We start from the raw sequence: 57,226 nt of genomic DNA on the forward strand, positions 1-57,226 counted from the left end.
GGCAATCGGCGGCCGCTGAATCCGCGGCGTCTCGATTTTTTTATCGACGCCATGTCGGCATCGGCCCTACTGTTTCGTCCTTTGCTATAGAAAGGACCGTCCATGCTCTACGCCATCCTCTGCTACGCCTCCGAAGATGTCGTCTGTTCCTGGAGCAAGGAACAGGACGACAAGGTCATGGCCGACCTGCTCGGCGTTCAGGAGAAGTATGCCAACGCCGGCCGGCTTGGGCCCGTGGCGCGGCTTTTGCCGACGACGGCGGCAACGACGCTGCGGAAAGTGAAAGGTGAATCGCTGGTCATCGACGGGCCGTTCGCCGAGACCAAGGAACAGTTCCTCGGTTTCTACACGCTCGATTGCGCCGACCTCGACGAGGCCGTCGAATTCGCCCGTGAGCTCTCCGAGGTCAACCCAAGCGGCGGTTCCTACGAAATCCGCCCGGTATCGGTATTCCATCCGACGAGGGTTCCGGCATGACCGAACTCGCCTGGATAAGCTCCGCGATCAGCGCTGCCCGCCCACAGGCGATGGGCGCGCTGCTGCGCTATTTCCGCGACCTCGACACGGCGGAGGAAGCTTTCCAGGACGCCTGCCTCAAGGCGCTGAAGAACTGGCCGCAAAACGGGCCGCCTCGCGATCCGGCGGCCTGGTTGATCTTCGTCGGCCGCAACAGCGGCATCGACGCGGTGCGCAAGCGCGCCAAGCAGGCGCCGATGCCGGAAGAGGACCAGGTTTCCGATCTGGAGGACGCCGAAAGCGATATCGCCGAGCGGCTGGACGGAGCGCATTACCGCGACGACATATTGCGGCTGCTGTTCATCTGCTGTCACCCTGATTTGCCCGCAACGCAGCAGATCGCGGTGGCGCTGCGCGTCGTCTCCGGCCTCACCGTCAAGCAGATCGCGCGCGCCTTCCTGGTCGGCGAGAGCGCGATGGAGCAGCGCATCACCCGCGCCAAGGCGCGCATCGCGGACGCTGGCGTGCCGTTCGAGACGCCGGGCGCGGTCGAGCGCTCCGAGCGGCTCGCGGCGGTCGCGTCCATGGTCTACCTGATCTTCAACGAGGGCTATTCGACCAACAGCGGCGAGGCGCCGGCTCGCGCGCCCTTGTGCGAGGAAGCGATTCGACTTGCCCGGCTGCTGCTGCGGCTGTTCCAGACCGAGCCGGAGATCATGGGGCTGACGGCGCTGCTTCTGCTGCAGCACGCACGCGCACCGGCACGTTTTGACGATGATGGCGAGATCGTGCTGCTCGAGGACCAGGATCGAAGCCTGTGGAGCCGCAAGATGATCGACGAAGGGCTGGCGCTCGTCGACAAGGCGCTGCGCCATCGCAAGCCAGGTCCCTATCAAGTCCAGGCGGCGATCGCAGCGCTCCACGCGCGGGCCGAGAAAGCCGAGGACACCGACTGGGTGGAGATCGACCTGCTCTATGGCCTGCTCGAGCAGATGCAGCCGTCGCCGGTCATCACGCTCAACCGTGCGGTCGCGGTCGCCAAGGTGCGCGGACCGGAAGCGGCGCTGGCGATGATCGAGCCGCTCGAGCCGAGGCTTTCGGGCTATTTCCATTTCTTCGGCCTCAAGGGCGGGCTGTTGATGCAACTCGACCGGGGCGAGGAGGCACGCATTGCCTTCGACCGCGCCATCGCGCTCGCCAACACCGCGGCGGAAGCTGCCCATATCCGCATGCATATCGACCGTCTGATCAAGGACGGCGCCGTACGCATGCCGGCGAAAAAGGCAAACTGACCCCCTACACGGCCCGAGCATTGCCTGGCTCAATCGTGCAGCCCGGGCTTGGACCATGCCGGGGTGGCGATTTTCCCCTGAAACAGGTAATGGCACGCCATGACAGCCCCTTCCAGCCGCGACGGCGCCGGGAAGGCATGGCAAGGCGTTGGCCCGCGCCCTACGAGCGGCGGGATTCTGAAAGGGACAGAAATGACGATAGCGAAGGAAACGGGCGAGCTTCTGGCGAAACTGGGCGTGGCCAAGGAGGCGCTTGACGGCGGCGACCTGATCGTGCGCAGTCCGGTGACGGGTGAGCGGATCGCGGCGCTGAAGACGATCTCGCCGGCCGACGCGGCAAAGACCATCGATGCAGCCCACAAGGCGTTCCAGTCCTGGCGGCTGGTGCCGGGTCCCAAGCGCGGCGAACTGGTGCGGCTGCTGGGCGAGGAACTGCGCACGCACAAGGCCGAGCTTGGCCGGCTGGTGTCGATCGAGGTCGGCAAGATCCCGTCCGAAGGGCTCGGCGAAGTGCAGGAGATGATCGACATCTGCGATTTCGCCGTTGGTCTGTCCCGGCAATTGTACGGCCTGACCATCGCCACCGAGCGTCCGGGCCACCGCATGATGGAAACCTGGCATCCGCTTGGCGTCGTCGGTGTCATCTCCGCATTCAACTTCCCGGTCGCGGTGTGGTCGTGGAATGCCGCACTGGCGCTGGTTTGCGGCGATGCAGTGGTATGGAAGCCGTCGGAGAAGACGCCGCTGACCGCGCTTGCCTGCGAGGCGATCTTCAAGCGTGCGGTCAAGCGCTTCGGCATCGACGCACCGCAAGGACTGGCACCGGTTCTGATCGGCGACCGTGCGGTCGGCGAAATCCTGGTCGACCATCCCAGGGTGCCGCTGGTCTCGGCCACCGGTTCGACTCGCATGGGCCGGGATGTCGGTCCGCGCCTGGCCAAGCGTTTCGCCCGCGCCGTGCTGGAACTGGGCGGCAACAATGCCGGCATCGTCTGCCCGACGGCCGATCTCGACATGGCGCTGCGCGCCATCGCCTTTGGCGCCATGGGCACCGCCGGCCAGCGCTGCACGACGCTGCGCCGCCTGTTCGTCCATGACAGCGTCTACGACGCCTTGGTGCCGCGACTGAAGAAGGCTTATCAGAGCGTCTCGGTCGGCAATCCGCTGGAGACCTCGTCACTGGTCGGTCCGCTGATCGACAAGGCCGCCTTCGATGCCATGCAGAAGGCGCTGACGGAGGCGGCCGCGCATGGCGGCAAGGTGACTGGCGGCAGCCGGGTCGAGAACGGCCATCCCGATGCCTATTATGTGCACCCGGCGCTGGTCGAAATGCCGAAGCAGGTTGCACCGGTGACGGAAGAGACCTTCGCGCCGATCCTCTATGTGATGAAGTATTCCGATTTCGACGCCGTGCTCGACGAGCACAACGCGGTCGGCGCCGGCCTGTCGTCGTCGATCTTCACCCGCGACCTGCAGGAATCCGAGCGCTTCCTCGGTGTCGACGGTTCGGATTGCGGCATCGCTAACGTCAATATCGGTACTTCCGGCGCGGAGATCGGGGGCGCTTTCGGTGGCGAAAAGGAAACCGGCGGCGGCCGCGAGAGCGGTTCAGATGCGTGGAAAGCCTATATGCGGCGCGCCACCAACACCGTGAACTATTCCAAGGCGCTACCGCTCGCCCAGGGCGTCTCGTTCGACATAGATTGAGAACGCCGGCCCGGTTCGGGTGTCGTTGCACACCCGAACCGTTTGCGACCGGAGATTGATTGCTGAGTGCAGTTATGCTACCATCTTCCGCATGGTGCCGACATGCGCCGATGACCCGCCGCAAGGCGGGTTTTTTGTTTCACGGTTCTTGTGTTTGGCTGGTTGTCGCCAACAGGCAGGTGACGCCGGCGACGCGGTTAAACCGCTCTACGGCATGTCGCGGCGAATAGGATTCGCCCGACCTGCTGTAAGCCCCTGATTTATGCAGGTCGTTGGCCCGGAGCCGGGTGCCATCCATTAAGTCCCTGTTTTTACGCGATTCCGGGCGGAAACATACCCTTCCTGGAAGCGCTTTGGAAACGGCCAAAAAGCACGCGCAGGTTGACAACCTTCCGGTTGCTGCAACATCCTGCCGATCTTTGACTCGGAGGTAGTTATGACTGTTTCGATCAACCGCCGCACCTTTTCCATGGGCACAGGAGCTTTGGCTTTGGCCGCCGCCGGCCTTTCGCCGGCGCACGCGCAGCAGGCTTTTTTCCGCATCGGCACGGGTGGAACGTCCGGCACTTACTATCCGGTGGGTGGCCTGATCGCCAACGCCATCTCGGCAACGGGGCCGGCCGGCGTCGAAGGCCTGGTCGCCACCGCCACGTCCTCCAACGGGTCGGTCGCCAACATCAGCGCCATCCAGTCGGGTGCATCCGAATCAGGGTTTACGCAATCCGATGTCGCCTACTGGGCATATTCGGGCACTGGCCTCTATGAGGGCAAGCCCAAGGCCGATGACCTGCGCCTCATCGCGACGCTCTATCCCGAAACGATCCATCTGGTCGCCCGAGCGGATGCTGGCATCAAGACGGTGGCGGACCTGAAGGGCAAGCGCGTTTCCCTCGACGAGCCGGGCTCAGGGACCATTGTCGACGCGCGCCTCGTGCTCGGCGCATACGGGCTGACGGAGAAAGATGTGCAGCCCGAATACCTCAAGCCCGGTCCGGCCGGCGAGCGGCTCCAGGATGGCGCCATGGACGCCTATTTCTTCGTCGGCGGCTATCCGACCGGCGCCATCGTCGAACTTGCCAGCACCAACAACATCACCCTGGTTCCAATCACCGGCCCCGAAGCCGACAAGCTCCTGTCCGAGCAGAAGTTCTTCTCCGCCGACACTGTGCCGGAAGGCACCTACAAGAATGTCGGCGAGACCAAGACCATATCCGTCGCCGCGCAATGGGTGACCAGCGCCAAGCAGACCGACGACCTCGTCTACAAGATCGTCAAATCGCTTTACAGCGACGCGACCCAGAAGGCGCTGCAGGCCGGCCATGCCAAGGGCAAGCTGATCACGCTCCAGAACGCGGTCACCAGCGCAGGCATTCCGTTTCATCCCGGTGCGGAGAAATTCTACAAGGAAGTCGGCGCCCTGAAGTAGGAGCTACCAGCGCGTAGGACCGATGGACGACAGCGAGGCGGGAGGCGTGCTTTCCGCCTCTTTTGCCTGGAAACTCAGGACACGGAACCGGCCATGAGCGACGATGACAAAATCACGCTTTCCGCGATGGAGTTCGATGAGGAGAAAGCTCGCGAACTGGAGGAGAAATTCGACTCCGAAATCCGATTCCGGCCATTGACCCAGGCCGCGGGCTGGCTGGTCGGCTTCCTCCTGGTGGCGCTGTCGCTGTTTCACTACTACACCGCCGGCTTCGGATTGCTGCAGGAGATGCTGCACCGAGGCATCCATCTGTCGATGGTGCTGGCGCTGATCTTCCTCGTCTTCCCGCTGGTGAAGAAGGGTTACGACCAGCCCGCGCAATCCAGCTTCCTGCGGCCGCTTGGCATACCGCTTTTCGACTGGCTGCTGGCGCTCGCCGCCGTGGTGGCCGTGCTGCACGTGCCGATGATCCCGCTCGACGATCTTGCCTTCCGCGTCGGCAACCCCACGACGCTCGATGTGGTGTTGGGCGTTATCCTGATCCTGCTTCTCCTGGAAGCGACGCGCCGCTCCGTCGGCATCCCGCTGCCGATCATCGCGTGCATCTTCATGGCCTACGCACTGTTTGGGCGGTACATGCCGAGCATTCTGGTGCACCCCGGCGCGTCCGTTTCCCAGCTTGTCGATCACCTCTATCTGACGACGCAGGGAATCTACGGCATCGCGCTCGGCGTCGTCGCCACCTACGTCTTCCATTTCGTGCTGTTCGGCGTCTTCGCAACCCGCATAGGCCTCGGCCAGCTCTTCCTCGACTGTGCCGCCTGGGTCGCCGGCCGCTACGCCGGCGGTCCCGCGAAGGTATCGATCTTCGGCTCGGCATTGTTCGGCATGATCTCCGGCTCGTCGGTCGCCAACACCGTCACCGTCGGCTCGCTGACCATCCCGGCGATGATCAAGCTCGGCTACAAGAAACATTTCGCCGCGGCGGTGGAGGCGGCGTCCTCGACCGGCGGTCAGGTCACGCCGCCGATCATGGGCGCGGCCGCCTTCCTGATGATCGAATTCCTCGAACTGCCCTACACGACCATCATTCTGGCCGCCATCGTGCCTGCCTTCATGCATTTCTTCGGCGTGTTCATGCAGGTGCATTTCGAGGCCAAGCGCACCGGCCTCAGGGGGCTCAGGCCGGACGAGATGCCCGACGTCGTCGAGGCGCTGAAGCGGGACTGGCCGACGATCATCCCGCTCGTCGTCCTCATCGGCGTCCTGCTCTCGGGCTACACGCCCTACATGGCCGCCTTCTGGGGCATCACGCTCTGCATCGCCGTCGGCTTGCTCAATCCGCGCCGTCGCATGTCGGTTGCCGACATCGCAGTATGCCTGCGCGACGGCGCCAAATATGCGCTCGCCGTCGGTGCCGCGGCCGCCACCGTCGGCATCGTCGTCGGCGTCGTCACCCTGACCGGCGTCGGCTTCAAGCTATCCTACATCGTCACCTCGACGGCAGGCCAGTTGTCGCTCCTGTTCGGCACCTTCATCCCCGAGTCGATCTTCTCGGCCCAGGGCCTGACGCTGCTGTTCACTCTGCTCATGACCGGCGTGGTCTGCATCCTGATGGGCTGCGGCATCCCGACGACGGCCAACTACATCATCATGGTGACCATCGCGGCACCCGCGCTGGTCATGCTGGGCACCGAACCGATCGTCGCCCACTTCTTCGTCTTCTATTACGGCCTGCTGGCCGACATCACGCCACCGGTGGCGCTGGCCGCCTATGCGGCGGCCGGCATGGCGGGGGCGGACCCGTTCAAGACAGGCAACACCGCCTTCCGGTTAGGGTTGGGCAAGGCGCTGGTTCCTTTCGTGTTCGTCTTCTCGCCGTCCCTGCTGCTGGTGACAAAGGACTTCACCTGGCCGAATTTCTTCCTGGCCTTCGGCGGCTGCGTGCTCGGCATCACCTGCCTGGGGGCCGCCCTGTCGCGCTACCTGCTGGTGCGCACGCGCCCATGGGAGAACGTGCTCCTGGTATTTGCCGCCCTGCTGCTGGTGGCGCCCGAGCTCTATTCCTCGCTGCTCGGCCTGGCGCTTGTCGTTCCCGTCGTGCTGCGCCATTGGAGCGCACGCCATACCGACGAGGCGCAACCAGTCTGACCGGCGCCGCGCCCGCGCGATCGACGCTTTAAATAAGCCTGCATCACCTTCACAAGCTGGGAGGTGACGGGACTCGGCGGTCGGTGGAAAAACACGCTGCGAAGGCGCTGTCGACGACGGCCAGCTTGGCGGCCTGGACGATCATGTATTCCTCGTAGAATCCGTGCGACACCCACATCACCGAATTGCCGCGCTGACCAAGCCAGCCAATGCTGCCGAGTTCCTCCGCCGTGCGCAGTTTACGGCTGAGATGGGTCCGCGACAGCTTGAGCCATTTGGCGAAGTCGCCGATCGAAACCACGCCGGTCGGAATTCGCTCCAGCTCGGCATGGTCGGGGTTGATGCCGGACATCAGCCAGTCCATGACGATGCCGCCATTGTTGAGCCAGATGAACAGGGAAAAGGTCTGGTTGGGTTCGCGCACCGGCTTTGAGGCTAGCAAGCCGTCAGCCACCAGGGGCTGCAGCGTGGCAAGCATGTCTGGCCGCTCCAGGAACCTGGCCAGCCGGTTGCCGCCATCGATATGGTCGAGCGTGCGCAGATGGGCTGTTACCCAGCCGGTGAATCGCTCAATCGTCGCCGCCGTCGGTTGCAGGGGATGCGTGCGGCCGTCCCCACCCGCCACATACTCGGCGATGTTGTAGTGCAGCATCTCCTTGATGAAGGCGTCCGCCGTGTTGCGACTGGCAACCGCGTTCTTGTGCACGACCTCGATGAAGCGCGATACGGTCAGGTCCTTGCGGCGGTCGTTGGGGTCGCGCCTGAAGTGCATGGCAAGGCCGACATGGCCCAATAGCCAGCGCTGCTGCGTGGCAAAGACGGAAGCCAGCCGCGGGCTTTCCTCATAGATGCGGATCAGGGACTGCGACTGTTCCTGAACGTAGCGGTGCAAGGCTGGATGGCCGGCTATGTCTTGCGGATTCAGCGATGATCTCCCGATGCCTTGAATCAACTCGCATGGCGAGATTGCGTTCCCCATTTTCCAGTCTTCGGCATCTGTGTCCAGACGTACCAACTACGAAGAACAGGGCCAGCCGAGACACAGATCCACGGCAACGGTCATGCGTCTCGTTTGCCATGGCTTGAGAACCCCTTCCCGAATCGTTAGCCGAACGGCGAGATCCAGCCGCAGCGTGGCGCAACGGTCGTCAAGGGCGTTTCCAGTTTCTGGTCCATGGCGGCATCTTTCACCTCCATCAACCAAATGAGTCCCAGCCAAGTCGAATTAACCGTTGGACAGGTTGAAGCCCTTGCGGGTTCCGCCGATTTCGCAAGGCCGTGCCACTTTGCCAGGTGGGACGGACGCCTTCACTCGGCCGCCTGAACCCGACGGGCCTGGATGATCGTGCGGATTTCCGACCGGCAGGAACCGCAATTGGTACCTGCCTTCAGCGTGGCGCCGATGGCTTCGACACTGTTGCAGCCGGCCGCCACCGCCGCGGTAATCTGGTTCACCCCGATGTTGAAACAGGAACAGACGGTCGCGCCGGCATCGGGCCGCTCGGCACCGGCACGGCCGGCGACGATCCTGAAGCGCTGACGCTGGCTGGCGTGGACCTCGCCGAGCTGCTCGGCGGCCCAGCCGCGCGACACCGCGACCGGACCGGGTGCGATGAACAAGGCACCCGCCAGATGCTCGCCTTGGAAGGCGGCGATGCGGTGCTGGCCGGCCTCGCGGTCGTGATAGGCGAGCATTTCGGCATCCGCGGCATCGAAGAGCGAGCCGGCGAAGGCCGTCCAGTCGATATCGTCATTGGCAAAGGCCAGCTCGACCCGCCAGCCGCCTCGGCATCTGGCGATCGCCCAGTAGTCGGCGGCCATCGTCACGGGCCTTTTGCGTGTCACGGCAAAGCCAAAGGCCCCAGCGGTGAATTTCTCGATGCGAGCGGCGACATGCTTTAGCGCCGGCTGCCCCGACACGGGATCGGTAAGCGATGCCGTGAGCGTGTCGAGCCGGCCCCTGGCGGCGAACTGGTCGGTCCAGTGCATCGGCGCGAACAGGCTGCCCGGGCGCTGGCGCGTGGTCACCAGCACGCGGACCAGCACATCGCCGCGCGGAGTAGAGACGCGCGCGATGTCGGCGTCGCCAATGCCGTAACGCTGCGCATCCTCGGGATTGATTTCGACGAAGGGCTCGGCGATGTGCTGGGACAGGCGCGGGCTTTTGCCGGTACGCGTCATGGTGTGCCAATGGTCGCGGATCCGGCCGGTGTTGAGGACGAGTGGGAAGGCGGCGGTGATGCGGGTTTCGACGGTCGGGCGCAGAGCGATGAAGCGGGCCTTGCGATCGGGCGTGTAGAAGTTGCCGTCGGCGAAGAAACGGGTTGGTTGGCGTTCAATCGAAGTGGCCCCCTCTGGCCGAGTTCCAGCCTGAGCACCCCCTTCTGATTGAAGCTGAGCTTGAGCACCCCCCTCTGGCCTGCCGGCAGGCCAGAGGGGGGTGCCTGGGCTCGGCGCCGGCCAATGGAACGGAGCCAATCCTTCGTAATCCTCAACATCGATCGCAGCATAAGCGCTGATGTCGAAATCCCGCTCGCCATCATTTTCGAACCCCGACAGCGCGGCATGCTCGGCAAAGATCTCCACTGGGCTCTCATGCGCGAACGCCTCGCCAAAGCCCATCCGCCTTGCCACTTCCGCAATGATCCACCAGTCGGGCCGCGCCTCGCCGGGGGCGGCCAAAAACGGCCGCTGGCGCGAGATGCGGCGCTCGGAATTGGTGACGGTGCCGTCCTTCTCGCCCCAGGCCGTGGCCGGCAATCGGACATGGGCGTGGCGGACCGTGTCGGTCTCGGCCAGCACGTCCGACACCACGACGAACGGGCAGGCCTTGATCGCCGCCTCGACTGCCCCTGCATCCGGCATGGAATCGACCGGGTTGGTGGCCATGATCCACAACGCCTTGATGCGCCCATCGGCCACCGCCTTGAACATCTCGACCGCCTTGAGACCGGGCTCCCCGGCAATCGCCGGCGCCTTCCAGAAGCGCTGCACGCGTTCGCGATGCCCGGGGTTTTCGATATCCATGTGGGCGGCGAGCATGTTGGCCATGCCGCCGACCTCGCGGCCGCCCATGGCGTTGGGCTGGCCGGTGACCGAGAAAGGGCCGGCGCCCGCTTTTCCGATGCGGCCGGTGGCGAGATGGCAGTTGATGATGGCGTTGACCTTGTCGGTGCCCTGGGACGACTGGTTGACGCCCTGGCTGTAGACGGTGACGGTCTTTTCCGTCCTGGCGAACAGGCTGTAGAAACGGCTAAGTTGGTCTTCGCTGAGGCCCGTGGCGGCAGCGACGCCGGCAAGGTCGAGCGTCGAGGCGGCGAACAGGGCTTGTCCGAATCCGGACGTATGCGCCGTGATATAGGCACGGTCGAGCGCATTGTGCTGGCCGAGCCAGGCGAGCAGGCCGGTGAACAGGGCGACGTCGCCATCCGGCGCGATCGCCAGATGCATGTCTGCGATGTCTGATGTCATGGTACGGCGCGGATCGACCAGCACGATCTTCATCTCGGGCCGCTTTTCCCGGGCAGCCGCGATGCGCTGATAGAGCACGGGATGGCACCAGGCGAGATTGGAGCCGACCAGCACGATCAGGTCGGCCAGCTCCAGATCCTCGTAGGTTCCCGGCACAGTGTCCGAACCAAACGCGCGGCGATGGCCGGCAACCGACGAAGCCATGCAGAGCCGCGAATTGGTGTCGATGTTGGCCGAGCCAATGAACCCCTTCATCAGCTTGTTGGCGAGATAATAATCCTCGGTCAGCAACTGGCCGGAGACGTAGAAGGCGACCGCGTCGGGGCCATGTTCGGCGATGGTGTGCTGGAAGGTCGAGGCGACGACGTCGAGCGCCTCGTTCCAGCCGGCGGGGCGGTCGTGGATTTGTGGATGGAGCAGCCGGCCGTCGAGGTCGATCGTCTCGGCCAGTGCGGAGCCCTTGGAACAGAGCCGGCCGAAATTCGCGGGATGATCGGGATCGCCGCGGACAGATACCTGCCCGTCCGCGGTGATCTTCGCCAGCACGCCGCAGCCGACCCCGCAATAGGGGCAGGTGGTCCTCACCTCGCGCGCTGCGTCAATCTCCATGGTTCAGGCCGCGCGGCTGGCCAGCGCTTCCAGCGCGACGAACAGGTGCTCGCCCTCCCGCTTCACGGGAATCGTGCGCACGGCGCCTTCGTCGGCGCCAAGCGCCTTACCCGTCTCCAGCGAGATCACCCAATTGTGCAGAGGGCAGGTCACGGCCGCGCCATGGACAATGCCCTGGCTCAGCGGTCCGCCCCTGTGCGGGCAATGGTCGTCAATAGCGAAAACCTGATCCTCCGCGGTGCGGAAGACGGCGATCTTGCCTTGCGGGGTGGCCACACAGCGCGCGCCGCGGCGCGGGATGTCGGAGATGGTGCCGATGGCGATCCAGGTCATAGGTGTGCCTTTGCTTGATATGAATGTGCCAAGGCACCCCCCTCTGTCCTGCCGGACCCGGCCCTTCGCTGTCGCTCCTGGCGTTCGTCGTTCGAAAAGCCAAGCAATTGGCTTTCCGTCCGCTTCGCGGACCACGCCTCACCCCCCGCAAGGGGGGAGATTGGCAGCTTGAGCGCAGGCGCATTTTCTTCAGCGCTGGAAATTGGCGAAAGCAGATATGACATCCGATTTCCCCCCTTGCGGGGGAGATGGCCGGCAGGCCAGAGGGGGGTGCCTCGCGCTGACATCGCCATCACTCCGCCGCCTGCGCAAACCCGACCGACGCCATCGGCCGGAATTCGTGCTTGTCCTTGCCGGACACGCGCTCGGACCATGGATCGACCTGGGCGAACTTCTGCGAAAAGATGAAGCGGTCGTAATAGGCCTTGCGCTTCTCGTCCATGATCTGGCGCTTGATCTCGGCGATGCCGATGCGCTTGGCCCATTTGTAGATGCGTTCGAGATAGCGGCCCTGCTCGCGATACATCTGTGTCAGCGCCACGATATGCTCCAACGCCTCGTCCTCGGTCCTGACCAGGCCGAGCACTTCCGTGCCCTTGATGTCGAGCCCGGCGGCGCCGGCGAAATGGATCTCGTAACCGCTATCGACGCAGATGACGCCGACGTCCTTGCAGGTCGCCTCGGCGCAATTCCTCGGGCAGCCCGACACCGCCATCTTGACCTTGGCCGGCGTCCACGAGCCCCACATGAACTTCTCGATGCGGATGCCGAGACCTGTCGAATCCTGCGTGCCGAAGCGGCACCAGTCCGAGCCGACGCAGGTCTTCACCGTGCGCAGGCCCTTGGCATAGGCATGGCCCGAAACGAAGCCGGCCTGGCCGAGATCGGCCCACACCGCCGGCAGGTCCTCCTTGCGGATGCCCAGCATGTCGATGCGCTGGCCGCCGGTGACCTTGACCATCGGAATCTCGAATTTGTCGACGACGTCGGCGATGGCGCGCAGTTCGGCTGCATTGGTGACGCCGCCCCACATGCGCGGCACCACCGAATAGGTGCCGTCCTTCTGGATGTTGGCGTGGACGCGCTCGTTGATGAAGCGCGACTGATAGTCGTCGGCATACTCGTCCGGCCAGTCGCAGACGAGGTAGTAGTTAAGGGCCGGCCGGCATTTGGCGCAGCCGCAGGAGGTCTTCCACTCCAGCTCCTGCATGACCGCCGGAATGGTCTTCAGCCCCTTGGCCTTGATCAGCCTGCGCACGTCGTCATGGCCGAAAACGGTGCAGGAGCACATGGGCTGCACCGCGGCCGGGTTGTAGGTGTCGCCGAGGGTCAGCACCATCAGCTTTTCGACCAGCCCGGTGCAGGAGCCGCAAGACGCCGACGCCTTGGTGTGGGCGCGCACGTCGTCGAGCGAAGTCAGGCCCTTGCCCGTGATCGCGCCCGTGATCTTGCCCTTGCAGACGCCGTTGCAGCCGCAGATTTCCGCATCATCCGGCAAGGCTGCAACGGCCGCCATAGGGTCCAGCGGGGCACCCCCCTGGTAGGACTGGCCGAAGATCAACGTATCGCGCATCTGCGATATGTCGGTCTGTTTCTTCTTCAGGTCGTTGAACCAGGCGCCGTCCGATGTCTCGCCATAGAGCACGGTGCCGATGATGCGGTCATCCCTGAGCACCAGCCGCTTGTAGACGCCGGCCGAGGCGTCGCGCAGCACGATTTCCTGGCGGTCGTCGCCATCGGCGAAGTCGCCGAGCGAGAAGAGGTCGATGCCGGTGACTTTCAGCTTGGTCGGCGTGTCCATGTGGACGAAGGCGGCGGTCTCGTCGCCGGCAAGCTGATGAGCGGCGACACGCGCCATCTCATAGAGCGGCGCCACCAGCCCGTAGACCATGCCGCCCACCTCGGCGCATTCGCCGAGTGCGTAGATATCCGGGTCGTTGCTGCGCATCCCGGCATCGACGACGATGCCGCGGTTGACGGCAATGCCTGCATCCTTGGCAAGAGTGGCGTTCGGCCTGATGCCCACCGCCATGACGACCAGCGTCGCCGGGATGATTGTGCCGTCGGCGAGTTCCACCCGCTCGACCTTGCCATTGCCGGTGATTGCCTGCGTGTGGGCCTTGGTGACGACCTTGATGCCGCGCTGCTCCACCGCGCGCTGCAGGAGGTAGCCGGCGGCCGGATCGAGCTGGCGCTCCATCAGCGTCGGCATGACGTGCAGCACGGTGACATCCATGCCTTGCGCGTTGAGGCCGGCCGCCGCCTCCAATCCGAGCAGGCCGCCGCCGATGACGACGGCCTTGGCGCGCGACTGGGCGGCGAGCATCATCGCCTGAACGTCGTCGAGATCGCGATAGGTCAGCACGCCCGGCAGATTGTGGCCGGGCACCGGGATGATGAACGGCACCGAGCCGGTGGCGATGACAAGCTTGTCGTAAGGCTCGGTGACGCCGTGGTCGGAGGTGACGGTCTTCGCTTGCCGGTCGATGGCCATGATCTTGTGGCCCTTGTAGAGGGTGATGTCATTGGCGATGTACCAGCCGTCGCCATGGATGATGATTTCCTCATAGGCCTTCTCGCCGGAGAGCACCGGCGACAGCATGATGCGGTCGTAATTGACCCTAGGCTCGGCGTTGAAGATGGTGACGGCGTAGCGGCCCGGCGCCTGTTCCAGCAGATGCTCCAGCATGCGCCCGGGCGCCATGCCATTGCCGATGATGACGAGTTTTTCGGTCATTGCGTTACTCCGCGGCTTCGACGAAGCGGTGGCGTTCGTAGAGGAACTTCAGCACCGCCTCGCGGCAACGCAGGAAGGTCCGGTCGGAGGCAAGTTCGATGCGTCGGCGCGGCCGCGCCAGCGGCACGGGCAGCACCTCGCCGACGGTCGCCGCCGGGCCGTTGGTCATCATGACGATGCGGTCGGACAGCAGCACCGCCTCGTCGACGTCATGGGTGATCATGATCGTCGTCGAACCCAGCCTGGAATGGATGTCCATCACAGCGTCCTGCAGATGAGCGCGGGTCAAGGCGTCGAGCGCGCCAAACGGCTCGTCGAGCAGCAGGATCTTGGGTTCCATGGCGAGCGCGCGAGCAATGCCGACGCGCTGCTTCATGCCGCCGGAGATTTCGGCCGGCCGCTTGTCGCTCGCATGCGCCATCTGCACGAGGTCGAGATTGCGCATGATCCAGTCATGCCGCTCGGCCTTGCTCTTCGAACGGCCGAAGACTTTCGACACCGCCAGATTGATGTTCTCGTAGACGGTCAGCCACGGCAGCAGCGAGTGGTTCTGGAACACAACGGCGCGCTCGGGGCCGGGGCTGTCGACCTCCTTGTCCTCCAGCAACACCGCGCCGGCGGAAACCTTGGTCAAGCCGGCGATCAGGTTGAGCAAGGTCGACTTGCCGCAACCGGAATGGCCGATGATGGAGACGAATTCGCCCTTGTCGATGGTCAGCCTGATGTCCCTCAGGACTTCGCTGACCTGGCTGCCACGAGCGAAGGATTTGTCGATATGGTCGAGCTTGAGATAGGCGGTCATGGCGCTCTCCTCACTTTGCCGTCGTGCCGCGGGTGACAAAGGCGCCGACCGCCGCGACCAGGCGGTCGAGGCAGAAGCCGGTGACGCCGATATAGGCGAGCGCGACGATGATGTCGGGCAGCCGTGACGAATTCCACGCGTCCCAGATGAAGAAGCCGATGCCGACGCCGCCGGTCAGCATTTCGGCCGCGACGATGGCGAGCCAGGACAGGCCGATGCCGATGCGCAGGCCGGTGAAGATGTAAGGCGCAGCGGCCGGCACCATGATCTTGATGAAGAACTCGAGCTGGTTCAGCCGCAGGATGCGGGCGACATTGCGATAGTCCTGCGGGATGTTGCGCACGCCGACGGCGGTGTTGATGATGACCGGCCAGATCGAAGTGATGAAGATCACGAACAGAGCCGACGGGTTGGAGTCGCGGAAGGCGGCGAGCGACAGCGGCAACCAGGCGAGCGGCGGCACGGTGCGCAGGATCTGGAACACTGGATCGAGGCCGCGCATCGCCCAGATCGACTGGCCGACCAGCGCGCCGAGCGCCACACCGACGACCGCCGCCATGCCGAAGCCGATGGCGACGCGCTGCAGCGAAATCAGCACGCGCCAGGCAAGACCGATATCCTGTGGGCCGTTGTCGAAGAATGGATGCGCGATCAGGTCATAGGCCTCGTTCCACACCTGGCTCGGCGGCGGCAGGCTTGCCGTCGGTGACGAGCAGGCGACCTGCCAGACGACAAGCAGAAGGGCGATGACGATGGCGGGCGGGATGAGAGCGCTGGCCACCTTGGCGGCGACCGCCACCGGATCGATACGGCGCCGCGCCTTGACGGTGAAGGCGACCACCTCGGCTGGCTTGGCCGGGAATGCTTTCACCTTGGTGTCCTCGACGGCTTGGATGGACATGTCCTGGGGATACTCCGTGGCGTGCTGGTGCGGTACTGAGCGCCAAACGGCGCTGGCGCCGTTTGCGTTGGGGCACAAACGGCCTGACTAAGCCGATGCCTTGATGGTCAGGCTGTCGAGATAGGCCGAGGGGTTGGCCGGATCGAAAGTCTTGCCGTCGAAGAAGGTCTCGACGCCGCGCGAGGACGAGGCCGGGATGTCGCTCGCGGCGACACCGAGTTCCTTGGCCGCCTCGCGCCAGATATCCTCGCGGTTGACCTGGTCGACCAGCGCCTTGATGTCGGTGGTCGGCGCGAACTTGCCCCAGCGGATGTTTTCGGCGAGGAACCAGCTGTCGTGGCTCTTGAACGGGTAGGAGACGCCGCCCTTCCAGAATTTCATGTAGAGGTCGGTGGTGCTGGCGACCCGGCCATTGCCGTAGTTGATGTCGCCCTTGAGGCGGCCGATAATGTCGGCGACGGGCACATTCATCCATTGCCGCTTGCCGATGATGGCGGCCATCTCGTCCTTGTTTTCCTTGGCGTCGCACCATTGCTGTGCCGCCATCACCGCCATGACGATCGCCTTGGTGGCGTTGGGATATTTTTCTATGAAGGCGGCGCGCAGGCCGAGCGCCTTTTCCGGATGGCCCTTCCAGAGTTCGCCGGTCGTGGCGGCGGTGAAGCCGACGCCCTGGTGGACAAGCTGTTCGTTCCACGGCTCGCCGACGCAGAACACGTCCATATTGCCGACCTTCATGTTGGCCACCATCTGCGGCGGCGGCACGACGATGGTCGAGACATCCTTGTCCGGGTTGATGCCGCCGGCGGCCAGCCAGTAGCGCAGCCACAGATCATGGGTGCCGCCCGGGAAGGTCATGGCGGCCTTCACCTCCTTGCCTGCGGCCTTCTTGGCGGCGAAGGCGTCCTTCAGCTTGGCGGCATCGAGGCCAACGCCGGTCGCGGCATATTCCTGTGCGACCGAAATGCCCTGGCAGTCGTAGTTGAGGCGAGCGACGATCGCCATCGGCAGCGGCTGGTTGTTCTGCGTCACCTTGCCGGTGTGCATGAGGTAAGGCATCGGCGTCAGGATGTGGGCGCCGTCGATGCCGTTGGCTTCGCCGCCGAGCATCAGATTGTCCCGCGTCGCGCCCCAGGAGGCCTGCTTGAGCACCTCGACATCAGGCATGCCGAATTTCGCGAACAGGCCCTTCTCCTTGGCGATGATCAGGGGCGCGGCATCGGTCAGCGCAATGAAGCCGAGCTTGGCGCCGGTTACTTCGGGACCTTTCCCTTCGGCATGAGCGCCGGCGGGAAACAATGTCTTTGCGGCGAGGAACAGTCCTGCCGTCAGCGCGCTGCTGGCCAGAAAATCGCGGCGGGTGAAATCCTTGAGGGACGTGCCAGTTCCGATCCGTTTCGTCATCGTCGTCTCCGGTTGGGCGCGTTGGAAGCGCCGTCGATTGCGTGTTCGGCCAAAAACAAAAAAGCCGCCGGCCAGGCTCGCGCATCCTGGGGATTGCGCAGTGACCTGAGCGGCAGCTTTGCCTGTGGCGCCCGCCATTGGACGCCTGTTCCATTGCCCGTGAAGGCTCGTTTATTTCAATGCAGGAACCGTGCCAGTTTACCTCTGGCCGAAAAATCCAAATAGAATCAATAGGATGGGAGCTTTATGCGGCGACCCGATCCGTCGCGACTGAGGTCAAACATTGGTCAGCTCACCTTTCGAGCGCATAATTTTTGTGCAATGCACAAGCATGGCGCTAAAATGATCAGGCTTCCCCGATGGCTGATTTTTGCCTCTCGATATACGCGTCGATCTCGTCTGGATCGAAGATCTGGCCATCGAAGAAACCGTCCGGTCCGAGCATGAGGCCGGCTCCCGTCGCGCCTACCGCGGTCGCGGCCTTGAGCGCGCCTTCGACCTTGGCATTGGCGCCGGGCAGCGCCACCCCGAGTGGCTTCAGTGCCGAGCGGTAGAGATCTGGGCGGTAGCAGTCGCGGGCGATGGCGAGATTGTCGGGCGTGTGCGCGACGTGGCCCCAGCGGACCATCTGCGTGTAGAACCACAGCGAATGGCTTTTCCAGGGAAAGTTGGCGGCCTTGTCGAACGGCACGAAGAAGTCGTCGATGTCCAGCTCCGCCCCGCCGCCCAGCCGGAGATGGCCGGTCAGGATCGGCATCTGGACCGCCGGCGGCAGGCCAAGGAAGCCACGCTGCGCCATCACCGCGGCCAATTCGTCACGGTTCGCCGGATCCTGGCACCAGCGCGCCGAGTGATGCAATGCGCGCAAGAGGGCCGCCAACGCCTCTGGGACCTGCTCGGCCCAGGCCTTGCGCACACCAATCACCTTCTCCGGGCTGTTGCGCCATATCCGTGCCTTGACGGTGACGATATGGCCGGTGCCGGCCGCCACCGCGGCGCTGTTCCAGGGCTCGCCGACGCAATAGCCGTCGATGCGGCCGGCGGCCAGCGCGTCGGCCATGAAGGGCGGCGGCACGATGACGATCTCGATCTCGCGCGATGGATCGACGCCGCAGGCGGCAAGCCAGTAACGCAGTTCGTAATTGTGCCCGGAATGCGGATGCACGACGGCGAAACGCAGCGGGTCCCGGCCGGCGTCGGCCCGCTCGCGGATGAAGGCGCCAAGTGCCGCGCCGGCACGGGCCGGATCGAGATCGGGTGCCGCACCGTGCGCCGCCATGCCGGCCCAGACGGCGTTGGAGATGGTGACGCAGTTGCCGCCGAGCCCCAGCGAAAAGGGCACGATGGTCTCGGAGGCGAGCGGAGTGAGGCCCAGATTGCAGGCGAGCGGCATCGGTCCGAGCATGTGCGCGAGGTCGAAATGGCCGATGGCGATGCGGTCGCGGATGTTGGCCCAGGAGGTCTCGCGGTGCAGGGTGAGATCGATGCCTTCGCGCGCGGCAAAGCCCAGTTCGCCGGCCGCGACCAGCACGGCGCTATCGAAAAGCGGCATGAAGCCGGCGGTGATCTGGTGCTCGGCGCCCATGCTCATTCGTCCTCCGCCGGTCCGAGAAGCCCGGCGGCAGTCACCAGGCTTTGGGCGATGTCGCCGATCTTGCGGTTCTGGTTCATCGCGGTCTTGCGCAGCAGCGTGTAGGCGGCCTCTTCGGTCAGGCCGCGCGACTTCATCAAGATGCCCTTGGCGCGGTCGATCACCTTGCGGCTCTCGAGTTCGCTGCGCGCCTCTTCCAGTTCACGTGCCATGCGCGAGAAAGCGTTGAAGCGGCTCACCGCCATGTCGAGGATCGGCTTGACGCGCTCCTGCCTCAACCCGTCGACGACATAGGCCGAAACGCCGGCATCGACCGCGGCCTCGATCGAGGCCTGATCCGAGCGGTCGACGAACATGGCGATCGGGCGCTTTACGGCCCGCGACAGCTGGAACATGTTTTCCAGCATGTCGCGGTTGGGATTTCCAAGGTCGATGACGATGACGTCGGGTTCGATCTCGGCGATACGGCGCGCAATGCCCGAGACGTCGTGGATGACGGTGACCCGCTGATGACCCGCCTCGCGCAATCCGGCTTCGATTATCGAAGCGCGGATGCGGTTTTCGTCGATCACCAGGACGGCGAGGGAAGTTCGGACCATGCCCGCATTATGAGCAAGGCCGCAAATTTGTGCAATGCAGCATAGCCACCGACCTTGGAAGGTCGGTGGCTATGCCCAGAATGCCTGGCGGCGAAAAGTATCGGCTTGGCAGGAGACGTTGATCAGCCGCAGACGCGAACGTCTTCGACCACCCTGTGGTGGTGGCGCCAATGCACGACCGTCTCGATGTGGCAGCGGTGATGGCGGTGGTGACGCCAGCGGTAGCCGTCATTGTCATACTGGACGCTCTGGTCGCCATCATACTCGTTGTCGTAGCGGCGCTCATGATGACGGCGCACGACGATTCCCGAATCTTCGTCCGAGGAATACTGGTTGCCGTCGTCGGACTGGATAGTCACGCTGGCAGCCTGCGTGGGCGCAATCGCCGCAGCTGTCGCGGCAAACGCCAGCACCGAAGCCAAAATCAACTTTTTCATTCCGTCCTCCTGCATGTTCAACACACATAAACTCGCGGAACAACCGGGTGTTCCGCTCAAATCCACACGCTTTGCGACGCTGGCGACACCAAGCCGTTATCGGCCGCATATTACAAGTGGACGAAGGCGGTCAGCGGCAGATGGTCGGAGGCCACGCGCGACAACGGTGTGTCATGCGCTTCGATGGTCCCGATCATGCCGTGCCGGTTGGCCATGATCCGGTCGAGCGCCAGCAGCGGCAGATTGGACGGGAAGGTGGGGACGGCAGGGGGCTGCGGGCCGAAGCTCGCGTGCAGCGTGTTCAGCGCGGAGCGGTTGCCGAGCCGCCATTCGTTCAGGTCGCCGAGCAGGAGCGTTGGCTTCTCGTCGGGACTGTTCATGATATCCAGCACGACCTGGGCCTGCTGCGAGCGGGAGCGGCGCAGCAGGCCCAGATGGGCCGCGATGATGCGCAAGGACTGATTTCCGTCGAGATCGATTTCCGCGACCACCGCGCCGCGCGGTTCGAGACCCGGGAGCCTGATCTGATGCACGTCACGAACGACGCCCCTTTTGAACAGCAGGACATTGCCGTGCCAGCCATGGCCTTTGCCCGTTGCTGAAATGGGCACCGGCACGAGGCCGGTTTCGAGTTCTAGACGGTGCAGGTCGAGAAGCCCGTCACGGTCGCCGAAACGATTGTCGGCCTCCTGCAGGGCGATGACGTCGGGGGCGATCTCCCGGATGACGCGGCTGGTGCGGTCGGGATCGAACTTGCGGTCGACGCCGATGCATTTGTGGACGTTGTAGGAGGCGACCAGCGTCCCGGTGACGCCGTCCTTCTTCGCCGAGAAGGCGTTGGCCTTGCGCATCCGCCGGTCGCGAATGGACAGGAGCATATTGGCCGGCAGGCTGCGCCCGTTCATTCGCATCGCGCGCCGATCGTCCTTGCTGTTCTCACCATGCACCTAGAAATAGAGTCTTTCAGCCGATGTTCCATGGTTGGCGACACCCTATCCGGTAAACACGTCGTTTTCTTAAAGACAGGTTTTTTCCCAGAGATAGTTTTCTAGAGATAGGGAGATCCCAGCCAGAGCATGCGATCGAACAGCCGGATGATGAACGGACGCGCCCGCAAGGAGGCCAGCGTGACTGGGACGGCCGTTTCGATCGCCGATCCGATCCGGGTCTCGATCTCGGTGGCAAAAGCCGCATCGAGGACCTCAAGGTCGATCTCGAAGTTGAGCCGCAGCGAGCGGGCATCGAGGTTGGAGGACCCGACATAGGCCCAGACGCCGTCGATCGAAAGCAGCTTGGAATGGTCGAAGGGCCCTTCCGTGCGCCATATGCGGCAATAATTCTTCAGGATCTGGTCGAATTGCGCGGTCATGGCGCGATCGACAAGGAAGAGGTTGTTCACCGCCGGCACCACGACATCAATCTCGACGCCGCGCCTGGCCGCGGTGATCAAGGCACTGATCAATTCCCGGTCCGGCAGGAAATAGGGCGACATCAGCCGTATCGACTTGCGCGCGACCGAGAAGGCGCCGATCAGCAGTTTGTGGTTGGTTTCGTTGCTTGCATCCGGTCCGGATGCGACCGCACGCACCAGCATCGGCTGGCCGGCGGGTGGCGAAACCGGTGTGATCCGCCAGGCATCGCCCTTCAGCGCCTCCTTGGTGGCAAAGCGCCAGTCCTCGGCGGCGACGGAGAAGAGATCGGCGACAACGGGGCCGGTGACCTGGAAATGCGTATCCCTGGCGCTTTTCGACCCGGCGAACTCCGCCGAAAAACCCTTGCGGATGTTCATGCCGCCGGTAAAGGCAACCGTGCCGTCGACCACCAGGATCTTGCGGTGGGTCCGCAGGTTGGCATAGGGCAGGCGCAGGCCCATGACGATGTTGCCGTTGAAGACATCCGCCGTGATGTTGGCGCGGCGCAGATGCCCCAGGATGCTGGGGACGGAGTATCGTGCGCCGACGGCATCGATCAGCACACGGACGGTGACGCCGCGCTGGACGGCGCCGGCCAGCGCTTCGACGAAAAGCAGGCCGACGGCGTCGTTGTCGAAAATATAGGTCTCGAGCAGGACGCTGCGCTCGGCCCCGTCGATCGCCGCGCACATGGCCGGGTAGGCCTCGTCGCCGCTTTCCAGCACCTCGATTGCATTTCCCGGGTTGAGCGTTCGCCGCGCCACCCTGTCGCCCAGCGTCCTGAGGCCGGTGAACCGCTGTCCATAGCGTTCGATGATCAACGCCTCTTCGAGGGCGACGTCGCGTTCATGCTTGGCCGACACCAGGCCATCGGCGAGCGGGCGCTGGGCGCTGATCGTGGCGCGGCGGATGCGATTGATGCCGGCCACGGCATAGATCAGCACGCCGAGGATCGGCGACAGCACCATGATGCCGACCCAGCCGGTGGCGGCGCGGACGTCCTCCTTGGTCATGACAGCATGGGCAATGCCGATGGTCGCCATCACCACCGAGATGATCGCCAGTATTTGGGGCCAGTGAATCGCCAGGGTCTCGAACATTGCCGGGACTATCCAGCGAGCGCCCGCAGAAGGCAATGCAGCCGGCCGTATCCACGTCTCTGCATGTGCGAGAACGGCCGGCGCACGGTTATTTGAGCAGGCCAACCAGGACGCTGAAAGCGGCGTCGATATCGGCGCGGACCGCGGCGTTGACGGTCTCGCCGTCGCGAGCACGGTAGGCCGCCGCTGGTCGCGAGAGCCTCGGCCGCCAAGCGTGGCTCTCCTGCTGGTGGGAACGTTCGTTTGAGGATTGAGCAGTTGGCTCGATCAACCTGCGATAAATTCCACCTGAGAGAGCCCAGCCTCACCGCGTGGGAAAGCATAGAGCCGGTGCGATCCGGCGTCATCCCGCGCTGCTTTGGTCATCGAGGGCTTCCTGTACTTTGGTACCGCATCCGTTGTATATCAGAGGGAATGAAATTAGCGATGTAACACTTCGGTTGATGGCGAAGGGGGCGCCGAATGATGACGTTCAACTTCGAGGGGCCACCAGTGGGCGACGGCGATGCGCCGGCCGATTGCCAGGACCAGTTGCTGCCTCTCGTCAATGAGATCGTGCAGGCCGCGGTGGCGGCCGGCTGGAAGCGGGACGATGTTCTTCTGGCTTTCGTGGAACTCGCCTGGGATCTGTACGAGAACCGGCGCGGTGATCTGTAGCAGCGGACTGCCAATCACCGGCTCCGAACGGCGGCTCCCATGCTCGACCTCGCGGGCAAGCCATCAATCAGCGCAGGCTGCGCCAGGCACCTGCCGTCAGCGGTTGACGAGAACACAGAATCGCGCGACCGGGCGTGTCAGCACCGATTGGCGAACTCCTGGATGGCGAAGACCTCGCGCCGAGCGAAAATGAAACGCTCGGCAACTCCCATTCGCCGCCATTCTTTGTTTCTTTTCTCGAATAAAGATTTTTCTTTGCACGTGGGAGTTCTTCCCAAGCGAAGATGGCTGCGTTACGCTGTCTTCGGGGCCGGGAAGGGGATGTGAGGCGTCGTCGAAACGGCTGAGGCAGTGCCAATGAAAAATGCGGACGAGGCACGGGAAAGCGGCATTTCCCGAGGCATCGACCGGGAGCGAGCAGCTCGATACGTCCTGGACATCATTCCTGAAAGCGCAGGTCCCCACGGGGCCACAGCGCAAGGAAGCGTAATTTATTCCGTTCGCGGGCCCGGCTCGCAGACATTCCTGGCCAAGGAGTACTCCGCAGGGATCGTGCTTGCGCCCATGCAGCCTGCGCATCGTTCGCCGTCCGGACGGATCGCTCACATGAACGGGCCTCACGGCGACGCCGGCCCGCGTCGAGCAATCACGAATTGTTTTTCGCGGGAACGGCCAGGGAGGCCTCGGGTTGAACTTTATCTGGAACTTATCAGGAGGCCGAAGAATGCCGGGCGATGATGGTTTCCCCGGGTCAGTTTCTCGAATCAATTCGGCGCGGCAGCCGGCGCTCACTGCAAAAGGCGGGCTTTCTCCCCGCGCCGCACGCAAGGTGCAAGACTTCCTGCACGAGAACTTCACCCGCAAGCTGGCGCTTGCCGAGATGGCTGCGGTGTGCGGGTTGTCGCCTTCTCATTTCGTGCGGGCGTTTGCCAGGACGTTCGGCGTGCCGCCGCATCAATATGTTCTCGACCTGCGGCTGGACCTCGCCGAAAGGCTGCTTGCCGACAGCCGCATGACGATCGCCGACATCGCTCATTCCAGTGGATTTTCAAGCCAGAGCCATTTTACCACCGTGATGAAGAAATACCGGCAGGTGACCCCATTGCAGGCGCGGGTAGGGAAGCTTAACGCCAAGATTAGATGAAGCGTCGCCCACACCGTTTCTTGGTTACTTGGTTTTAAAGCAGTTGCTAAGGTAACGAGCTGTTAACCTCCGCCTATATGCTCGGGTCTTTTCTCACAAGACAGCAATTTCGTGAAATACGGCAAGCAGGAATCATGTCTTCCTGCCGTGGACTGGAATTGTCAGACGATTCCATGCCGGCCAGCGGAGAGGGCACCATGACCGACAATCAGATTTCGAGCGGCTCGCCTGTTGTGCAGCGTCGCGCGGCGCATCTCGCCGGCAACTGGATCGCGAATGCCGATCCTCGCTCTCGCTCGGTTCGCCGTCGTTTGATGGCGGTCTTGCGCATGGCTCATCGCGCGCTGGGTATGGGGCGCAAGCGCCTGGGGCTGGGAACGCTGGGCGTCGGCGGGGCGCCGGCCGCGATGCTGGGCGCCTTCGCGATCGGCATGGCTGCAACGCCGGCCCTGGCGCAATATCAGGCGGGCGGCGGGTCCGCGACAGGCGGCAACGCCGTCGCCATCGGTAACGGCGCCACGGCGAATGGCAATAACAGCACGGCGTTGGGCACCTCCAACAGTGCAACGGGCGACGCTACGATCGCCATCGGCTATGCGATGAGTGTCAATGGCCTCAATTCCATAGGCATAGGCGTGTTCGCGGGCGCGACCGGCGTCAACGCCCTCGCTTTGGGCGGGAACGCCCATGCCAACGGGGACGGAGCAAGCTCGATTGGCGTCAACTCGGTTGCAGCCGCAGGCGCGGCCGCCTTTGGCCTGAACGCGCGTGCCGACGGATTGAACTCGACGGCGATCGGCTACGTTACCCGGGCGACCGGGCTGCGCGCCACCGCGCTCGGGTTTGGGGCAACAGCGTCCGGGCTGGATTCGCTTGCCCAAGGTAATAGCGCCGTCGCAAGCAATCAGAACGCCATCGCCATCGGCTTCCAGGCGACCGCGACCGCGATCAATGCCGTCAATCTTGGCAACCGAACTGTTGCGGGAGGGGGTGCCCTTCAGGAAAGCGCCATCGCCATTGGCACGGACGTACTGGCGTCTCAGGTTGATTCCACTGCGATCGGGCGTCAAAGCAAGGCAACGGGCACGTCCGCCATAGCGATGGGCGTCACAGCCGCGGCATCGGCAACTAACTCGGTCGCCGTCGGCGCCAGCACGGTTGCATCGGGAGCCTTCGGGGTCGCCATGGGTAACCAAGCGCAGGCGCTTGCAGCCGGTGGTGCTGTTGCGATAGGCTCGGGCGCAATCGTTGCCAGCACCGCGACCTCGGGCCTTGCGCTCGGCAACAATGCAAATTCCGGTGGTATTTTATCGGTTGCCGTAGGCGCCGGTACCAACGCCAGCGGCGACAATTCCACAGCCACCGGACGCCAGGCTGTTGCGAGTGGCACAAACGCCTCCTCGTACGGGACAGGATCCAAGGCTACGGGAGACAATTCCCTCGCTGCCGGCGTCAGTTCCAACGCCAGCGGGGTTGCCAGCACCGCACTTGGCATCGGCGCCGCGGCGTCGGCTACGAGCGCCATCGCCATCGGCAACAATGCCGCGGCCAGTTCCACCAACGCGGTTGCCATGGGCACCAACGCCGTGGCGACCGGCGGCCAAGCCGTCTCCATCGGTGCGAACAACACCGCCTTTGGCGACGGCGCGGTCGCCATCGGCGATCCGAGCTTCGCCAGCGGCACCGGCGCCTTCACCGGCGGCGCCAACAACATCGCCAACAGCGACGGCACGGCGACCGCGACCGGAGCCAATATGGCCAATGGCGCCGTCGCCATCGGCAACAACAACAAGGCGATCGGGCAAGGCTCCGTCGCGCTGGGCAACGGCTCCACCGCGGGCGCCGCCGGTTTCGTCGGCAATGTCGCGCTGGGCAACGGCGCCTCGGCGGCGGCAAGCTCGGGCGACGTGGCGCTGGGCTCGGGCTCGGTGACCGCCGTGGCGGTCGGCACCGCCAGTGGGGTGGTCAACGGCACGACCTATGCCTTCCAGGGCACCAACCCGACCTCGACGGTCAGCATCGGCGCGCCGGGCGCGGAACGCACCATCACCAACCTGGCTGCGGGGCGGATCAGCGCGCTCTCGACTGACGCGATCAACGGCTCGCAGCTCGCCGCCACCAACCAGGCGGTCGACGCCATCGGCGCCGTCGTCAACAACATCAATGTCGGCGGCGGCATCAAGTATTTCCACGCCAACTCGACGCTGGCGGATTCGCAGGCGCTGGGAGCCGATTCCGTCGCTGTCGGCCCGAACGCGGTGGCCAACAATGCCGGCGACGTCGCGATCGGCCTGAATTCGACGTCGGGCGCCACGACCAATGTCGGCGGCACGACGATCGGCGGCGTCAACTACACCTTCGCCGGCGGCACGCCGGCGGGCGCCTTCTCGGTCGGCTCGGCCGGCGCCGAGCGCCAGATCCAGAACGTCGCGGCCGGACAGTTGAACGGCGGTTCGACCGATGCCGTCAACGGCTCGCAGCTCTTCGCCACCAACCAGCAGGTGACGCAGAACACGACCGACATCGCCAATATCGGCGGCAACATCACCAATCTCGGCAACACGATCAACAACATCGCCGGCGACACCTCGGCGATCTACACCAACGCCAATGGCGAGGGCATCCGCTATGCCCGCACCAACGAGACCGGCCTGGCGCAGACCGATTCCTTCGCGCAAGGCGTCGGTTCCACCGCAGTCGGCTACCAGGCGACCGCGACCGGCGTCAGCGCGCTTGCGCTCGGCCGCGACAGCGCGGCCAGCATCGACGGCAGCGTGGCGCTCGGTCAAGGTTCGGTCTCTGACCGCGCGATCGCTCCGGCTTCCGGGCAGATCGCGGCTGGCCCGTCCAACTTCATCCAGTACAACACGACCGACAAGACGCTGCTCGGCGCCGTGTCGGTTGGTACCGCCACGGCCTACCGGCAGATCACCAACGTGGCCGACGGCACGCAGGACCAGGACGCCGTGACGGTGCGCCAGCTGGCGGGAGCGATCGCAGCGGTCTCCGCCACCTCGACGAAATATTTCCATGCCAATTCGACAGCCGGCGACTCGCTGGCGGTCGGAGCGGAATCGGTCGCGGTTGGCCCGACCACGGTCGTCAATGGCGACAATGGCGTCGGCATCGGCAATGGAGCCGTCGTCGACCAGACGGCACCCGGCGGCACCGCCATCGGGCAGAACGCCCATGTCATGCTGGCCGACGGCATCGCGCTCGGCACCGACTCCACCGCCGCTGGCGTGCAATCCATCGCACTGGGCGCCGGCGCCCAAAGCACCTTCGCCAACAGCGTGGCGCTGGGCGCGTCATCCATCACCACGGTCGGCGCGCAGGCCGGCTACACAGCCTTTGCCCTCGGCGCCGCGCAGACATCGGCCGGCGAAGTGTCCTTCGGTGCCGCCGGGGCGGAGCGCAAGCTCACCAATGTCGCGGCGGGTTCGGCCGATACGGACGGCGTCAACGTCTCGCAGTTGCGCGGTGTCTCACAAAACGTTTCCAACCTGTTCGGCGGCGGCACCACGGTCAATCCCGACGGCTCGATCACCGGGCCGACCTACAACATCCAGGGCAACAACTACTCGACGGTCTATGACGGCTTCACCGCCGTCAACAATGCGCTCACCACCATCAACAATGGCGGCGGCATCAAGTATTTCCATGCCAATTCGACGCTGGCCGACAGCCTTGCCGGCGGCACCGACGCGGTGGCGATCGGGCCGGAGAGCGTGGCGAGCGGCACCGACAGCCTGGCCGCGGGCCATGGTTCGACGGCCACCGGGCAGGGCGCCGTGGCGCTCGGCCAGGGCGCGCAGGCCAACAATGCCAGCGATGTGGCGCTCGGCTCCGGCTCGGTGTCGCAGACCGCCGTCGGCACGTCCAACACGGTCATCAACGGCAAGACCTACGCCTTTGCCGGCACGACCCCGGACGGCACCGTCAGCGTCGGCGATGCCGGCGCGGAGAGGACGATCACCAATGTCGCCGCCGGACGCGTTTCTTCCGACAGCACCGATGCGATCAACGGCTCGCAGCTCTACGCCACCAACACAGCGATCGAAGACCTGACCAAAACGATCGGCGGCATCGGCGGCACCGTCCAAAACACCGTGCAGTACGACACCGTCACCAATCCGGACGGATCGACGACCAAAATCAACAAGATCACGCTGCAGGGCGGCGATCCGAATGCGCCTGTCGTCATCTCCAATGTCGGCCCCGGCGTTGCCGGCACCGACGCGGTCAACGTCAACCAGCTGAACCTGAACCTGGCTCAGAGCAAGACCTATACCGACCAGGTGGCTGTCACGACGTTGCAACAAGCCAACACTTATACCGACCAGAAGTTCAGCCAGCTCAATTCCGACATCAGCGGCATCCGGGACGAAGCACGGCAGGCGGCGGCAATCGGTCTGGCGGCAGCCTCGCTTCGCTACGACGACCGTCCCGGCAAGCTGAGCGTGGCGGCGGGCGGTGGCTTCTGGCGGGACTCGAGCGCCTTTGCCTTCGGCGCGGGCTACACCAGCGAGGACGGCCGCATCCGTGGCAATGTGTCCGGCACGGCGGCGGGTGGAAATGTCGGTGTCGGCGCCGGGCTGAGCTTCACCTTGAACTGAGGCGGGACCTGGGGCGGGAATGAACAGGCGAACCGGCCATGACAGGCCAGGCCCGAATCCGGGAAACCCGTTTGGTTTTCCCGGACTAGCCATGGCATTCCTGACCTGCCTGGCGCTTGCCGGCGGACTGGCGCCGGCTGCCGCGCAGGCGGCTTCGCCCTATAGGGTCAAGCCCTCCGACGTGGTCGTGCCGCCGGACGTGAAGCTCGGACAATACCAGCGCACCATCCGCCCCTTCGAGAACTGGACGCTGATCTGCGACGAGAACCTCAAGGCGCGCAAGAAGGTCTGCAACGTCTCGCAGGTGATCGAGGACGGGGCGGGCAAGATGGCGTTCAGCTGGTCGCTCGCCGCCACCCAGGACGGCAAACCCTACATGATCCTGCGCACCGCGCCGAACGCCAGGAGCGATGGGCTGGTATCGCTGAAGTTCGAGGGGCGCGCCGAATCCATCGACGTGCATTTGAACGGCTGCAACGAAATGGTCTGTGTCGGCATGCTGCCGGTGGGACCTCTGATGCGCCAGGAGATAGCGCAGAAGGCGACGCCGGCGATTTCCTACCCGACCGTCGATGGCCAGACCGTCACCGTCACCGCAACGCTCAAGGGGCTGTCCGAGGCCCTTGCGCCAGTCAAATAACCGAGGCAGCACCGTGAGCCACCAAGACCCGTTCATCTCCGCGACGCGCAGCAACCCGACCGTCGAGTCGGATCGCAAAAGGACCGTCGAGCCGGACCGCAAGAGGACCGTCGAGCCGCCGCGGCGTTGGCCGCGCGTCATCGGTTTGTGTGCGCTGGGGCTGGCCATGATGGGCATCGGCTTCGCCGCAGCGAACTATGCCGCGATCGCCGGTCTCGTCGGCACGCCGACGGCCGCTCAGGCCGGCACGGCGCCGCCCGCGCTGCCGGACTCGCCCTTCCTCCAACACGTCAAGCAATCCGGCGTGCAGGCCTGCTCGACCGTCTATCCGGTGCTCGGACAGCTCTTGACGACCGGCTCGAAATACAGCGTCAAGTCGCTGTGGAGCGACCAGGCCGCCGACAAGCACGCCGTGCAGGCGCTTGTCGGCCTGGACTATGCGACCGAGCACTACAGCGGGCCGGCCGCCGGCATCGTTTTTGCTTCGCCCACCGCCACGGGTTGCGAAGGCACCATGGTGCGGGTGGCGCCGTTCGCCAGCCCCTGCGCCGACGTCACGTCCGCGCTTCCGCAAGGCAGCAAGATCACGGATCATCTCGGACAGGTCGAAGTCTACGAGCTTGGCGGCAACACGGGCGAAGCCCTTCTGCTGCCGACCGGCAACACGTGCGTGGTGATTTCCATCGCATCGGCGGCCAAGTGAGAATGTCAGGCGAATGGGCGAGGCGCCCTGGAAAGGATTGCGGACCATGAAATCGCGACGTTTGACAGTCTTGTGCATGGCCTTGCTGTGGAGCGGGCAGGTCGTCTCGGCCGATCTGGTGGAGCCGTCCGAGCCACCGCAGGAGGAGAAAGGCATCTGGGCGGCAATCGCCTACTCCCAGACCGATACCAAATACGGCTTCTTCTGGGGCGCCGACAAGCGGCAGGAAGCGAAGGACATAGCGCAGAAATATTGCGAGAATGCCGGTGGAAAGGCCTGCAACGTCGTTACCGTGTTCCGCAATCACCGTCATTGGACGGACGATGATAAGACCGGATTTCCCTACAAGCATTGCGGCGCGCTCGCCGTGGCAGACAAAGTGGAGCACCGGTTCACCCCGTGGGGCGTGAACTCCGCCGAGACCCGCCGGGAAGCGGAGGATCTCGCCCTGCAAGCCTGCGAGGCAGGGGGGACCCAATGCAAGATCCGTGAATGGGTCTGTACGTGACGATAAACACGGGTCCTCGAACCGCTACTTCGGGCATTTGCCCGGCACCCAAGAGAAGGCAGTATTCATTGGTTCGTAGACAGCTTTTCCTGAAGGCAGCCGTCATCTGCGCGGCTGCCTTCGCCGCTTCGGTGCCGGCCGTTTTCGCGCAACAGCAGCAGGCTTCGCTTCCCAATGGCGCATCGTCGCTCCAGGAAACCTATCAGGACTGGCAGCTGGCCTGCGGGATGCAGGACAATGCCCGGGTCTGCACGGTCACGCAGGACCAGACGCAGAAAAACGGCCAGAGGCTTCTGGCCGTTGAACTGCGCGTGGGGCAGAAGGGCGGGCTGATCGGAACCTTGCTGCTGCCCTTCGGCATCCTGTTCGAGCCCGGCGTGACGCCCCAGATCGACGACCAGCCGCCCGTCGGGCCGTTGAAGTTCAGGACCTGCCTGCCGAACGGCTGCGTGGCGCTGTTTCCGATCGACCGGGCGCTGATGCAGAAGCTCAAGGCGGGGACCGAGCTGAAACTCGACGTCACCACCGCGGCCGACACCAAGCTGAGTTTTCCGGTGTCGCTGAAAGGCCTTGGCGCCGCCCTCGATCGCATGGTCGCGCTGAGCGCACGTTGACGAGTAGATGCCAAGCGGCCATCACCAACGAGGGTGCCCTACGCGACTGCCGGCGGATGCCAAGGTCCTCGTCCCCTGCGGGCGCTCAGCGTCATACCGGAGCCTGACCCGGTCGGTCATTTCAAAAGGCCCATTGCAGCGCGAGGCCGATAACCGACAATCCCATCGCAGTCGTCGCGAGCCAGCCGAGAAAGCGCAGCCAGCCCTCGACGGGGAATTCGCCCATGATTTCGGAACGCCCGGTCATCAGCATCATGACGACCATTACGGGGACCGCGCATATGCCGTTGATGACGGCGCTCCAGTAAAGCGCCTTGATGGGATCGATCGGCGTCAGCATGATCCCCATTCCCAGCACCACGGCGGCGGCCAAGGTCGCATAGAATGCCAACGCTTGCTTCGGCTTGCGCTCCAGCCCCACTGGCCAGCGGCGCGCCTCGCCCACGGCGAAAGCGGCCGAGCCGGCGAGAACCGGCACGGCGAGAAGGCCAGTGCCGATAATCCCCATCGCAAAAATCACAAAGGCGAATTTGCCCGCGACCGGCTCCAGTGCCTTGGCTGCGTCGGTGGAGGAATTGATGTCGGTCACCCCCGCCTTGTGCAGGGTGGCGGCCGTGGTGACAATGATTGCAATGGCGATCAGGTTCGAAAAAGCCATGCCCACCAAGGTGTCGGCGCGAATGCGCTGGAACGCGCGCGGCGCCTGCCATGGTGCCCATTTCAGCGGCTTGGCCTTCGGGTCGATCTTCTCCTCTTCGACCTCTTGCGATGCTTGCCAGAAGAACAGGTAGGGAGAAATCGTGGTGCCGAGTATGGCCAGAAGCGTCGTGAAGAACGCCCGGCTCCATTCGACATGCGGAACAACGATTCCCTTGAGCGCCTCGCCCCATGGGATATCAGCCAGAAACGCGGCCACCACGTAGGCAAAGAGGCTCAGCGTTGTCCATTTCAGGACCGTGACGTAGCGGCTGTAGTCGAGGAAGACGATCGCCAAAACGCATGCCACGCCGAACGCAACGACGTAAAGCGAGCTTGGGCCGCCCACCAGCAACCACAATGCATCAGCCATCGCGCTCAGGTCCGCCCCGATGTTGATCACGTTGGCGGCGAACAAAAGCAAGGCTACAAAATACATCAGCGGAGACGGGTAGTGCCGTGCGAGGTTGCCGGAAATACCTCGACCTGTCGTCCGGCCTATTCGCGCTGCTATCTCCTGGATCGCGACCATGAGCGGAAAGGTGAAGACCATCGTCCAGCCGACATTGAACCCCAACTGGGCGCCCGCCTGGCTGTAGGTGCCGATGCCCGAAGGATCGTCGTCCGAAGCGCCTGTGATGAAACCAGGCCCGATTGTGCGCAGCAGCCGCTGGAATGGCCCTTTTGCCCGAAGATTGCTCTGTTTCTCAGAGACTTCGGCGCTTATGTTGCTCATGCAGGTGCTCCAAATACGGGGTCCCTTCCGTAATCCGCCTGAAGCAAAATTCGGCGATCGCCATTCGGTTCCGTTAGCTATCGCTGAAACGCCGTTGGTGCCGTGTCGCCCGGTCGTGCTTGCTTTGCCGGCGATATGCTATTTCTCAGGCGCGAGATCGAGCGAAGGTCTCGGCGATCGCGAGAACCGCGGCGTGTATAGGTCCCGCGGTGAGACTGGGCATGATCGACGCGTCGACGACAAAAAGATTGTCGAGCGCCTTGAGCCGCAGATCCGCATCGACGACGGCGTCCGGATCCTTGCCCATCCTGCAAGTGCCACAGGGATGATGATGCGTGATGACCGACTGCGCGATGAAGTCGTCCATGTCAGCCGCGCTGTTCAGGCTGCCTGGCAGGAGTTCGCGCTCGCGCCAGCCGGCGAGTTCATCCCGATGTCCGATCGTCCGGGCTGCCTCGAGCGCCTGGCGAAACAGCGCACGGTCCCGGCCGCTTTGCAAATATGCGGGGTCGATGATCAACCGATCATCGAGCTCCGGCCCGCTTATGCGCACGCTGCCGCGGCTCATCGGATGGGTGATCCCGAACAGCAGCGAATATGCGGTGCCGGCGGAAGGCGCCTGAAAGCGTTCGGACACGATGGGCGCGATGCCGCAACCAACGACAATTTCGGGCTGACCGGTACCGGTGAACCCGTCGGCGCGCATATAGGCCATCGATTCCGAGTGCTGGAGGCGCGATGGAGGAACGGGCCTGCGAGCCGCATAAAGGTTGCCGGCGCCAAGCAGGTGATCCTGAAGGTTTCGACCGACTTCCGGCATATCGATCAGGCAGCCAACGCCGGCGGTATCGAGCATGTCGTGCGGACCGATGCCCGAGCGCATCAGCAAAGCCGGACTTTCCAGCGCGCCGGCGCAAAGGACAATTTGATCCGCGAGGATTTCGACCGGACCCTGTCGCCCTGCGATTTCGAGGCCGCGGACCCGATTGCTCGCCAGGTTAAGCCGCCGCACTCGCGATCCCGTGAGGATGGTCAGGTTCTCGCGGCCTCGAACAGCCGGCGTGAGCCAGGCGTCCGCCACCGTAACCCGCCGCCCATCGCGAATGTTCAAGGAGTTCGGGGTGACGCCGATCATCTCCCCGCTGTTGTGCCCTTCAAGACGCGGCAGGCCGAGCGAAGCGCCGGCTTCGATAAACGCGCGCGCGACCGGACTGACCTCGTCGGCCGGCAAATGGACGGGCATCGGCCCGCCCTTGCCGTAAAGGCCGTTGCAGCCGAGCGGGTGATCCTCGATAGCCCGAAACGCGGGCAGCAATTCATCCCAGCTCCATCTGTTATCGCCGGTCGCGTCGACCCATGCCTGGAAGTCCCGGGGATGACCACGCATGTAACCCATCGCGTGCAGGCAACTCGAGCCGCCGACCACCCGCCCGCGCGCCCAGCGATGCACCCGGCCAGCGGTCCCGGCTTGCGGCTCCGTGCGATGGTCCCAATCGTAGCCACGGCCCTGAAGTGCCGGCCATGCGGCGGGGTTCCAGATGTCGGGATCCGCCGCTTCTTCGCCTGCCTCGATCAGCAGAACGCGGCTGTCCGGCTTTTCACTCAGTCGCGCCGCAAGCAATGCGCCAGCCGACCCGCCGCCGACGATGACGATATCGGCATCCCGTTCGCGCTCAAAATTCGCCCAGCTCATCATCACTCCATCTGACGCTTGCGTATTTGGTCGGCAAGTTTGGCGCCGGCACGAGGTGGCCTACGCATCGACCGTTCGCGGACAGTCGATCCGCGACATCCTCAAAGGCTTCGGGTTTCAGGCGGAGCAACTGTCTTTCGAAAAACTCAAATCGCGCTGTCCATGGACATTTTCGCTGCCGCTTTGGCCTTCAACAGGTGATTTTTGGAGGCCTTGCGGGCGGCCTTCTCGTCGCCGGCGGCGATGGATTCGTATATCTCCTTCATCTCCGCCAGGCTGCTCTGTGCCCTGCCATCCAAGGACATCGATCGTCCGCGAAAGAAGCTGATCCTGGCCACAAGGCCACGATGGACCTCCTCAAGGATCGGGTTGCCGCAATTGGCCAGTATGATCGAATAGAAGTCCGCGGCGGTCATGACCTGTGCCAGGCTGTCATTGCTGGACGCCGCCGCTTCGAACGCGGAAAGAGATTTCTCGAGTTCAAGCAACTGCTCCGGGGAAATTCTCGACGCGCAGCGTCCCGCGGCCTCGACTTCCAGCAGCTCTCGAACCTCGTAGATGGCGGTTGCCACCTCCCACGTAAGCGACGGTATCGACGGCCCGCGGTTGGGGACGATCTCGATCAGGCGCTCGGCCTCGAGACTGCGCAAAGCCTCCCTTAGCGAAGGGCGGCTGATGCCGAGCTGTGTGCACAGCTGACTTTCGATGAGGCGGCTTCCCGGCTGGAACAATCCGGAGAAGATGGCGAGCCGTAACTTGTCGACGGTCTCGCGTTGAACTGTTCGTGGGGAAATTCGCAAATTCAAATCTGGAGGCATCTCTAACGTCTCATCGGTTTGAGTCGCAATCTCCTAACCAGCATACGTCACGCCGTGGAAAATAGCCAGATTGTCAAATCTGAAGATTGCAAGAATGTCAGACAATCTGCTTGACGTCCTTCTGGCTGTATGATCCTTTTGACCGAGACGGGCAGTGACGGTGAGGATCATGAACATTGCGGCAGGGATAGCTTCCGACCAATTTGGCTCGCGACGCATCGACACCGGCCGCATCACCTTGAATGCGCGCGAGGCGGGCAACGGCCCGTTGATGCTGTTTTTCCATGGCATTACCTCCAATTCCGCGGTCTTCACGCCGTTGATGGCTCGGCTCTCGGATCGCTTCACGGCCGTGGCCGTCGACCAGAGAGGGCACGGCCACAGCGACAAGCCGGAAGGCGGTTACGATGCGCATGACTATGCCGACGACATTGCCGGCTTGATCCGCACCCTCGACCGGGGTCCTGCCATCCTCGTCGGACATTCGCTTGGCGCGAGAAACTCCGTCACGGCAGCCGTGCGACATCCGGAACTGGTGCGGTCGGTCATCGCAATCGACTTCACGCCCTATATCGAGACCGAAGCGTTGGATGCGCTGGAAGCCCGGGTAAACGCGGGAAGCCAGCTTTTCGAGGATATCAAGGCCGTCGAAGCCTATCTTGCTGGCCGCTATCCGAACATTCCCGCCGACGCCATCAGGATCCGGGCCGAGAGCGGCTATCAGCGGGTCGACGGCGGGCTGCGACCATTGGCGTCGCCCGCGGCCATGGCCCAGACGGCCAAGGGCCTGCGATCGGACCTGGTGCCCGCCTATCGGGATGTGGCGAAGCCCGTCCTTATCGTTCGGGGCGAGGCGAGCAAATTGGTTTCGGCCGCGGCGCTGGCAAAAACAAGCCGGCTGCGGCCCGATCTGCCCGTGGTCGTCGTTCCGGGCGCCGACCACTACGTCAACGAGGTATCTCCCGAGATCACGCTGAAAGCGATCACGAATTTCATCGACGCCTGACGGCCCAGCACGCCGTCTTCTTGTACGCAGCATCAGGATAGAAAATGGCCAATGTAAACAAAACCCAAGGTAAGGCGCGCCGTGCCGAGGTCGCTGGCGGCGGCTTTGCCGGTCTGACCGCCGCCATCGCTCTGAGGCAGAACGGTTGGGATGTCAGGCTGCACGAAAAGAGCTCGGAGCTGCGGGCATTCGGCGCGGGCATCTATCTCTGGCACAATGGCCTTCGCGTGCTCGAAGGACTGGGCGCCCTGGATGATGTTCTCCAAGGTTCGCATACGCCCCCGACCTACGAGACCTGGATGCATAACAAGTCGGTTTCCAAGGAGACGTTCAACGGCCTCCCGTGGCGCATCATGACCCGGAGCCACCTGCATGACGCCCTGGTCAACCGCGCCCGCGCGCTGGGTGTCGACGTATCGGTCAACTCCGAAGCGGTTGCCGCCGATCCGGAAGGTCGCCTGACGCTTCAGACGGGAGAGGTTCTCGAAGCCGACCTGATCGTCGGCGCCGACGGCGTTGGCTCCAAGGTCAGGGACTCCATTGGCTTCAAGCAGGACCGATGGGTCTCCAAGGACGGTCTCATCCGGCTGATCGTGCCTCGCAAGAAGAAGGAACTCGGTCACGGCGAGTGGGACAACACCATAGACATGTGGAACTTCTGGCCGCGCGTTCAGCGGATACTCTACTCGCCCTGCAACGAGAATGAGCTTTATCTCGGCCTCATGGCTCCAGCCGCCGATCCGCGGGGATCGCAGGTGCCGATCGACCTCGAGGTCTGGGTCGAGATGTTCCCTTTCCTGGAGCCGTGCCTGATCGAGGCGGCGAAGCTGAAAACAGCCAGGTACGACAAGTACGAAACGACCAAGCTCGACAGCTGGACAAGAGGCAAGGTGGCCCTGGTGGGAGATGCCGCGCATGCGATGTGTCCGGCTCTTGCCCAGGGTGCCGGTTGCGCGATGGTCAATGCCTTCAGCCTGTCGCAAGATTTGGAGACTGGCTCTTCGGTCGAGGACGCGCTCGTCGCGTGGGAAAAGCGCATTCGCCCGATCACCGATCGCTGCCAGGCGCTGTCCGGCGACTATGCGGCGAACCGCTCGCTCTCGAAGGGAAACATGTTCACGCCGGCGGCATTGGAAGCAGCCCGCTACGACCCGTTGCGCGGCGTCTTCTCATGGCCGCAGTAGCATCGGACGAGCCGCTCAACGCATTAATCGGCGCGCGCGCAAGCTGCGCTCCCTTCAGGAGATAAAGATGAACTATTCCAGTGAAGTCGAACGGGATTACGATGTCAGGGGGTGGTACGCCTCGGTCCAGGAAAGCCGGCATGATGGCGGCCAGCCTGGCGAGACCCTCGTCAAAGTCGCGACTGGCGTGGTCATCCGCAATCCGTTCGCCGGAAAGTTCGTCGCCGAACTGTCCGACCTGACCAATCCCAGTTCAGCCATCGGTCATGCGCTCGGCGAGCGGGCCGTGGCGCTGCTCGGCAACAGGCCGGTCGAAAGCTATGGCAAAGGCGGTATCGCGGGCACATCCGGCGAGCAGGAACATGTCGTCGCCTGCATCACCACGGTGTTCGGAGATCCGCTGCGCCAGCAAGTGGGCGGCGGCAAGGCCTGGATCTCGTCGGTCAGCAAGGTCGCCGCGGCCGGCACATCCATCGATATCCCGCTTGCCCACAAGGACGAGCTCTACATCCGTTCCCACTATGATGCCGTCACATTTTCGGTGCCGGATGGCCCGCGCCCCGATGAGCTTTTGATCTGCGTGGCCGTCGCATCGGGTCCGCGCGTTCATCAGCGCGTCGGGGGCAAATCCGTCGCCGACCTCAAGGCCGGTGTCTAGTTCGATCGAAATTGGCGAAGGACGAATTCCATGCCCCTGAACATCAAGGACCTCAAGATTACGTCGGCGGATTTCAAGCCGCTCGGGAAGTTGCGCGACGAGCATGCCGGCGACAAAGGCAATGTGTTGCCCAGGCTTACGGTCAGCGGCGTCCCCGCGGGCACGAAGGAACTCGCGGTCATCTGCCATGATCCCGACGCGCCCTTGCCCAACGGCTTCACCCATTGGGTCGTCTACGGCATCGATCCGTCGACCACCGATCTTTCGGACGCGCAGGAAAAGTTTCGCGTCGGGCCAAACGGCGCCGGCGGCAAGCAGTATTACGGGCCCCAGCCGCCCGCAGGCCATGGAGAACATCACTATTACTTCTGGGTCTATGCCCTGGACACCAAGGTCGAAGGGACGCCTACCAGGGAGGAGTTCCTGCAGAAATACGCCGGGAACATCATCGAGCAAAACCGGATCGTTGGCCTCTACGAAAACAAGTGAAATCCGCGACGCCGGCGACCGATAACTAAGAATAAAAATGGTCGCCAGCTCCGCGAAATGGGAGAATTTGGAAATGAAAGACAACAGCCCAGCGCACCAGACGGTCTTCGAAGAGCTGGTCACGGCGACGAAGATCCTTCTGAACGAAGGCATCATGGATACGTTCGGGCACATCAGTGCCCGTGACCCCCAGGATCCCCAAAGCTTCTTCCTGGCGCAGAAGCTTGCTCCGAGCCTGATAACCGTCGACGACATCCAGCGTTTCAATCTCGACGGCGAGACGTCGGACAATCGCCCGTCCTATCTTGAGCGCTACATCCACAGCGAGATCTACAAGGCGCGGCCCGACGTCCAATGTGTGCTCCACACCCATTCTCCGGCTGTCCTGCCGTACTGCTTCGTCGACACGCCGCTTCGGCCGGTCACCCACATGGGAGCTTTCATCGGCGAGAAAGTCCCGGTCTACGAGATTCGCGACAAGAATGGCGACGAGACGGATCTCTTCGGCGGCAGCCCCGGGATCTGCGCTGATATCGCCGAAAGTCTCGGCAACCAGACAGTGGTGCTCATGGCGCGGCATGGCGTCGTCAATGTCGGCAACTCCGTGCGTGAGGTCGTCTTCCGGGCCTTCTATCTCGAGCAGGAAGCGGCAGCGCTCACGGCCGGCCTGCGGATCGGCAACATCAAATATCTGTCGCCGGGCGAGATAAGGACGGCAGGAAAACTCGTCGGCGCCCAGATCGATCGAGGATGGAATCACTGGTCGCAGCGTCTGAGAGAGGCCGGCCTGGCCTAGTGCCGGCCGCCTAGAGGAATACCTAGTCCATCCGGCCCTGGCCGGGACGGTCCAGGCTCGGTTTCAATAGTTCCCTGGCGCAGGAGCGCCGGACCAAGGCAATGAAACGCACCATGCCGCACGCGGAAAGTTACGACTACATCATCGTTGGGGCCGGATCGGCCGGTTGCGTGCTCGCCAACCGGCTGAGCGCCGATCCCGGATGTTCGGTGCTGCTGCTCGAGGCCGGCGGCTGGGATCGTGACCCCATGATCCACATCCCGCTTGGCTGGGGCAAGATCCTGACCGAGCGACGTCACGACTGGATGTATTTCTGCGAACCGGAAGACAATGTCGGCGGACGCAGGGTCGAGTGCGCCCGCGGCAAGGTGATCGGCGGGTCGTCGTCGACCAACGCCATGGCCTATGTGCGGGGAAATCGCGGCGATTACGACCGTTGGGCGGCCAGCGGGCTCCATGACTGGTCGTACGACAAGGTGCTGCCCTATTTCCGCAAGCAGGAAAGCTGGGAAGGAGGCGCGAACCATTTTCGCGGCGGCAATGGCCCGGTCAGCACCCAGTTCTGCCGTTACAAGGACCCGCTGATCGACGCGTTTGCGCAGGCCAGCGTGCAGGCGGGATATCCACAGACGGACGATTACAATGGTGAGCGGCAGGAAGGTTTCGGCCGGCTCCAGATGACGATCTCGAACGGTCGGCGCAGTTCGACCGCGTCCGCCTATCTGCGGCCGGCCCTGAAGCGACCCAATTTGACCGTGCTGACCGGAGCGACGGCGACGAAGATCACGCTGGAGGGCACACGCGCCACCGGCGTGGTTGTGAACCATGGCGGCGGCCAACGGTCGGTCGTCGCCCGCAGGGAAGTCCTGCTCTCGGGCGGCGTCATCAACACGCCGCAACTTCTGATGCTGTCCGGCATAGGGGCGCCAGAGGAACTGGCGACGCACGGTATCCAGACGCGGGTCAACCTGCCGGCGGTCGGCAAGAACCTGCAGGATCACGTCTCGGTCATTCTCATGTACCGGCGCCGGGCTCCGGGCGGCCCTTTCCTTCGCAACATGCGTGCCGACCGGATTGGGTTCGATTTCGCCAAGACCTACTTCACGGGACGTGGTTTCTCGGGAGATGTGCCCGGCGGGGTCGTCGCGTTCCTGAAAAGCGGCCCGGAGCGTCCGTTGCCGGATGTGCAACTGCTGTTCACGGCCGCCCCGCTCGCCGCGTGGCCGTATTTCGAGCCGTTCAAGGCGCCATTTCCGGACGGGTTCGCCACACGGATCGTGGCGACGCAGCCTGAAAGCCGGGGCGCGGTGAAATTGGCCTCGGCCGATCCTCTCGCGGCGCCACTGATCCACCAGAATTTCCTCGCCTCGCCGAAGGACTGGCAGTCGCTTCGGGCCGGCTTCCGAGTGGCGAGGGACCTCGCGTCGCAGCCCTCCATGCAGCCCTTCATCGAGGCGGAGTTTTTCCCTGGCCCGAAATGCCAGAGCGACGACGAGATCGATGAGCATATCCGCAAGACGTCCATCACCGTGCATCACCCGGCGGGAACCTGCCGGATGGGCGCCGACGCGGCCTCGGTCGTCGACCCGCACTTGCGGCTTCGTGGCGTCGACGGCCTGAGGGTGGTGGACGCTTCCGTCATGCCCGACCTGGTCTGCGGAAACATCAACGCGGCGGTGATCATGATTGCCGAGAAAGCCGCCGATCTCATCGCGGCATCAAAAGCGGCAACGCAAAGCAGGGCAGCATAATGATCCAGCGTATCGCCATCATCGGTCTGGGTACGATGGGGCCTGGCATGGCCGCCCGGCTCGCCAGGGGCGGCCTGCAGGTCGTCGCCTACGACGTTGCCCCGGCTGCGATCGAGCGCGCGGGGTCCATGCTGGGCGTGGCCGAGAGCGTTCTCGACGCCCTGGGTATCGCGGCGCCACCGGCCGGCGCCGGAACGGTCCGCTTCACGGATGACATCGCAGACGCGGTATCGGGCGCCGACCTCGTCATCGAGAACGTTCCTGAAAACATTTCGATCAAGGCCGATGTCTATCGCACGATCGACAGCCTGATCGCATCGGACACAATCGTGGCGTCCGACACGTCGGGCATCCCGATCACCAAGCTGCAGGCGCACATCTCCCATCCCGAGCGGATGGTGGGCATGCACTGGTCGAACCCGCCGCATATCATCCCGATGATCGAGGTGATCGCAGGCGAAAAGACCGCGCCGCGTATCGTGACGACGATTCGCGACCTGATCCGCTCGATCGGCCTCTTGCCGGTGGTGGTGAAGAAGGATGTTCCGGGCTTCGTCGAAAACCGCGTGCTCTATGCGTTGCTGCGCGAGGCGGTCGACCTTGTCGAGCGCGGTGTCATCGAGCCGGAAGATCTCGACACCTGCGTGTCCTGGGGCATCGGCTACAAGATCGCGGTGATCGGGCCGATGGCGCTGCTCGATATGGCGGGCCTCGATATCTACAAGTCCGTCTCGTCCTTCCTCAACGCCGATCTCTCCAATCGCGACGATGTCGCGCCGATGGTGCTGGAAAAGACGAACGCGTCGAAGCTCGGCATCAAGTCGGGGGAGGGCATGTTCTCCTACACGCCCGAGCAGACAAAGGCGCTGCAAGGCGAACGGGCGCGCAAGCTCGTCGCGGTGCGGCGGATCCTGGAGGGCCGGGAGTAGCCATGACACATCGTGCTCACAAGCCCGGTCGGGTTGGGGTACCGCATGGAGGGCCAAGCCATGCGTGTTGAAACCATCCGGGCAGCCGGTGGCCGGCCGGCCCATATACGTCACGACGACCTGATCTCCGCCAAGGGCGTTTCGGTGGTCATGGCCAAGCAATTGGTTCTGCAGAACATCGATCTTTCGGTACCGAAGGGATCGTTTGTTTCTCTCATTGGTCCTTCCGGCTGCGGCAAGAGCACCTTGCTGAAGGTTCTGGCCGGACTTGTAAATCCGACAAGCGGCAGCGTTTCGATCGCCGGGCTTTCGCCGGTCGAGGCGGCGCGCAAACGCATGATCGGCCTCGTCTTCCAGGACGCCAACCTTTTGCCGTGGAAGAACGCCGTCGACAACGCTTCCATGCTGCTAGGTATCGCCGACAAGTCGCTTTCGCGCGCGCAACTACGGACGCGCGGACAGGAGATGCTTGAGCTGGTGGGCCTGGGCGACAGCGCCCACAAGCGTCCGAACGAATTGTCAGGCGGCATGCGCCAGCGCGTCGCTATCGCGCGGGCGCTGGCGCTCGATCCGGCGGTGCTGCTGATGGACGAGCCGTTCGGCGCGCTCGACGCCATTACCCGCGACCAGATGGGTCAGTCGCTGCTGGAGATCTGGCAGCGCACCGGCAAGACCATCGTTCTTGTCACCCACTCCATCGACGAGGCCATTCATTTGTCTCGCCATGTTCATGTGCTGGGGATCAAGCCGGGCCGGATCACCGAAAGCCTCGATATTGGCCTGCCCTATCCGCGCGATCTGTCGGTGACGGAAGATCCGGAGTTCGTCAGGCTGGTGGTTCAACTGCGCACCATGCTGCGCGCCAGCCACCAACCGGGAGGCGTGTCATGAGCGATCAACCCATCACCAATCCCTCCGACTCGCGGTTTGCCTCGAGTTGGGTGGCCGCGACCGGCAGCTGGCTGCCGGCGGTCATACTTTTGCTGGCGACGATCGTCGTATGGGAAGCCGTGGTGCGGATTTTCGCCATCTCCGCCTTCATCATTCCCGCTCCGTCCGAAATCGCGCAATCGCTGGTCGCGCAATGGGCAACGCTGATGCAGGCGACGCTGGTGACGGCAGGCGAGATCCTGTTCGGGTTCCTTGTCTCCGTCGTGGTCGGCGTCGCCATTGCGCTGGTCATCGTGCGCTTCGACTGGCTGGGGCGAGCGCTTTATCCGCTGGTGGTGTTGTTCCAGAACGTGCCGAAGGTGGCGCTGGCGCCGATCTTCATTCTCTGGTTCGGCTATGGGCTCGCGCCCAAGATCGGCCTGATCCTGGTCATCGCCTTCTTCCCGGTGACATTGTCGATGCTGGCCGGCATGCAGTCGGTCGATCGCTCGCTGCTGTCGCTGATGAACTCGGTCGGCGCCAGCCCGACGCAGATCCTGTTCAGGATCCGCGTTCCGCATTCGCTGCCGAACCTGATGGCGGGAACCAAGATCGCGGCCACGCTGAGCGTGATCGGCGCCATCGTCGGCGAATTCGCCGGTGCCTCGGACGGCTTAGGCTACGTCATCCAGTTCGCCTCGACCCAGCTCGACACGGCGCTGGTCTTCGCGGCGCTGCTGCTCGTCTCCGTGCTCGGCATCGCCTTCTACTACGCCGCCGAAATCCTCGAACGCATCGTGGTGCCATGGGCACCGAAATTCAGCCAGGCCTAGGCCTCTCGATCAACCACCGTCAATAAAAGGGAACAAAAATGCTGAGCTCACTTATCAAGGTAGCCACGCTTGCGGCCTTTGCCGGCGCGCTTGGCTTCTCGAACGCGACGCTGGCGGCTGACAAGATCACCGTCCAACTCGATTGGGTGGTGCGCGGCAACCATGCCATGTTCTTCGTCGGCAAGGAAAAAGGCTTCTTCGCCAAGAACGACATCGACGTTGCCGAAATCCGCAAGGGTTCGGGTTCGCCGGATGCCATGCGGCTGGTGGGCAACGGGAACGCGGATTTCGGTTTCGGCGATCTTCCCACGCTCGCCGTGGCCCGCTCGCAGAGCGTTCCGGTGGTGGCGGTGGCAGCCGTCAACCAGCACTCGCCGCTGGCAATCATGTCGCTCGCCAAGACGGTGAAGCTCACCAAGCCGGCCGATCTCAAGGGCCTGACCATCGGCATTCATCCAGCGGGCTCGACCTACATCTTTTTCAAGGGCTTCCTGGCGGCCAACGGCCTGACCGAAAAGGACATGACGCTGAACAGCGTCTCGCCGCCCTATGAAAGCTATCTGCTTCTCGGCCGGGTCCAGACGGTGGTCGGCTATGTCGACGCCGAGGTTCCCGAACTGGAGGCCAAGGCGGGCGGTCCCGGTTCGCTCAGCATCATGATGGGCGCCGACCATGGCTGGAAGGCTTATGGCTCCGGCCTGTTCACCTCGGAGACAATGATCAAGGACAAGCCGGACGTCGTCGCCCGTTTCGTCAAGGCCTACAGGGAAGCCTTCGACTATGTTGTCGCCCATCCGGAAGAAGCCGGCGAGATCACTGCCAAGGCTGCTCCAGGCTATGCCGACAAGAAGGATGTGCTGCTGGCGCAGATCAACGCCGACATCGCCTCCACCTTCACCAGCCCCGACACCAAGGACCACGGCCTCGGCTGGATGACGAAGACGCAGTGGGAGGAAACGCTGAAGACGCTCACCGACCAGGGCGTGCTCAAAGCCGCGCTATCGGCCGACGACGTCTTCACCGACAAGTTCCTGGCGAAGGAATAGGGCACGATGGCCCGGACGGACCGATCAATGAGCGCCTACCGGCATGCCAGGCTGTCCTGCTCCATGCCGCAGGACACCTCGCGCTCGCCTTTGGCGGCGTCGGTTCGGTCGAGCGCGATCTGCCCGCGCGTGGCATATGCGCGACCCGCGAGGCCACACCACAGGCGCTCGACCGGCAGGTTTTCGCGCTTGTCGTTGAGGATGGTGAAGGTGCCGGTCTTGGGATCGAACCAGAGTTCGACACGAGCGCTCATGCCCGGCTCTATCGTCGCTATCCCTTCTGAATACCAGTGGGCGAAGTCGGCGTTGCAGGACACACCTTCCTTGCCGGCATTCGAAATCGTCAACGGCACCATATCGAGCCCGTCGGTGCCCTTGCGGACGATCACATGGTGCAACTCAACCGCGTTGGCAAGCGATGTGAACGCCAACATCACGGGGAGGACATAACGGATTTTCACTTTGCCTGAGCTCCATGGATAGCTTTCTCAGGCAGTCTATCTCGCTTGTGCGCAATAACAATAAAAATATTGATTGGAAATCAAACAGAGAGGGTAACATGTTAAAGATCCTGAAGGGTAGCGTAAGTGCATTAATACTGTCTGGTATCTTGACGGGCGGCGCGCTTGCCGGCGAAGTCAAGTCGATCGCCATCCTCACGCCTGAAGAAGGCACGGACTATGGCTGGAACCAGCAAGGCATCGACGCCGCCAAGGCAGCCGGCAAGGCAGCCGGCGTCGAGGTGGTCGTGGCGCAGGGCCTCGGCTATGGCGATGTCCGTCCGACGCTGCGCGAGCTCGCGTCCGACGGCGCCAGCCTGCTGATCGCGCATGCCAGCGGCTACAACACCTCGGCACCCGAGATCGCCAAGGAACTGAAGGTTCCGGTAGCGATCGTCGATACGCCGAACGGGCTGGAGAAAGGCCTCGTCGCCGACTACACGCTGAGCGGCCACCAGGGCGCCTATCTGGCCGGCCGTCTCGCCGCCAAGATGTCGCGCTCGAAGTCGGTCGGCATCGTCGTCTCCGGTGAACCGCCATCGTGGAACTCGCAATCGGCGGCGTTCGCGCAAGGGGTGAAGGCGGAGAACCCGGACGTCAAGATCACCTATGCGGTGATCGGGCCGGCCGCCTACAGTGACGCTGCCGGCGGCAAGCGCGTCACCGAAAGCGTCATCGCCTCGGGCGCCGACATCATTTTCGGCCAGGGCAACGGCTCCAGCTTCGGTATGCTGCAGGCAGTCGAGACGACAAAGGCCGCCGATGGCGGCAAGGTCTATTTCATCGACGTCATCGGCGACAAGTCGCCAATCGACAAGGGCTTCCTGCTGTCGTCGGTGGTGTGGAACATCGAACCGGTCTACGCGGCGATGATCGCCGACCTGAAGGCCGACACGTTTGGTACCAAGCATTATTCGATCGGCCTCAAGGACGATTCCGTGCAGTTGCTGAAGACCGCCGCCATCCCCGACAACGTCTGGAGCGAAATCCAGGCGCTGCGCGAGGACGTCATTTCCGGCAAGATCAAGGTCGAGCCAGTCTATGACGCGGCCGCCGTCAGGGCACTGATGACAAGCGTCGCCCAGTAAGGCGATCAGAAGTCGGCTGCCGGAGGGGCGATCGGTTCGCCCCTCCGGATATTTCCCGTTTTCCAGTGCTGGGCTTTCATGAGCAGTCTTTCTTCATCGCCCGTCGATAGCCGCGACATCGTCGCGCTCGAAGCCGTGACCAAACGCTTTCCCGGCATCGTCGCCAACGACAGCGTCGACCTGTCGATCCATCCTGGCGAGGTGCATGTACTGCTCGGCGAGAACGGCGCGGGAAAATCCACCTTGATCGGCATGCTGTCGGGCCTGCAGCAGCCGGACGAGGGGCGCATACTTGTCGACGGCAAGCCGACGCCGATCACGTCGCCGCGCCATGCGCTGGCGCTTGGCATCGGAACGGTGTTCCAACACATGATGCTGGTGCCCACCCTGACGGTCGCCGAGAACCTGCTTCTTGGCGGGCCCTGGTGGCAGCGTCCGAGGACCGAAGAGCTTGCGGCCCGCGTGGCCGAGATCACTGGCAGCCTCGGCATCACAGTAAAACTGCATGCCAAGGTTTCGGAACTCTCGCTCGGTGAGCAGCAGCAAGTCGAAATCCTGCGCGCCATGGTGCGCAACAGCCGGGTGCTGATCCTCGACGAATCCACCTCGATGCTGACGCCGAAGGGCATCGAGGAACTTGGCGCGCTGATGCGGCGCCTCGTCGAACAGGGATTGGCGATCGTCTTCATCACCCACAAGCTCAAGGAGGCGGCCGCCTTCGGCGACCGCATCTCGGTTCTCAAGCTCGGCCGCAAGGTGGGCGAGATCCCGCCCGAGCGGTTTCGCGCACTCGGCGAGCAGGAGATTATTTCCGAGATCGTGGAGCTGATGTTCGGCAAGCAGAAGGACGATCCCGAAGCGGTCGAACGTTCGGCCCGCGCGGTCGATGCCAGTGCCGCGCCCCTGCTTCAGGTCGCGGATCTCACGGTCGCGCCGACCGACAATGTACCCGGCCTGTCGTCGATCTCCTTCGACATCCGCCCGGGCGAGATACTCGGCATCGCTGGTATCGATGGCAACGGCCAGAAACAGCTGGCGGAGGCCTTGGCCGGTCAACGGGTGGCGACCAGCGGCTCGGTCCGGCTGGAGGGCACCGCCATCGAGGCCCTGAGCGTCGGCGAACGCCGCCAGCGCGGCCTTCGCTATTTGACTGACGACCGGCTGGGCGAGGGCACCGTCGGCACGTTCCCGGTCTCCATCAACTTCTTCCTCAAGCAAGTCGGGGCGGCGCCCTTCTGGCGCAGCGGCGTCGAGCAGCGCGCCGAGATCGACAGGCGTGCCGCCGAGCTGGTGCGCGAATACGATGTGCGTACGCCAAGCTTGAAGACGCCCGTTGCCCGGCTCTCCGGCGGCAACATCCAGAAGGTGCTGCTGGCGCGGGAACTGGCCGAAGGCGCCAAGGTGGTGATCTTCAACAAGCCGACCTATGGGCTCGATCTCGCCAACACGCTGGCCTCGCGCCAGCGCATCCGCGACACGGCGGCACGCGGCCTCGCCGTGCTCCTGATCTCCACCGACCTCGAGGAACTGCTCAGCATGTGCGACCGTATCGCCGTCATTGCCAATGGTGCGCTGGTCGGCACCGTCGCCAATGTCGACGACGCCCGTACCAGGGTTGGTCGCCTGATGATCGGACTTGCCGCATGAGCATCGACACCGCACCCGCCGCCGGCGCCACCGCACTCGATGCCACGAGCGCCGCCGCCACGCGGCGCGACATAGTGCACCGGCTGCTGATGACACTTGGGCCGATTCTTGCCGCCCTCGTCATCGCCGGCTGTATCCTGCTTGCCGTCGGCGTCGACCCGCTCGCTTACTATGGCTATGTGCTGGAGAAGGGCCTCTTCTCGCCGCTCGGCATCCAGCAGACGCTGACGCGCATGGCGCCACTGCTGTTTCTCGCCGCCGGCCTGATCGTTGCCTTTCGCGCCGGCATGTGGAACCTCGGCGGCGACGGTCAGTTCCTGCTCGGCGCCGTCACGGCGGCGGCCAGCGCTCCCGTGCTGGTGCAGGTCATGCCAGCCTGGCTGGCGTTGTTCTGCGCGTTCCTGATTGCCATGCTGGTGGCCATGATCTGGTCGCTGGTGCCGGCGCTGCTGCGCGCCTATCAGGGTGTCAACGAGATCATCACCACGCTGATGATGACGTTCCTCGGCACGTCGCTCGCCAATGTGCTGGTCAAGCTGGTGTTTCGCGATCCCGGCACGACCGTGCCGCAGACCCGCACGCTGCCGGTGGAAGACCGGCTGCCGCGCCTGTTCGAAACCACCATCACCAGTGGCCTGCTGCTCGGCCTGGCGGTAATCATCATCGTGCATCTGGTGATGACGCGTACGGCATTCGGGCTGAAACTGAGGATCGTCGGCGCCAATCCGCGCGCCGCGGTTCATGCGGGGCTGGGCGTGCCCGGCCTGACGATTGCCGTCTTTGCCATTTCCGCCGGGCTCGCCGGCCTTGCCGGCGCTGTCGACATCATCGGCGTGCAAGGCAATGTTCGCGCCGACTGGAATCCAGCCTATGGGCTGGCGGTCATTCCGGCCGTGTTTCTCGCCCGCATGAACGGCTTTGCCGCGATCGGCTTCGTGTTCCTGCTCTCCGTATTGTCGATCGGCGGCGAGAGCGCGGCGCGGCGGCTTGGCGTGCCCAATCACTTCACGCTGGTGCTGGTCTCCATCGTGCTGATCGTGCTCGCCTTGGCCGAATATGTCGACCACCGCTATCATCAGTCGAGAAAGGCGTAGGGCATGACCGGGCTCTTCAGCGAAGTCTTTCTCAGCGCATTGCTGTTTGGCGCCGTCACCGCCGCCATTCCGCTGCTGCTTGCCGGGCTCGGCGAGCAGATGTCGGAAAAGGCCGGCGTGCTCAACATCGGCATCGAGGGCATGATGCTGGCCGGCGCTTATCTCGGCTTCGTCGGCGCATTCTATTCGGGATCGCTGTGGCTAGGCTTCCTCACCGGCGCTGCGGGCGGCGTCGCGGTAGCGCTGATCATGGCGCTGCTTTGCGTGCGCATCGGGCTGAACCAGATCGTCATCGGCATCGCACTGACGCTTGGTCTCGAAGGCCTGACGGCGCTGCTCCATCATTTCCAGTTCTCGCGCAGCTATCCCCGCCTGCCGGCGGCGGACGCAACCGTCATTCCGCTGCTGTCGGACATTCCGGTGATCGGCCCGGCCTTCTTCAGGCATCACTTGATCGTCTATCTGGCGGTCGCCCTGGTGTTCGCCATGAGCCACCTCTACCGCCGCACGCAGCTCGGCCTCAACCTGCAGGCAGCGGGCGACAAGCCGGCCGCGCTCGATGTCGCCGGCATCGATGTCATCAGGACCCGTACCATCGCGGTGCTGACGACCGGCGCGCTGGCTGGGCTTGGGGGTGCCTATCTCGCCAATGTCGGAGCGGGCCTGTTCATTCCGTTCATCACCAATGGCGCCGGCTTTCTCGGCATCGTGCTGGCCATGCTGGCGCGGGGACGGCCGATCTGGGTGCTGTTCGGCGCTCTTCTGTTCGGCGTGTGCCTGTCGCTGACGACGGCCATGCAGGTGGCGGGCATCAACATACCGACCGATGTCATCCAGATGCTGCCGTTCCTGGCGGTGATGATCATGCTGGTGCTGTTCGGGCGGCGGGCCAGCCTGCCGGCGGCACTGGGCATTCCATACGAGCGCGGGGCGCGCTGAGAAAAACCAGACGCGCGGATGGAACCCGCGCCGGAAAAGGAGGCAACAATGTCGGATACCAAGGTCTACCTGCTCGACGGCGGCTCACTTGTCCTCGACGGCTATCATGTGTTCTGGAACCGTGGCCCAGGCGGCGAAGTGCGCTTCCCCGTCTATTCGATCCTGATCGAGCATGCCGAGGGCCGCTTCCTCATCGATACCGGCTATGACTACGACCACGTCATGAAGGTGCTGCCCTTCGAGAAGCCGATCCAGGAAAAGCACCAGACCATTCCCGGCGCGCTGGCGCTGCTCGGGCTGGAGCCGAAGGATATCGACGTCGTCGTCAATTCGCACTTCCATTTCGACCATTGCGGCGGCAACAAGTATTTCCCGCACGCCAAGAAGATCTGTCACCGTTCGGAGGTGCCGCAGGCGTGCAATCCGCAGCCTTTCGAACATCTCGGTTATTCCGATCTGAGCTTCTCGGCGGAAGCGGCGGAGGCACGTGGCGCGACCGCGCAATTGCTGGCAGGCACGACACGGGCCAACTCGACTTTCGAGGGCATCGACGGCGACATCGAGCTGGCCAAGGGCGTCAAGCTGATCTCAACCCCCGGCCACTCGATCGGCCATTACAGCCTTCTGGTCGAGTTTCCCAAGCGCAAGCCGATCATGTTCACGATCGACGCCGCCTACACGCAGAAGAGCCTGGAAACGCTTTGCCAGGCGGCCTTCCATATCGACCCGGTCGCGGGCGTCAATTCAATGCGCAGGGTGAAGAAACTTGCCGAGGATCACGGCGCCGAGCTGATGTACTCGCACGACATGGACAACTTCAAGACCTACAAAACCGGCACACAGTTCTACGGCTGATCGCCGCCAATCCGGAGACCAAGACCATGCGCTATCCAGATCACGCGGATCCGGTCCTCACGCTGACGGCGGGGCCAGTCAATGCCTATGCCGAGGTGCTGCGGGGCCTCGGCCGCACCGTGCTCTACGACTATGACCCGGCCTTCCAGCTCTTCTACGAGAAGGTCGTCGACAAGGCTCAAAAAGCGATGCGGCTTTCCAACAAGCCAGTCATCCTGCACGGAGAGCCGGTGCTGGGTCTCGAGGCGGCGGCGGCGTCGTTGATCACATCGGACGACATCGTGCTCAACCTTGCCTCGGGCGTCTACGGCAAGGGGTTCGGCTATTGGGCGAAGCGCTATACACCGCATCTCCTCGAAATCGAAGTGCCCTACAATGAGGTGATCGACCCGCAGGCGGTTGCCGCCATGCTGAAGTCGCATCCGGAAATCACTGTCGTCTCCGTCTGCCATCACGACACGCCGTCCGGCACGATCAACCCGATCGATGCCATCGGCGCGCTGGTGTCGGCGCATGGCGGCTACCTGATCGTCGATGCCGTCTCGTCTTTCGGTGGCATGAAGACGCATCCGGAGGACTGCAAGGCCGACATCTATGTGACCGGCCCGGGCAAATGTCTTGGCGCGCCGCCAGCGCTGACGATCATGGGGGTCAGCGACCGCGCCTGGGCCAAGATGAAGGCCAACAAGGCGGCGCCCCGGGCCTCGATGCTGAGCATCGTCGACTGGGAGAACGCCTGGTCGCGCGACAAGCCATTCCCCTTCACGCCCTCGGTGGCCGAAGTGAACGGCCTCGATGTGGCGCTCGATCTCTATCTCAACGAGGGACCGGAAGCGGTTTGGGCGCGCCATGCACTGACGGCCAAGGCCATGCGGGCCGGCGTCGTCGCCATGGGCCTGTCGATCTGGGCCGCCAGCGATGCAATCGCCTCGCCGAGCACCACGGCTGTTCGCACACCCGACGGTGTCGACGAGAAAGCGCTTCGCCAGGCAGCACGCGCCCGCTACGGCGTGGTGTTTTCGTCGGGTCGCGGCGAAACTTTGGGGAAGCTTACACGCATCGGCCATATGGGCCCGACGGCACAGCCGATCTATGCGATCGCGGCGCTGACGGCGCTTGGCGGCGCCATGAACGCGGCAGGCCAGAAGCTTGCGGTCGGCAAGGGCATCGACGCGGCGCTGGCGGTGATCGACGCCGACGCCTGAACAGACATCAACAGACTGCGCATTGAGGGAGAAATTTCATGACGGAACGGCTTGCGGGAAAGACGGCGCTGGTGACGGGGGCGGCACAGGGCATCGGCAAGGCGATCGCGGCGCGGCTGGCGGCCGACGGCGCGACCGTCATCGTCAGCGACATCAATGCCGAGGGCGCCAAGGCCGCGGCCGCCGAAATCGGCGGCAACGCGAAGGCGATTGCAGCCGATATTGCCGATCCGGCTTCGGTGAAAGCGCTGTTTGGCGAGATACAGGCGCTCGCCGGCGGCGTCGACGTCCTGGTCAACAATGCCAGCATCGTGCCGTTCGTCGCCTGGGACGATGTCGACCTCGACCATTGGCGCAAGATCATCGACGTCAACCTGACGGGAACCTTCATCGTCACCCGCGCGGCGACCGACCAGATGCGGGCGGCGGGCAAGGCCGGACGCGTGATCAGCATCGCCTCCAACACCTTCTTTGCCGGCACGCCGAACATGGCGGCCTATGTCGCGGCCAAGGGCGGCGTCATTGGCTTCACCCGGGCGCTGGCCACCGAGCTTGGCAAGTATAACATCACGGCCAATGCGGTGACGCCCGGCCTGATCGAGAGCGATGGCGTCAAGGCAAGCCCGCACAACGAGGCGTTCGGCTTCGTCGAGATGCTCCAGGCGATGAAGGGCAAGGGCCAGCCCGAACATATTGCCGATGTCGTGTCGTTCCTGGCCAGCGACGACGCCCGCTGGATCACCGGCCAGACGCTGAATGTCGACGCCGGGATGATCAGGCACTAAGGGCAATCGTCAAGTCCGGCGCCCTGCCGGCCCGATCGCCGGCCATCGAAACGTCTGGCTTTTCGCTGGCCTCCAGCCTCCCGGCTAGGTCAGCGTGTTCGCAAAGCCTGGCGTCTACCGGCGGCATTATCGGGGTGCACCTCGATAACGCCGCCGGGACTTATTAGCGGCTCGCGGTTGCGAGCGACGCATCCGGCAGCTATGCCGGGCCGGGATTTCTTGACGAGAAGGCAGAGCTGATGAAAGTCGTTTCCACGTCCAAGTCGCATGGCGGCGTGCAAGGTGTTTATTCACACGCTTCCGAAGCCTGCGCCTGCGACATGACCTTTGCCGTCTTCGTGCCGCCGCAGGCCAAGGATGGGCCACTGCCGGTGCTCTGGTATCTGTCGGGCCTCACCTGCACTCATGCCAATGTCATGGACAAGGGCGAATACCGGCGTCTGGCGGCCGAGCTCGGCCTGATCGTGGTCTGCCCCGACACAAGCCCACGCGGCGAGGGTGTGGCCGACGAAAAGGATAATTGGCAGTTCGGCTCGGGCGCCGGCTTCTATCTCGACGCGACGCAGCAGCCCTTCGCCAGGAACTACCGGATGCACTCCTATATCGTCGACGAGCTGCCGGCCCTGATCGCCAGCCAGTTCCCCGCCGATATGGAGCGCCAGTCGATTTTTGGCCACTCCATGGGCGGGCATGGCGCGCTGACCATCGCGCTGAAGAACTCCGAGCACTTCAGAAGTTGCTCGGCGTTCGCACCGATCGTTCAGCCGATGACGGCAGACTGGTCGCGGCCGGCTCTGGAAAAATATCTCGGCAAGGACGAGAAATCCTGGCGCGCCTACGACGCAACAGCGCTGATCGAAGACGGGCACCGCTTCGGCGAATTCCTGGTCGATCAGGGCACCGCCGATGGCTTCCTCAAGGACGGCCTGCGGCCATGGCTTCTCGAAGATGCCTGCAAGAAGTCCGGCATCGCGCTCACCTTGCGCATGCAGGAAGGCTACGATCATTCCTATAATTTCATCTCGACCTTCATGGACGACCATTTGAAGTGGCACGCCGCGCGCCTGGCCAAGTAGGAGCACGCCAGGGACCACTCACTCCGTCAGGATCGAGTTCGAGTTCGGCAAGGCCATCCCATAGGCGGTGTCGGCCGCGCCTTCGGCTATGTCGCTGGCGCAGGATCCGCAGGGCAAGAGCCTGAGCACACTGATGCTGACGCGGCGGCGCGGAAATCGGCCGCGAACTCGATCGTTACGCGCTCAAACGGGTATGGCTGCGTGGATAGCAAACCGAGCCAAGGTTCTCGGGCGCCGGAGCCCATTGGTATCTGAAATTATTCTAGAAATTGGTAGCGGGAGAGGGACTTGAACCCCCGACCCCAGGATTATGATTCCCGTGCTCTAACCAACTGAGCTACCCCGCCAGGGCGGCGACAGGCCCGAAATCCGCCTTAAATCGAAAGGCATTTCGAGGCGTTCGCCAAGGTCGCGCGGATATAAGGTTGGGAGGGCGAGCCTGTCAAGCTTCGATGCATTCGATATCAGGGCTATTCTCGATGGGGAAAAGCTTTGCCGCACGAACAGCTGGTTGGTGCCGCCGGGGTTGAGTTCGACGGGGCACGTCGCTATGTCTCGGCCACGAGTTTTTAGAGTTTGAAACAGATGAAGCCGCGCATTGCAGTCCTCGGTTGCGGATACTGGGGCTCCAACCACATCCGCACCCTCAAGGCGCTCGGCGCATTGCACGCGGTTTCCGACACCAATCGGGCTCGCGCCGAAGGTTTCGCCAGCGAACAGGACTGCCTGGCGATCGAGCCGGACCAACTGTTCGTCCGCGATGACATCGACGCCATCATCATGGCCTTGCCGCCGCAGTTCCATGCCGATCTTGCTGTGCGCGCCGTCGAGAACGGCAAGGACGTGCTGGTGGAAAAGCCGATCGCGCTGACGGTGGCCGATGCCGAGCGCTCGGTGCAGGCGGCCAAGGACAATAGCCGCGTGTTCATGGTCGGCCATGTCCTGCGTTTCCATCCCGCCTTCGAGACGTTGAAAGGGCTGATCGACAAGGGCGAGCTCGGCGAGGTCCGCTACATCCATTCGCACCGGCTGGGGCTCGGCAAGTTCCATACCGAGAACGATGCGCTATGGGACCTGGCGCCGCACGATCTGTCGATGATCCTGGCCATCACCGGCACCGAGCCGATCGAGGTGCGCGGCGAGGGAGCGGCACTCCTCGACAATCTCAGCGATTTCGCGCATCTGCACATGCGCTTTCCCAACGGACTGCGCAGCCATCTTTTCACATCGCGGCTCAACCCCTATCGCGAGCGGCGGCTGACCGTGGTCGGAACCAAGGCGATGGCGGTGTTCGACGATGTCGAGCCATGGGAGCGCAAGCTTGCGGTCTACCGCCACGCCGTGTGGCAGGACAGCGGCCAGTGGGCATTCACCACCAATGAGCCGTCCTATGTCGCGGTTGCCCAGGGCATGCCGCTGACGCGCGAACTGGAGCACTTCATCCACTGCATCGAAACGCGCGCCGAACCGCGCACCAGCGGCGAGGAAGCGATCAGGGTGCTGCGCATCCTGACGGCCGGCACCGTCACCCACACCAAATCCACGGCCTGAGGGAAGGCTACGTCGCACTCCTGGTACGATGGGCAGGGGAGAGCTACTCGGCGGGAACTTGCGCCGGCTTCGCGGCCAGTCGGCTCAGCATCGCTTCGGCTTCGGCGCCGCGCTCGGAGCGCACGATGAAGCCGCCGCCGAAGACACGGGCCTCGTTGCCGTCGTCGGAATAGAGCACGCAGGCCTGTCCAGGCGCGATGCCGGATTCACCGTCGGCCAGTTCGACCGAGGCCACACCCGCCTCGTGACGCAGCACGGCCGGCCGTGGCGGCCTGGTCGAGCGCACCTTGGCGAACAGCTCGATGCCGCCGGCGGGCACATCGGCGAGGCCTCCGTCTCCCAGCCAGTTCATGTTGCGCAGATAGATCTTGTGCGTCTCCAACGCCTCGCGCGGGCCGACCACGACACGGGCGCGCTCGGCGTCGAGATGGACGACATAGAGCGGCTCGCCGGACGCGATGCCGATGCCACGGCGCTGGCCGATCGTGTAGCGCAGAATGCCCTCGTGGCGACCGAGCACACGGCCGTCGATATGAACGATGTCGCCTGGGTTGGCGGCAGTAGGCTTCAGCTTGGCGATGATGTCGGAATATTTGCCTTGCGGCACGAAGCAGATGTCCTGGCTGTCCTGCTTGGCGGCCACCGTCAGCCCCATCTCCTCGGCGATGGCGCGAACCTGGGGCTTCGACAGGCCGCCGAGCGGAAAGCGCAGGTAGTCGATCTGCGCCTGCGTGGTGGCGAACAGGAAGTAGCTCTGGTCGCGGTCGGCATCGACCGGCCGGTAAAGCGCCCGGTGGGCGCCATTGGCGCCGGAGCGGATGTAGTGGCCGGTGGCCAGCGCGTCGGCGCCGAGATCCTTGGCCGTGGCCAGGAGATCGGCGAACTTGACCGTCTGGTTGCAGGAAACGCAAGGAATGGGGGTTTCGCCGGCGACGTAGCTCTCGGCGAACGGATCGATGACCGCCTTGCGGAACCGCTCCTCGTAATCGAGCACATAATGGGGAATACCCAGCGTCTCGGAAACGCGACGGGCATCGTCGATGTCCTGGCCGGCGCAGCATGAGCCCGCCCGATGCGTTGCCGCACCATGATCATAGAGCTGCAAGGTGACGCCGACGACATCGTAGCCCTCGCGCTTCAACAAGCCGGCGACCACTGATGAATCGACGCCGCCCGACATGGCGACGACGACGCGGGTCTCTTCGGGGCGTCTGGGGAGGTCGAGACTGTTCATGGTGCTTTCATTTCGCGGCAGCTCAATGCCAATGTCGAGAATATAGGTCAAGCTTTCATGCGGCGCCAGCTTGCAGGCCGACCCCGGCGTGGCGGACGCTGCGAACGGGCACATTTCTCCCGGCTAAAACGGGGCTTCCGGCCGTATATTTCAAATGCCCGCTAAAAGGCTAACGCGGCGTTCACGATCCTTACCTAGTCATTAGGGTCTGCTTAGGCAATTTTTAAAGCTGTGGCGGTAACGTGGCGGGGATTGGGTCTTTGAGTTTTTTGTAGAGAGTACGATGACCGATCTGGTTAGACCTAGAGTCAAATATGTTATCGGGCCTGACGGCAGCCCTCTCACGATTGCCGATCTGCCGCCGACGAACACGCGTCGCTGGGTTATCCGGCGCAAGGCGGAGGTGGTTGCAGCAGTGCGCGGCGGGCTTCTGAGCC

50 protein-coding genes and 1 tRNA gene (2 of these 51 cut by a window edge) are annotated in these 57,226 nt (G+C 63.8%); 33 read left to right on the forward strand and 18 right to left on the reverse strand.

The window, feature by feature from the left end; genetic code table 11:
- The 6 genes from LB554_RS04970 to LB554_RS04995 all read left to right on the forward strand — a co-directional run.
- Positions 1 to 19, forward strand: the 3' portion of a protein-coding gene (locus LB554_RS04970) for a DNA topoisomerase IB (RefSeq protein ID WP_140661836.1). 1,097 nt of this gene lie to the left of the window's left edge; 19 of the gene's 1,116 nt are visible here — the last part of the coding sequence; its start codon lies beyond the left edge, outside the window; it ends in the stop codon at positions 17 to 19.
- A gap of 83 nt (positions 20 to 102) precedes the next feature.
- Positions 103 to 477 (forward strand): YciI family protein, encoded by a 375-nt coding sequence (locus tag LB554_RS04975; RefSeq protein ID WP_015315946.1) that lies wholly within the window; start codon positions 103 to 105, stop codon positions 475 to 477.
- The gene (locus tag LB554_RS04980; protein ID WP_140792798.1) at positions 474 to 1,748 is read left to right on the forward strand and encodes an RNA polymerase sigma factor; all 1,275 of its coding nucleotides are present in this window, start codon (positions 474 to 476) and stop codon (positions 1,746 to 1,748) included. Before LB554_RS04975 ends, LB554_RS04980 begins: the two co-directional genes overlap by 4 nt.
- A 192-nt stretch (positions 1,749 to 1,940) precedes the next feature.
- Positions 1,941 to 3,455 carry an aldehyde dehydrogenase family protein gene (locus LB554_RS04985; RefSeq protein ID WP_224583377.1) on the forward strand — a complete coding sequence of 505 codons (1,515 nt, stop codon included), beginning with the start codon at positions 1,941 to 1,943 and terminating at the stop codon, positions 3,453 to 3,455.
- A 436-nt stretch (positions 3,456 to 3,891) separates the two neighbouring features.
- Positions 3,892 to 4,881 (forward strand): TAXI family TRAP transporter solute-binding subunit, encoded by a 990-nt coding sequence (locus LB554_RS04990; RefSeq protein ID WP_140721502.1) that lies wholly within the window; start codon positions 3,892 to 3,894, stop codon positions 4,879 to 4,881.
- A 93-nt stretch (positions 4,882 to 4,974) separates the two neighbouring features.
- Positions 4,975 to 7,032, forward strand: coding sequence for a TRAP transporter permease (locus tag LB554_RS04995; protein ID WP_015315950.1), 2,058 nt, complete (start codon positions 4,975 to 4,977; stop codon positions 7,030 to 7,032).
- 49 nt (positions 7,033 to 7,081) lie between these two features.
- On the opposite strand, the gene LB554_RS05000 is transcribed toward LB554_RS04995, so the two are convergent.
- The 12 genes from LB554_RS05000 to LB554_RS05055 all read right to left on the reverse strand — a co-directional run bounded on the left by LB554_RS05000 (position 7,082) and on the right by LB554_RS05055 (position 22,428).
- Positions 7,082 to 8,011 carry a hypothetical protein gene (locus LB554_RS05000; RefSeq protein ID WP_224583378.1) on the reverse strand — a complete coding sequence of 310 codons (930 nt, stop codon included), beginning with the start codon at positions 8,009 to 8,011 and terminating at the stop codon, positions 7,082 to 7,084.
- 329 nt (positions 8,012 to 8,340) lie between these two features.
- Positions 8,341 to 11,112 (reverse strand): nitrate reductase, encoded by a 2,772-nt coding sequence (locus LB554_RS05005; RefSeq protein ID WP_224583380.1) that lies wholly within the window; start codon positions 11,110 to 11,112, stop codon positions 8,341 to 8,343.
- 3 nt (positions 11,113 to 11,115) lie between these two features.
- Positions 11,116 to 11,445, reverse strand: coding sequence for a nitrite reductase small subunit NirD (nirD, locus tag LB554_RS05010; RefSeq protein ID WP_224583381.1), 330 nt, complete (start codon positions 11,443 to 11,445; stop codon positions 11,116 to 11,118).
- Between the two features lie 292 nt (positions 11,446 to 11,737).
- Positions 11,738 to 14,182 carry a nitrite reductase large subunit NirB gene (nirB, locus tag LB554_RS05015; RefSeq protein WP_224583383.1) on the reverse strand — a complete coding sequence of 815 codons (2,445 nt, stop codon included), beginning with the start codon at positions 14,180 to 14,182 and terminating at the stop codon, positions 11,738 to 11,740.
- A gap of 4 nt (positions 14,183 to 14,186) precedes the next feature.
- Entirely contained in the window at positions 14,187 to 14,984 is a 798-nt protein-coding gene (locus tag LB554_RS05020) for an ABC transporter ATP-binding protein (RefSeq protein WP_224583385.1), read from the reverse strand.
- Positions 14,985 to 14,994: 10 nt separating this feature from the next.
- Complete coding sequence (ntrB, locus tag LB554_RS05025) at positions 14,995 to 15,885, reverse strand: nitrate ABC transporter permease (protein WP_224583387.1); 891 nt, start codon at positions 15,883 to 15,885, stop codon at positions 14,995 to 14,997.
- Between the two features lie 87 nt (positions 15,886 to 15,972).
- Complete coding sequence (locus tag LB554_RS05030; protein ID WP_224583389.1) at positions 15,973 to 17,289, reverse strand: CmpA/NrtA family ABC transporter substrate-binding protein; 1,317 nt, start codon at positions 17,287 to 17,289, stop codon at positions 15,973 to 15,975.
- Between the two features lie 346 nt (positions 17,290 to 17,635).
- On the reverse strand, positions 17,636 to 18,874 hold the full coding sequence (locus tag LB554_RS05035; RefSeq protein WP_181166343.1) for a CmpA/NrtA family ABC transporter substrate-binding protein: 1,239 nt from the start codon (positions 18,872 to 18,874) through the stop codon (positions 17,636 to 17,638).
- Positions 18,875 to 18,876: 2 nt separating this feature from the next.
- The gene (locus LB554_RS05040) at positions 18,877 to 19,479 is read right to left on the reverse strand and encodes an ANTAR domain-containing response regulator (RefSeq protein WP_140619514.1); all 603 of its coding nucleotides are present in this window, start codon (positions 19,477 to 19,479) and stop codon (positions 18,877 to 18,879) included.
- A 122-nt stretch (positions 19,480 to 19,601) separates the two neighbouring features.
- Positions 19,602 to 19,916: a hypothetical protein gene (locus LB554_RS05045; protein ID WP_140661847.1), complete on the reverse strand. Its 315-nt coding sequence runs from the start codon at positions 19,914 to 19,916 to the stop codon at positions 19,602 to 19,604.
- Positions 19,917 to 20,026: 110 nt separating this feature from the next.
- Complete coding sequence (locus LB554_RS05050; protein WP_140619516.1) at positions 20,027 to 20,827, reverse strand: endonuclease/exonuclease/phosphatase family protein; 801 nt, start codon at positions 20,825 to 20,827, stop codon at positions 20,027 to 20,029.
- 137 nt (positions 20,828 to 20,964) lie between these two features.
- Entirely contained in the window at positions 20,965 to 22,428 is a 1,464-nt protein-coding gene (locus LB554_RS05055; protein WP_224583391.1) for a phospholipase D-like domain-containing protein, read from the reverse strand.
- Positions 22,429 to 22,890: 462 nt separating this feature from the next.
- Between LB554_RS05055 and LB554_RS05060 the strand changes: the two genes are divergently transcribed.
- The 7 genes from LB554_RS05060 to LB554_RS05090 all read left to right on the forward strand — a co-directional run bounded on the left by LB554_RS05060 (position 22,891) and on the right by LB554_RS05090 (position 31,310).
- Positions 22,891 to 23,085 carry a hypothetical protein gene (locus LB554_RS05060; RefSeq protein ID WP_015315963.1) on the forward strand — a complete coding sequence of 65 codons (195 nt, stop codon included), beginning with the start codon at positions 22,891 to 22,893 and terminating at the stop codon, positions 23,083 to 23,085.
- A 724-nt stretch (positions 23,086 to 23,809) separates the two neighbouring features.
- Positions 23,810 to 24,229, forward strand: coding sequence for an AraC family transcriptional regulator (locus tag LB554_RS05065; RefSeq protein WP_015315964.1), 420 nt, complete (start codon positions 23,810 to 23,812; stop codon positions 24,227 to 24,229).
- Positions 24,230 to 24,426: 197 nt separating this feature from the next.
- Positions 24,427 to 28,845 (forward strand): YadA-like family protein, encoded by a 4,419-nt coding sequence (locus tag LB554_RS05070; protein ID WP_224583393.1) that lies wholly within the window; start codon positions 24,427 to 24,429, stop codon positions 28,843 to 28,845.
- Between the two features lie 91 nt (positions 28,846 to 28,936).
- Positions 28,937 to 29,485 (forward strand): invasion associated locus B family protein, encoded by a 549-nt coding sequence (locus LB554_RS05075; RefSeq protein ID WP_140665245.1) that lies wholly within the window; start codon positions 28,937 to 28,939, stop codon positions 29,483 to 29,485.
- A 13-nt stretch (positions 29,486 to 29,498) separates the two neighbouring features.
- The gene (locus tag LB554_RS05080; RefSeq protein ID WP_224583395.1) at positions 29,499 to 30,188 is read left to right on the forward strand and encodes a hypothetical protein; all 690 of its coding nucleotides are present in this window, start codon (positions 29,499 to 29,501) and stop codon (positions 30,186 to 30,188) included.
- Between the two features lie 46 nt (positions 30,189 to 30,234).
- A complete protein-coding gene (locus tag LB554_RS05085) occupies positions 30,235 to 30,696 on the forward strand; it encodes a DUF4189 domain-containing protein (protein WP_015315968.1) in 462 nt (153 codons plus the stop codon).
- Positions 30,697 to 30,764: 68 nt separating this feature from the next.
- Positions 30,765 to 31,310: an invasion associated locus B family protein gene (locus LB554_RS05090; RefSeq protein ID WP_224583397.1), complete on the forward strand. Its 546-nt coding sequence runs from the start codon at positions 30,765 to 30,767 to the stop codon at positions 31,308 to 31,310.
- 121 nt (positions 31,311 to 31,431) lie between these two features.
- Here the strand turns inward: LB554_RS05090 and LB554_RS05095 are convergent, their stop codons facing one another.
- The 3 genes from LB554_RS05095 to LB554_RS05105 all read right to left on the reverse strand — a co-directional run bounded on the left by LB554_RS05095 (position 31,432) and on the right by LB554_RS05105 (position 35,253).
- Complete coding sequence (locus LB554_RS05095; protein WP_140875314.1) at positions 31,432 to 32,742, reverse strand: NRAMP family divalent metal transporter; 1,311 nt, start codon at positions 32,740 to 32,742, stop codon at positions 31,432 to 31,434.
- Positions 32,743 to 32,887: 145 nt separating this feature from the next.
- Entirely contained in the window at positions 32,888 to 34,438 is a 1,551-nt protein-coding gene (locus LB554_RS05100) for a GMC family oxidoreductase (protein ID WP_318013194.1), read from the reverse strand.
- 143 nt (positions 34,439 to 34,581) lie between these two features.
- On the reverse strand, positions 34,582 to 35,253 hold the full coding sequence (locus tag LB554_RS05105) for a GntR family transcriptional regulator (protein ID WP_140617621.1): 672 nt from the start codon (positions 35,251 to 35,253) through the stop codon (positions 34,582 to 34,584).
- Between the two features lie 169 nt (positions 35,254 to 35,422).
- On the opposite strand from LB554_RS05105, the gene LB554_RS05110 reads away from it, so the two are divergent.
- The 10 genes from LB554_RS05110 (at position 35,423) to LB554_RS05155 (ending at position 44,815) form a co-directional block, all read left to right on the forward strand.
- A complete protein-coding gene (locus LB554_RS05110; RefSeq protein ID WP_140617622.1) occupies positions 35,423 to 36,259 on the forward strand; it encodes an alpha/beta fold hydrolase in 837 nt (278 codons plus the stop codon).
- Between the two features lie 44 nt (positions 36,260 to 36,303).
- The gene (locus LB554_RS05115) at positions 36,304 to 37,443 is read left to right on the forward strand and encodes an FAD-dependent oxidoreductase (RefSeq protein ID WP_140721548.1); all 1,140 of its coding nucleotides are present in this window, start codon (positions 36,304 to 36,306) and stop codon (positions 37,441 to 37,443) included.
- Positions 37,444 to 37,510: 67 nt separating this feature from the next.
- Complete coding sequence (locus LB554_RS05120) at positions 37,511 to 38,101, forward strand: amino acid synthesis family protein (RefSeq protein ID WP_041163678.1); 591 nt, start codon at positions 37,511 to 37,513, stop codon at positions 38,099 to 38,101.
- A gap of 30 nt (positions 38,102 to 38,131) precedes the next feature.
- Positions 38,132 to 38,590 (forward strand): YbhB/YbcL family Raf kinase inhibitor-like protein, encoded by a 459-nt coding sequence (locus tag LB554_RS05125; protein ID WP_015315976.1) that lies wholly within the window; start codon positions 38,132 to 38,134, stop codon positions 38,588 to 38,590.
- A gap of 73 nt (positions 38,591 to 38,663) precedes the next feature.
- Positions 38,664 to 39,386 carry a class II aldolase/adducin family protein gene (locus LB554_RS05130; protein ID WP_015315977.1) on the forward strand — a complete coding sequence of 241 codons (723 nt, stop codon included), beginning with the start codon at positions 38,664 to 38,666 and terminating at the stop codon, positions 39,384 to 39,386.
- Positions 39,387 to 39,499: 113 nt separating this feature from the next.
- The gene (locus LB554_RS05135; protein ID WP_224583419.1) at positions 39,500 to 41,137 is read left to right on the forward strand and encodes a GMC family oxidoreductase; all 1,638 of its coding nucleotides are present in this window, start codon (positions 39,500 to 39,502) and stop codon (positions 41,135 to 41,137) included.
- Complete coding sequence (gene fhmpcd1, locus LB554_RS05140) at positions 41,137 to 42,066, forward strand: 5-formyl-3-hydroxy-2-methylpyridine 4-carboxylate 5-dehydrogenase (protein WP_224583401.1); 930 nt, start codon at positions 41,137 to 41,139, stop codon at positions 42,064 to 42,066. Before LB554_RS05135 ends, fhmpcd1 begins: the two co-directional genes overlap by 1 nt.
- 60 nt (positions 42,067 to 42,126) lie before the next feature.
- Positions 42,127 to 42,957, forward strand: coding sequence for an ABC transporter ATP-binding protein (locus tag LB554_RS05145; protein WP_140665227.1), 831 nt, complete (start codon positions 42,127 to 42,129; stop codon positions 42,955 to 42,957).
- Complete coding sequence (locus LB554_RS05150) at positions 42,954 to 43,769, forward strand: ABC transporter permease (RefSeq protein ID WP_015315981.1); 816 nt, start codon at positions 42,954 to 42,956, stop codon at positions 43,767 to 43,769. The genes LB554_RS05145 and LB554_RS05150 overlap by 4 nt, the downstream gene beginning before the upstream one ends.
- 38 nt (positions 43,770 to 43,807) lie before the next feature.
- Positions 43,808 to 44,815: an ABC transporter substrate-binding protein gene (locus tag LB554_RS05155; protein ID WP_224583404.1), complete on the forward strand. Its 1,008-nt coding sequence runs from the start codon at positions 43,808 to 43,810 to the stop codon at positions 44,813 to 44,815.
- A 35-nt stretch (positions 44,816 to 44,850) separates the two neighbouring features.
- On the opposite strand, the gene LB554_RS05160 is transcribed toward LB554_RS05155, so the two are convergent.
- Positions 44,851 to 45,276, reverse strand: a complete 426-nt coding sequence (locus LB554_RS05160) for a hypothetical protein (RefSeq protein ID WP_140617627.1) — start codon at positions 45,274 to 45,276, stop codon at positions 44,851 to 44,853.
- A 98-nt stretch (positions 45,277 to 45,374) separates the two neighbouring features.
- On the opposite strand from LB554_RS05160, the gene LB554_RS05165 reads away from it, so the two are divergent.
- The 8 genes from LB554_RS05165 to fghA all read left to right on the forward strand — a co-directional run bounded on the left by LB554_RS05165 (position 45,375) and on the right by fghA (position 54,004).
- Positions 45,375 to 46,403, forward strand: coding sequence for a putative B6 ABC transporter substrate-binding protein (locus LB554_RS05165; protein WP_224530117.1), 1,029 nt, complete (start codon positions 45,375 to 45,377; stop codon positions 46,401 to 46,403).
- Positions 46,404 to 46,481: 78 nt separating this feature from the next.
- Complete coding sequence (locus tag LB554_RS05170) at positions 46,482 to 48,050, forward strand: putative B6 ABC transporter ATP-binding protein (RefSeq protein ID WP_224583406.1); 1,569 nt, start codon at positions 46,482 to 46,484, stop codon at positions 48,048 to 48,050.
- Entirely contained in the window at positions 48,047 to 49,144 is a 1,098-nt protein-coding gene (locus tag LB554_RS05175) for a putative B6 ABC transporter permease subunit 2 (RefSeq protein WP_015315986.1), read from the forward strand. The genes LB554_RS05170 and LB554_RS05175 overlap by 4 nt, the downstream gene beginning before the upstream one ends.
- Before the next feature lie 3 nt (positions 49,145 to 49,147).
- Positions 49,148 to 50,083 carry a putative B6 ABC transporter permease subunit 1 gene (locus LB554_RS05180; RefSeq protein ID WP_140617631.1) on the forward strand — a complete coding sequence of 312 codons (936 nt, stop codon included), beginning with the start codon at positions 49,148 to 49,150 and terminating at the stop codon, positions 50,081 to 50,083.
- A gap of 48 nt (positions 50,084 to 50,131) precedes the next feature.
- Entirely contained in the window at positions 50,132 to 50,938 is an 807-nt protein-coding gene (gene pldA / locus LB554_RS05185) for a 4-pyridoxolactonase (RefSeq protein ID WP_224583408.1), read from the forward strand.
- A gap of 26 nt (positions 50,939 to 50,964) precedes the next feature.
- Positions 50,965 to 52,143 carry a pyridoxamine--pyruvate transaminase gene (gene ppaT, locus LB554_RS05190; RefSeq protein WP_224583410.1) on the forward strand — a complete coding sequence of 393 codons (1,179 nt, stop codon included), beginning with the start codon at positions 50,965 to 50,967 and terminating at the stop codon, positions 52,141 to 52,143.
- 38 nt (positions 52,144 to 52,181) lie between these two features.
- On the forward strand, positions 52,182 to 52,928 hold the full coding sequence (gene pldH, locus LB554_RS05195) for a pyridoxal 4-dehydrogenase, SDR-type (protein WP_140823176.1): 747 nt from the start codon (positions 52,182 to 52,184) through the stop codon (positions 52,926 to 52,928).
- 239 nt (positions 52,929 to 53,167) lie between these two features.
- Positions 53,168 to 54,004: an S-formylglutathione hydrolase gene (gene fghA, locus LB554_RS05200; RefSeq protein ID WP_015315991.1), complete on the forward strand. Its 837-nt coding sequence runs from the start codon at positions 53,168 to 53,170 to the stop codon at positions 54,002 to 54,004.
- Between the two features lie 270 nt (positions 54,005 to 54,274).
- Here the strand turns inward: fghA and LB554_RS05205 are convergent.
- Positions 54,275 to 54,351, reverse strand: a tRNA-Met gene (locus LB554_RS05205).
- Positions 54,352 to 54,589: 238 nt separating this feature from the next.
- Between LB554_RS05205 and LB554_RS05210 the strand changes: the two genes are divergently transcribed.
- Complete coding sequence (locus LB554_RS05210; protein ID WP_015315992.1) at positions 54,590 to 55,555, forward strand: Gfo/Idh/MocA family protein; 966 nt, start codon at positions 54,590 to 54,592, stop codon at positions 55,553 to 55,555.
- 43 nt (positions 55,556 to 55,598) lie between these two features.
- Here LB554_RS05210 and mnmA read toward each other — a convergent pair whose 3' ends face one another.
- The gene (gene mnmA, locus LB554_RS05215) at positions 55,599 to 56,789 is read right to left on the reverse strand and encodes a tRNA 2-thiouridine(34) synthase MnmA (protein WP_140713547.1); all 1,191 of its coding nucleotides are present in this window, start codon (positions 56,787 to 56,789) and stop codon (positions 55,599 to 55,601) included.
- Between the two features lie 283 nt (positions 56,790 to 57,072).
- Between mnmA and LB554_RS05220 the strand changes: the two genes are divergently transcribed.
- A protein-coding gene (locus LB554_RS05220; protein WP_006203587.1) for a DUF1153 domain-containing protein crosses the window boundary here: on the forward strand, positions 57,073 to 57,226 show its 5' portion. It continues 122 nt past the right edge of the window; only the first 154 of its 276 coding nucleotides appear in the window; it begins with the start codon at positions 57,073 to 57,075; the stop codon falls past the right edge of the window.

The organism is Mesorhizobium sp. CO1-1-11, from assembly GCF_020164995.1.
GTDB lineage: Bacteria > Pseudomonadota > Alphaproteobacteria > Rhizobiales > Rhizobiaceae > Mesorhizobium > Mesorhizobium australicum.

Bases quoted from the DNA above. Each gene is read 5' to 3' on its own strand.
- LB554_RS04975 (WP_015315946.1), top strand. From the start codon at position 103: ATGCTCTACGCCATCCTCTGCTACGCCTCCGAAGATGTCGTCTGTTCC.
- LB554_RS04980 (WP_140792798.1), top strand. From the start codon at position 474: ATGACCGAACTCGCCTGGATAAGCTCCGCGATCAGCGCTGCCCGCCCA.
- LB554_RS04985 (WP_224583377.1), top strand. From the start codon at position 1,941: ATGACGATAGCGAAGGAAACGGGCGAGCTTCTGGCGAAACTGGGCGTG.
- LB554_RS04990 (WP_140721502.1), top strand. From the start codon at position 3,892: ATGACTGTTTCGATCAACCGCCGCACCTTTTCCATGGGCACAGGAGCT.
- LB554_RS04995 (WP_015315950.1), top strand. From the start codon at position 4,975: ATGAGCGACGATGACAAAATCACGCTTTCCGCGATGGAGTTCGATGAG.
- LB554_RS05000 (WP_224583378.1), bottom strand. From the start codon at position 8,011: ATGGGGAACGCAATCTCGCCATGCGAGTTGATTCAAGGCATCGGGAGA.
- LB554_RS05005 (WP_224583380.1), bottom strand. From the start codon at position 11,112: ATGGAGATTGACGCAGCGCGCGAGGTGAGGACCACCTGCCCCTATTGC.
- nirD (WP_224583381.1), bottom strand. From the start codon at position 11,445: ATGACCTGGATCGCCATCGGCACCATCTCCGACATCCCGCGCCGCGGC.
- nirB (WP_224583383.1), bottom strand. From the start codon at position 14,182: ATGACCGAAAAACTCGTCATCATCGGCAATGGCATGGCGCCCGGGCGC.
- LB554_RS05020 (WP_224583385.1), bottom strand. From the start codon at position 14,984: ATGACCGCCTATCTCAAGCTCGACCATATCGACAAATCCTTCGCTCGT.
- ntrB (WP_224583387.1), bottom strand. From the start codon at position 15,885: ATGTCCATCCAAGCCGTCGAGGACACCAAGGTGAAAGCATTCCCGGCC.
- LB554_RS05030 (WP_224583389.1), bottom strand. From the start codon at position 17,289: ATGACGAAACGGATCGGAACTGGCACGTCCCTCAAGGATTTCACCCGC.
- LB554_RS05035 (WP_181166343.1), bottom strand. From the start codon at position 18,874: ATGGGCGCCGAGCACCAGATCACCGCCGGCTTCATGCCGCTTTTCGAT.
- LB554_RS05040 (WP_140619514.1), bottom strand. From the start codon at position 19,479: ATGGTCCGAACTTCCCTCGCCGTCCTGGTGATCGACGAAAACCGCATC.
- LB554_RS05045 (WP_140661847.1), bottom strand. From the start codon at position 19,916: ATGAAAAAGTTGATTTTGGCTTCGGTGCTGGCGTTTGCCGCGACAGCT.
- LB554_RS05050 (WP_140619516.1), bottom strand. From the start codon at position 20,827: ATGCGAATGAACGGGCGCAGCCTGCCGGCCAATATGCTCCTGTCCATT.
- LB554_RS05055 (WP_224583391.1), bottom strand. From the start codon at position 22,428: ATGTTCGAGACCCTGGCGATTCACTGGCCCCAAATACTGGCGATCATC.
- LB554_RS05060 (WP_015315963.1), top strand. From the start codon at position 22,891: ATGATGACGTTCAACTTCGAGGGGCCACCAGTGGGCGACGGCGATGCG.
- LB554_RS05065 (WP_015315964.1), top strand. From the start codon at position 23,810: ATGCCGGGCGATGATGGTTTCCCCGGGTCAGTTTCTCGAATCAATTCG.
- LB554_RS05070 (WP_224583393.1), top strand. From the start codon at position 24,427: ATGACCGACAATCAGATTTCGAGCGGCTCGCCTGTTGTGCAGCGTCGC.
- LB554_RS05075 (WP_140665245.1), top strand. From the start codon at position 28,937: ATGGCATTCCTGACCTGCCTGGCGCTTGCCGGCGGACTGGCGCCGGCT.
- LB554_RS05085 (WP_015315968.1), top strand. From the start codon at position 30,235: ATGAAATCGCGACGTTTGACAGTCTTGTGCATGGCCTTGCTGTGGAGC.
- LB554_RS05095 (WP_140875314.1), bottom strand. From the start codon at position 32,742: ATGAGCAACATAAGCGCCGAAGTCTCTGAGAAACAGAGCAATCTTCGG.
- LB554_RS05100 (WP_318013194.1), bottom strand. From the start codon at position 34,438: ATGATGAGCTGGGCGAATTTTGAGCGCGAACGGGATGCCGATATCGTC.
- LB554_RS05105 (WP_140617621.1), bottom strand. From the start codon at position 35,253: ATGCCTCCAGATTTGAATTTGCGAATTTCCCCACGAACAGTTCAACGC.
- LB554_RS05110 (WP_140617622.1), top strand. From the start codon at position 35,423: ATGAACATTGCGGCAGGGATAGCTTCCGACCAATTTGGCTCGCGACGC.
- LB554_RS05115 (WP_140721548.1), top strand. From the start codon at position 36,304: ATGGCCAATGTAAACAAAACCCAAGGTAAGGCGCGCCGTGCCGAGGTC.
- LB554_RS05120 (WP_041163678.1), top strand. From the start codon at position 37,511: ATGAACTATTCCAGTGAAGTCGAACGGGATTACGATGTCAGGGGGTGG.
- LB554_RS05125 (WP_015315976.1), top strand. From the start codon at position 38,132: ATGCCCCTGAACATCAAGGACCTCAAGATTACGTCGGCGGATTTCAAG.
- LB554_RS05130 (WP_015315977.1), top strand. From the start codon at position 38,664: ATGAAAGACAACAGCCCAGCGCACCAGACGGTCTTCGAAGAGCTGGTC.
- LB554_RS05135 (WP_224583419.1), top strand. From the start codon at position 39,500: ATGCCGCACGCGGAAAGTTACGACTACATCATCGTTGGGGCCGGATCG.
- fhmpcd1 (WP_224583401.1), top strand. From the start codon at position 41,137: ATGATCCAGCGTATCGCCATCATCGGTCTGGGTACGATGGGGCCTGGC.
- LB554_RS05145 (WP_140665227.1), top strand. From the start codon at position 42,127: ATGCGTGTTGAAACCATCCGGGCAGCCGGTGGCCGGCCGGCCCATATA.
- LB554_RS05150 (WP_015315981.1), top strand. From the start codon at position 42,954: ATGAGCGATCAACCCATCACCAATCCCTCCGACTCGCGGTTTGCCTCG.
- LB554_RS05155 (WP_224583404.1), top strand. From the start codon at position 43,808: ATGCTGAGCTCACTTATCAAGGTAGCCACGCTTGCGGCCTTTGCCGGC.
- LB554_RS05165 (WP_224530117.1), top strand. From the start codon at position 45,375: ATGTTAAAGATCCTGAAGGGTAGCGTAAGTGCATTAATACTGTCTGGT.
- LB554_RS05170 (WP_224583406.1), top strand. From the start codon at position 46,482: ATGAGCAGTCTTTCTTCATCGCCCGTCGATAGCCGCGACATCGTCGCG.
- LB554_RS05175 (WP_015315986.1), top strand. From the start codon at position 48,047: ATGAGCATCGACACCGCACCCGCCGCCGGCGCCACCGCACTCGATGCC.
- LB554_RS05180 (WP_140617631.1), top strand. From the start codon at position 49,148: ATGACCGGGCTCTTCAGCGAAGTCTTTCTCAGCGCATTGCTGTTTGGC.
- pldA (WP_224583408.1), top strand. From the start codon at position 50,132: ATGTCGGATACCAAGGTCTACCTGCTCGACGGCGGCTCACTTGTCCTC.
- ppaT (WP_224583410.1), top strand. From the start codon at position 50,965: ATGCGCTATCCAGATCACGCGGATCCGGTCCTCACGCTGACGGCGGGG.
- pldH (WP_140823176.1), top strand. From the start codon at position 52,182: ATGACGGAACGGCTTGCGGGAAAGACGGCGCTGGTGACGGGGGCGGCA.
- fghA (WP_015315991.1), top strand. From the start codon at position 53,168: ATGAAAGTCGTTTCCACGTCCAAGTCGCATGGCGGCGTGCAAGGTGTT.
- LB554_RS05210 (WP_015315992.1), top strand. From the start codon at position 54,590: ATGAAGCCGCGCATTGCAGTCCTCGGTTGCGGATACTGGGGCTCCAAC.
- mnmA (WP_140713547.1), bottom strand. From the start codon at position 56,789: ATGAACAGTCTCGACCTCCCCAGACGCCCCGAAGAGACCCGCGTCGTC.